53 protein-coding genes (2 of these 53 running past the window's edge) are annotated in these 56508 nt (G+C 68.7%); 19 read left to right on the forward strand and 34 right to left on the reverse strand.

What is annotated here, in order from left to right; all coding sequences use genetic code 11:
* Positions 1-1912 carry the 3' portion of a non-ribosomal peptide synthetase gene (locus QSJ19_RS13940; protein WP_286321219.1) on the forward strand. It extends 3461 nt beyond the left edge of the window, so 1912 of the gene's 5373 nt are visible here — the last part of the coding sequence; its start codon lies off the left edge, out of view; its stop codon occupies positions 1910-1912.
* Positions 1909-6465, forward strand: a complete 4557-nt coding sequence (locus tag QSJ19_RS13945; RefSeq protein ID WP_286321221.1) for a non-ribosomal peptide synthetase — start codon at positions 1909-1911, stop codon at positions 6463-6465. Before QSJ19_RS13940 ends, QSJ19_RS13945 begins: the two co-directional genes overlap by 4 nt.
* A 382-nt stretch (positions 6466-6847) precedes the next feature.
* On the opposite strand, the gene QSJ19_RS13950 is transcribed toward QSJ19_RS13945, so the two are convergent.
* On the reverse strand, positions 6848-8098 hold the full coding sequence (locus tag QSJ19_RS13950; protein ID WP_286321222.1) for an HNH endonuclease: 1251 nt from the start codon (positions 8096-8098) through the stop codon (positions 6848-6850).
* A 633-nt stretch (positions 8099-8731) separates the two neighbouring features.
* Here QSJ19_RS13950 and QSJ19_RS13955 point away from each other — a divergent pair.
* Together QSJ19_RS13955 and QSJ19_RS13960 are read left to right on the forward strand one after the other, a co-directional pair.
* Positions 8732-9220: an NAD(P)/FAD-dependent oxidoreductase gene (locus QSJ19_RS13955; protein WP_286321225.1), complete on the forward strand. Its 489-nt coding sequence runs from the start codon at positions 8732-8734 to the stop codon at positions 9218-9220.
* Between the two features lie 59 nt (positions 9221-9279).
* Complete coding sequence (locus QSJ19_RS13960) at positions 9280-10275, forward strand: alpha/beta hydrolase (protein WP_502876179.1); 996 nt, start codon at positions 9280-9282, stop codon at positions 10273-10275.
* 13 nt (positions 10276-10288) lie between these two features.
* Here QSJ19_RS13960 and QSJ19_RS13965 read toward each other — a convergent pair whose 3' ends face one another.
* The 3 genes from QSJ19_RS13965 to QSJ19_RS13975 are packed head-to-tail and all read right to left on the reverse strand — an operon-like array spanning position 10289 to position 13307.
* Positions 10289-10924 carry a class I SAM-dependent methyltransferase gene (locus tag QSJ19_RS13965; protein ID WP_286321228.1) on the reverse strand — a complete coding sequence of 212 codons (636 nt, stop codon included), beginning with the start codon at positions 10922-10924 and terminating at the stop codon, positions 10289-10291.
* Complete coding sequence (locus tag QSJ19_RS13970) at positions 10921-12276, reverse strand: SagB family peptide dehydrogenase (RefSeq protein WP_286321229.1); 1356 nt, start codon at positions 12274-12276, stop codon at positions 10921-10923. Before QSJ19_RS13970 ends, QSJ19_RS13965 begins: the two co-directional genes overlap by 4 nt.
* A 53-nt stretch (positions 12277-12329) precedes the next feature.
* Complete coding sequence (locus tag QSJ19_RS13975; protein WP_286321230.1) at positions 12330-13307, reverse strand: ABC transporter substrate-binding protein; 978 nt, start codon at positions 13305-13307, stop codon at positions 12330-12332.
* Between the two features lie 78 nt (positions 13308-13385).
* Here QSJ19_RS13975 and QSJ19_RS13980 point away from each other — a divergent pair, with 78 nt between their 5' ends.
* Both QSJ19_RS13980 and QSJ19_RS13985 read left to right on the forward strand, forming a co-directional pair.
* Entirely contained in the window at positions 13386-14030 is a 645-nt protein-coding gene (locus QSJ19_RS13980; protein WP_286321231.1) for a DNA-binding protein, read from the forward strand.
* Positions 14030-14683: an RES family NAD+ phosphorylase gene (locus tag QSJ19_RS13985; protein WP_286321232.1), complete on the forward strand. Its 654-nt coding sequence runs from the start codon at positions 14030-14032 to the stop codon at positions 14681-14683. The genes QSJ19_RS13980 and QSJ19_RS13985 overlap by 1 nt, the downstream gene beginning before the upstream one ends.
* 20 nt (positions 14684-14703) lie before the next feature.
* Here the strand turns inward: QSJ19_RS13985 and QSJ19_RS13990 are convergent, their stop codons facing one another.
* The 5 genes from QSJ19_RS13990 to QSJ19_RS14010 are packed head-to-tail and all read right to left on the reverse strand — an operon-like array spanning position 14704 to position 18153.
* A complete protein-coding gene (locus QSJ19_RS13990; RefSeq protein ID WP_286321233.1) occupies positions 14704-15489 on the reverse strand; it encodes an exodeoxyribonuclease III in 786 nt (261 codons plus the stop codon).
* Position 15490: 1 nt separating this feature from the next.
* Positions 15491-16003: a barstar family protein gene (locus QSJ19_RS13995; RefSeq protein ID WP_286321234.1), complete on the reverse strand. Its 513-nt coding sequence runs from the start codon at positions 16001-16003 to the stop codon at positions 15491-15493.
* A complete protein-coding gene (locus QSJ19_RS14000; RefSeq protein WP_286321235.1) occupies positions 16000-16524 on the reverse strand; it encodes a guanyl-specific ribonuclease in 525 nt (174 codons plus the stop codon). The genes QSJ19_RS13995 and QSJ19_RS14000 overlap by 4 nt, the downstream gene beginning before the upstream one ends.
* Positions 16524-17525: an N-acetylglutamate synthase, CG3035 family gene (locus tag QSJ19_RS14005; protein ID WP_286321236.1), complete on the reverse strand. Its 1002-nt coding sequence runs from the start codon at positions 17523-17525 to the stop codon at positions 16524-16526. Before QSJ19_RS14005 ends, QSJ19_RS14000 begins: the two co-directional genes overlap by 1 nt.
* Positions 17526-17535: 10 nt before the next feature.
* Positions 17536-18153, reverse strand: coding sequence for a peptide deformylase (locus QSJ19_RS14010; protein WP_286321237.1), 618 nt, complete (start codon positions 18151-18153; stop codon positions 17536-17538).
* 230 nt (positions 18154-18383) lie between these two features.
* On the opposite strand from QSJ19_RS14010, the gene napA reads away from it, so the two are divergent.
* The 4 genes from napA to QSJ19_RS14030 all read left to right on the forward strand — a co-directional run bounded on the left by napA (position 18384) and on the right by QSJ19_RS14030 (position 21174).
* On the forward strand, positions 18384-18746 hold the full coding sequence (gene napA / locus QSJ19_RS14015; RefSeq protein WP_187586372.1) for a nucleoid-associated protein NapA: 363 nt from the start codon (positions 18384-18386) through the stop codon (positions 18744-18746).
* Between the two features lie 69 nt (positions 18747-18815).
* Entirely contained in the window at positions 18816-19301 is a 486-nt protein-coding gene (locus QSJ19_RS14020) for a LytR C-terminal domain-containing protein (protein WP_286321240.1), read from the forward strand.
* 76 nt (positions 19302-19377) lie between these two features.
* Complete coding sequence (sodC, locus tag QSJ19_RS14025) at positions 19378-20046, forward strand: superoxide dismutase[Cu-Zn] (protein WP_286321241.1); 669 nt, start codon at positions 19378-19380, stop codon at positions 20044-20046.
* A gap of 6 nt (positions 20047-20052) precedes the next feature.
* A complete protein-coding gene (locus QSJ19_RS14030; RefSeq protein WP_286321302.1) occupies positions 20053-21174 on the forward strand; it encodes a glutamate--cysteine ligase in 1122 nt (373 codons plus the stop codon).
* A 40-nt stretch (positions 21175-21214) separates the two neighbouring features.
* Here the strand turns inward: QSJ19_RS14030 and mnhG are convergent, their stop codons facing one another.
* From mnhG to QSJ19_RS14060, 6 genes are read right to left on the reverse strand one after another with little or no spacing between them, the layout of a single operon-like run.
* The gene (gene mnhG, locus QSJ19_RS14035; RefSeq protein ID WP_286321243.1) at positions 21215-21547 is read right to left on the reverse strand and encodes a monovalent cation/H(+) antiporter subunit G; all 333 of its coding nucleotides are present in this window, start codon (positions 21545-21547) and stop codon (positions 21215-21217) included.
* Positions 21544-21807 (reverse strand): monovalent cation/H+ antiporter complex subunit F, encoded by a 264-nt coding sequence (locus tag QSJ19_RS14040; protein WP_286321245.1) that lies wholly within the window; start codon positions 21805-21807, stop codon positions 21544-21546. The genes mnhG and QSJ19_RS14040 overlap by 4 nt, the downstream gene beginning before the upstream one ends.
* The gene (locus QSJ19_RS14045) at positions 21804-22541 is read right to left on the reverse strand and encodes a Na+/H+ antiporter subunit E (protein ID WP_286321246.1); all 738 of its coding nucleotides are present in this window, start codon (positions 22539-22541) and stop codon (positions 21804-21806) included. Before QSJ19_RS14045 ends, QSJ19_RS14040 begins: the two co-directional genes overlap by 4 nt.
* Positions 22538-24148, reverse strand: a complete 1611-nt coding sequence (locus tag QSJ19_RS14050; RefSeq protein WP_286321248.1) for a Na+/H+ antiporter subunit D — start codon at positions 24146-24148, stop codon at positions 22538-22540. The genes QSJ19_RS14045 and QSJ19_RS14050 overlap by 4 nt, the downstream gene beginning before the upstream one ends.
* A complete protein-coding gene (locus tag QSJ19_RS14055; protein WP_286321250.1) occupies positions 24145-24756 on the reverse strand; it encodes a Na(+)/H(+) antiporter subunit C in 612 nt (203 codons plus the stop codon). The genes QSJ19_RS14050 and QSJ19_RS14055 overlap by 4 nt, the downstream gene beginning before the upstream one ends.
* Positions 24753-27665, reverse strand: coding sequence for a Na+/H+ antiporter subunit A (locus QSJ19_RS14060; protein WP_286321251.1), 2913 nt, complete (start codon positions 27663-27665; stop codon positions 24753-24755). The genes QSJ19_RS14055 and QSJ19_RS14060 overlap by 4 nt, the downstream gene beginning before the upstream one ends.
* A 77-nt stretch (positions 27666-27742) precedes the next feature.
* Here QSJ19_RS14060 and QSJ19_RS14065 point away from each other — a divergent pair, with 77 nt between their 5' ends.
* Together QSJ19_RS14065 and QSJ19_RS14070 are read left to right on the forward strand one after the other, a co-directional pair.
* Complete coding sequence (locus QSJ19_RS14065; RefSeq protein WP_286321253.1) at positions 27743-28162, forward strand: hypothetical protein; 420 nt, start codon at positions 27743-27745, stop codon at positions 28160-28162.
* Positions 28163-28373: 211 nt separating this feature from the next.
* Entirely contained in the window at positions 28374-28889 is a 516-nt protein-coding gene (locus tag QSJ19_RS14070; RefSeq protein WP_286321254.1) for a hypothetical protein, read from the forward strand.
* An 87-nt stretch (positions 28890-28976) separates the two neighbouring features.
* Here the strand turns inward: QSJ19_RS14070 and QSJ19_RS14075 are convergent, their stop codons facing one another.
* From QSJ19_RS14075 to moeA, 4 genes are read right to left on the reverse strand one after another with little or no spacing between them, the layout of a single operon-like run.
* Positions 28977-31328: an AAA family ATPase gene (locus QSJ19_RS14075; protein WP_286321256.1), complete on the reverse strand. Its 2352-nt coding sequence runs from the start codon at positions 31326-31328 to the stop codon at positions 28977-28979.
* Positions 31328-32452 (reverse strand): CDP-alcohol phosphatidyltransferase family protein, encoded by a 1125-nt coding sequence (locus QSJ19_RS14080; RefSeq protein ID WP_286321258.1) that lies wholly within the window; start codon positions 32450-32452, stop codon positions 31328-31330. Before QSJ19_RS14080 ends, QSJ19_RS14075 begins: the two co-directional genes overlap by 1 nt.
* 3 nt (positions 32453-32455) lie before the next feature.
* Complete coding sequence (locus QSJ19_RS14085; RefSeq protein ID WP_286321303.1) at positions 32456-33190, reverse strand: phosphatidylserine decarboxylase; 735 nt, start codon at positions 33188-33190, stop codon at positions 32456-32458.
* A gap of 56 nt (positions 33191-33246) precedes the next feature.
* Positions 33247-34467, reverse strand: coding sequence for a molybdopterin molybdotransferase MoeA (gene moeA, locus QSJ19_RS14090; protein WP_286321259.1), 1221 nt, complete (start codon positions 34465-34467; stop codon positions 33247-33249).
* A gap of 67 nt (positions 34468-34534) precedes the next feature.
* On the opposite strand from moeA, the gene QSJ19_RS14095 reads away from it, so the two are divergent.
* Complete coding sequence (locus QSJ19_RS14095; protein WP_286321260.1) at positions 34535-35338, forward strand: HAD-IIA family hydrolase; 804 nt, start codon at positions 34535-34537, stop codon at positions 35336-35338.
* A gap of 89 nt (positions 35339-35427) precedes the next feature.
* Here the strand turns inward: QSJ19_RS14095 and QSJ19_RS14100 are convergent, their stop codons facing one another.
* The 4 genes from QSJ19_RS14100 to QSJ19_RS14115 all read right to left on the reverse strand — a co-directional run bounded on the left by QSJ19_RS14100 (position 35428) and on the right by QSJ19_RS14115 (position 39103).
* A complete protein-coding gene (locus tag QSJ19_RS14100) occupies positions 35428-35901 on the reverse strand; it encodes an SRPBCC family protein (RefSeq protein WP_286321261.1) in 474 nt (157 codons plus the stop codon).
* Between the two features lie 133 nt (positions 35902-36034).
* Positions 36035-36463: a DUF350 domain-containing protein gene (locus QSJ19_RS14105; protein WP_286321262.1), complete on the reverse strand. Its 429-nt coding sequence runs from the start codon at positions 36461-36463 to the stop codon at positions 36035-36037.
* A gap of 67 nt (positions 36464-36530) precedes the next feature.
* Entirely contained in the window at positions 36531-37895 is a 1365-nt protein-coding gene (locus QSJ19_RS14110; protein ID WP_286321264.1) for an NtaA/DmoA family FMN-dependent monooxygenase, read from the reverse strand.
* Positions 37892-39103, reverse strand: a complete 1212-nt coding sequence (locus QSJ19_RS14115) for an LLM class flavin-dependent oxidoreductase (RefSeq protein ID WP_286321266.1) — start codon at positions 39101-39103, stop codon at positions 37892-37894. The genes QSJ19_RS14110 and QSJ19_RS14115 overlap by 4 nt, the downstream gene beginning before the upstream one ends.
* A 197-nt stretch (positions 39104-39300) precedes the next feature.
* Here QSJ19_RS14115 and QSJ19_RS14120 point away from each other — a divergent pair, with 197 nt between their 5' ends.
* Both QSJ19_RS14120 and QSJ19_RS14125 read left to right on the forward strand, forming a co-directional pair.
* The gene (locus QSJ19_RS14120; RefSeq protein ID WP_286321267.1) at positions 39301-39435 is read left to right on the forward strand and encodes a hypothetical protein; all 135 of its coding nucleotides are present in this window, start codon (positions 39301-39303) and stop codon (positions 39433-39435) included.
* Positions 39432-40589 carry an LLM class flavin-dependent oxidoreductase gene (locus tag QSJ19_RS14125; protein ID WP_286321268.1) on the forward strand — a complete coding sequence of 386 codons (1158 nt, stop codon included), beginning with the start codon at positions 39432-39434 and terminating at the stop codon, positions 40587-40589. Before QSJ19_RS14120 ends, QSJ19_RS14125 begins: the two co-directional genes overlap by 4 nt.
* A 23-nt stretch (positions 40590-40612) precedes the next feature.
* On the opposite strand, the gene QSJ19_RS14130 is transcribed toward QSJ19_RS14125, so the two are convergent.
* Positions 40613-41725: an acyl-CoA dehydrogenase family protein gene (locus QSJ19_RS14130; protein WP_286321270.1), complete on the reverse strand. Its 1113-nt coding sequence runs from the start codon at positions 41723-41725 to the stop codon at positions 40613-40615.
* Positions 41726-41778: 53 nt separating this feature from the next.
* Positions 41779-42975: an acyl-CoA dehydrogenase family protein gene (locus QSJ19_RS14135; protein ID WP_286321271.1), complete on the reverse strand. Its 1197-nt coding sequence runs from the start codon at positions 42973-42975 to the stop codon at positions 41779-41781.
* Positions 42976-43174: 199 nt separating this feature from the next.
* Here QSJ19_RS14135 and QSJ19_RS14140 point away from each other — a divergent pair, with 199 nt between their 5' ends.
* Entirely contained in the window at positions 43175-43789 is a 615-nt protein-coding gene (locus tag QSJ19_RS14140) for a TetR/AcrR family transcriptional regulator (protein ID WP_286321272.1), read from the forward strand.
* A gap of 31 nt (positions 43790-43820) precedes the next feature.
* Here QSJ19_RS14140 and QSJ19_RS14145 read toward each other — a convergent pair whose 3' ends face one another.
* Entirely contained in the window at positions 43821-45086 is a 1266-nt protein-coding gene (locus QSJ19_RS14145; RefSeq protein WP_286321273.1) for an MFS transporter, read from the reverse strand.
* A gap of 89 nt (positions 45087-45175) precedes the next feature.
* Between QSJ19_RS14145 and QSJ19_RS14150 the strand changes: the two genes are divergently transcribed.
* Both QSJ19_RS14150 and QSJ19_RS14155 read left to right on the forward strand, forming a co-directional pair.
* Positions 45176-45781 carry a TetR/AcrR family transcriptional regulator gene (locus QSJ19_RS14150; protein WP_502876175.1) on the forward strand — a complete coding sequence of 202 codons (606 nt, stop codon included), beginning with the start codon at positions 45176-45178 and terminating at the stop codon, positions 45779-45781.
* 9 nt (positions 45782-45790) lie between these two features.
* Positions 45791-47218: an amidase gene (locus QSJ19_RS14155; protein WP_286321275.1), complete on the forward strand. Its 1428-nt coding sequence runs from the start codon at positions 45791-45793 to the stop codon at positions 47216-47218.
* 72 nt (positions 47219-47290) lie between these two features.
* On the opposite strand, the gene QSJ19_RS14160 is transcribed toward QSJ19_RS14155, so the two are convergent.
* The 7 genes from QSJ19_RS14160 to QSJ19_RS14190 form a co-directional block, all read right to left on the reverse strand.
* Positions 47291-48943, reverse strand: a complete 1653-nt coding sequence (locus QSJ19_RS14160) for a monocarboxylic acid transporter (protein WP_286321305.1) — start codon at positions 48941-48943, stop codon at positions 47291-47293.
* Positions 48944-48945: 2 nt separating this feature from the next.
* Positions 48946-49299, reverse strand: coding sequence for a DUF485 domain-containing protein (locus QSJ19_RS14165; RefSeq protein ID WP_187586425.1), 354 nt, complete (start codon positions 49297-49299; stop codon positions 48946-48948).
* Positions 49300-49454: 155 nt separating this feature from the next.
* Positions 49455-51197 (reverse strand): sodium/solute symporter, encoded by a 1743-nt coding sequence (locus QSJ19_RS14170; RefSeq protein ID WP_286321276.1) that lies wholly within the window; start codon positions 51195-51197, stop codon positions 49455-49457.
* A gap of 13 nt (positions 51198-51210) precedes the next feature.
* Positions 51211-51621, reverse strand: a complete 411-nt coding sequence (locus tag QSJ19_RS14175) for a hypothetical protein (protein WP_286321277.1) — start codon at positions 51619-51621, stop codon at positions 51211-51213.
* A gap of 30 nt (positions 51622-51651) precedes the next feature.
* Entirely contained in the window at positions 51652-52455 is an 804-nt protein-coding gene (locus QSJ19_RS14180; protein WP_286321280.1) for a LytR/AlgR family response regulator transcription factor, read from the reverse strand.
* Between the two features lie 34 nt (positions 52456-52489).
* Positions 52490-53716, reverse strand: a complete 1227-nt coding sequence (locus tag QSJ19_RS14185) for a sensor histidine kinase (RefSeq protein WP_286321306.1) — start codon at positions 53714-53716, stop codon at positions 52490-52492.
* A 19-nt stretch (positions 53717-53735) separates the two neighbouring features.
* On the reverse strand, positions 53736-54320 hold the full coding sequence (locus QSJ19_RS14190; RefSeq protein WP_286321282.1) for a TetR/AcrR family transcriptional regulator: 585 nt from the start codon (positions 54318-54320) through the stop codon (positions 53736-53738).
* 78 nt (positions 54321-54398) lie between these two features.
* On the opposite strand from QSJ19_RS14190, the gene QSJ19_RS14195 reads away from it, so the two are divergent.
* Positions 54399-55328 carry an SDR family NAD(P)-dependent oxidoreductase gene (locus QSJ19_RS14195; RefSeq protein WP_286321284.1) on the forward strand — a complete coding sequence of 310 codons (930 nt, stop codon included), beginning with the start codon at positions 54399-54401 and terminating at the stop codon, positions 55326-55328.
* Here QSJ19_RS14195 and QSJ19_RS14200 read toward each other — a convergent pair.
* Positions 55322-56508 carry the 3' portion of a polyamine aminopropyltransferase gene (locus QSJ19_RS14200; RefSeq protein WP_286321285.1) on the reverse strand. It continues 412 nt past the right edge of the window, so 1187 of the gene's 1599 nt are visible here — the last part of the coding sequence; its start codon lies off the right edge, out of view; its stop codon occupies positions 55322-55324. The two genes, QSJ19_RS14195 and QSJ19_RS14200, sit on opposite strands and share 7 nt — an antisense overlap.

Below are 56508 nucleotides of genomic sequence, written 5' to 3' on the forward strand. Positions count from 1 at the left end.
CCTCGACGGACCGCTCGACCTCGATGCGCTGCGTGCGGGGATCGGCGATGTGATCCGACGCCACGAATCGTTGCGCACCACCTTCGTCGAACGGGACGGTCTTCCGGTCGCGGTCGTCCACGACGACGTCGACGTCGATCTGACGGTGACCGCGGTGGCCGCCGACGAGACGGACGCCGCACTGGCGGAGGCCCGCGAGCACGTGTTCGACCTGTCCGTGGCACCGCTCGTCCGCGCCCGGCTGTTCCGCGTGGCCGACACCCACAACGTCCTCTCACTCGTCGTGCACCACATGGTGATCGACCACTGGTCCACCGACGTGCTCCTCGACGACCTGATCGCCGCCTACCGGTCCCGCGCCGTCGGCATCGTGCCGGAACTGCCCGCGCCGGAACTGACATACACCGATTACGCGCTGTGGCAGCATCGTGTGTTCCCGGTCGGCGCGGAATCGATCCGGCCGGGATCCGACGGATCCTCCGATGCGGACTTCGGGCGAGCACAGGTCGAGCACTGGCGTACAACCCTGGCCGGCCAGCCGGACGAGATCACCGTCGCCGCGGATCGCCCACGCCCCCAGGTACTCACCAAGGACGGCGTCCTCGCCGACCTCACCGTGCCCGCGTCGGTGCGCAGGCGCCTGCGGTCCGTGTCCGACGAGTGCGGCGCCACCGAGTTCATGACGGTCACAGCCGCACTCTCCGGCCTGCTGAGCAGGCTCGGCGGAGGCGACGACATCGCGATCGGTACACCGGCGGCAGGCCGCCTCGACCCCGGCACGGAGACACTCGTCGGTCTGTTCGCGAACATGGTCGCCCTGCGCACCCGGACCGACGGGTCGCCGACCGTGCGCACGCTGATCCGGCGGACGCGTGACGTCGTCCTCGACGCGTTCGCTCATCAGGACGTGCCGATCGAACGGCTCGTCGAGGCCCTCAATCCCCGACGGACACGCTCGCGGAACCCACTGTTCCAGAGCATGATCCATTTCCGTGACCGGGACGCCAACGCAATCGGACGGCCGCTGGACGCCGACGCGCTCACCTCGGTCACCATGCTCCCGGTCGCGCAGGACACGTCGTTCCTCGATCTGAACGTCATCCTCACCGTGACCGCGGACGGCGGCTTCGACGGCCGCGTGGTCGGCAGCGCCGACCTCTACGACCAGGAATCCGTCGACGGCATCGCCGCGGCGTTCGTCGCCGTGCTCACCGGATTCGCCGACGGCGCCGACACCGTCGTCGAGACCATCGACCTGCCCGCGATCCCGGGTGTACTCACCGCCGACCGCCACCACGACGACCCGACCACGCTCGCAGCGCTGATCGCCGCCGAGCACCCGCGCCGGGTGCACGCCGGTCCGCGGACACTGGCCGCGTTGCCCCACACCGGGACAACAGATCTCGCGTCGGTCCGGGAATGGGTCGTCACCGGACCGGGCGCCGGCTCCGCACTGGGGGAGACCCTCTCGGCGCTGGCACCAGGATCGCGACTGACCGATCCGTTCACCGAACAGGAACCGGCGCCGGCGGTCCTGGCGATGGCCGCGACCGCCGGGGGCGGCGCACAGACCCCCACCGAGGAGCGGCTGATCGCGATCCTCACCGACCTGTTGGGCGTCGACGGCCTCGGCCGGGACGACAACTTCTTCGCCGTCGGCGGCGACAGCGTGATCTCCATCCAATGGTCGGCGCGCGCCGCGGCCGAGGGACTGCCACTGGCCCCGCAGCAGATCTTCGACCACTACTCGATCGCCGAGCTGGCGGCCGCGGTCGACGAGGGCGGAGCCGTGACCGCGGGAGACGATCAACCGGGCACCGAACCACCCGTCGATGCCGCCCCGATGAGCGCCTCCGGGTTGAGCGACGACATGCTGCAATCGCTGGGTAGCGCCTGGAAGTCGCAGCGGTGAGCGACGTTTCGGAGATCGAGGACGTTCTCGCCCTCAGCCCACTACAGCAGGGCCTGTTCACGCTCTCGGAGATGTCCGGCGAGGGACTCGACGTCTACTCGATGCAGTTCGTCGTCGAGATCACCGGTCCGCTCGACATCGAACGCCTTCATCGCAGCGTGGACGCGATCGTCGACAGGCACCCGAACCTGCGGGTGTCGCTGTGGGACAAGGATCTACCGGCACCCGTACAGATCGTGCCGAGCCACGTCGTCGTTCCCTGGCAGGAGATCGCTGCGAGCGCAGCGGAGTTCGACTCACTCGCCGTCGCAGAGCGCGCCCTCCGGTTCGACCTGCGAGACGGCCCACTGCTGCGGGTGAAACTGGTCGACCTGCCCGGCGACCGCCGCCGGCTGTTGGTCACCGCCCACCACATCCTGATGGACGGCTGGGCGGTCGCCCTGTTCTTCGGTGAACTGCTCGCGATCTACTCGGCCGACGGCTGCGCGGCGTCGCTGCCGCCGATTCGCCCGTACCGCAACTACATCGCCTGGCTCGCCGCCCAGGACGGCGAGGCGGCCCGCGCAGCATGGCGGGAGCATCTCGACGGCGTCGAACCGCTGATGCTCGCGGCACCCACGGTGCCGGTCTCCGAACCCGTCCGGACCCGGCATCGCCTTTCTGTCGCGGACACCGAACGACTGGTGTCGTGGGCGCGGTCGGCGGGCCTCACCGTCAACACGGTGACCCAGTTCGCGTGGGCCGTGGTGCTGTCCCGACTCACCGACCGGACCGACGTCGTCTTCGGCACCACCATCTCGGGACGTCCCCAGGGACTCGCCGGGGCCGACGAGATGATCGGCCTCTTCATCAACACGGTGCCCTCACGGGTCCGGCTGTCCGGTCCCGACGATGGGCGACCGATGACCGTCGCCGCGGTGTGCGCTGGGCTGCAACGGGACTCGGCGACGATGCGCGACCAGGGGCATCTCGGCCTGTCGGAGATCCAGCGGTCGACCGGACACGGCACGCTCTTCGACACCCTGTTCATCTTCGAGAACGCGCCCATCGGCGCGGCGACCGAACCCGTCAGCGCGGCCGACGGCACCCGGTTCCTGCCGCTCGCCATGGAGAGCCTCGCGCACTATCCGCTGACAGTGGTCGCCTACCTGCTCGACGGTGAGCTGATCGTGATCACCGAGTCGATCGACGAGGCGCTCGGCGAGATCGACGCCGCCGACGTCGCGGAACGCATCCTGGCGGTGCTGCGTGATCTGCCCGACGCCGCAGATGTCGACGTGGATCACCTCGACGTGCTGCTGCCCGCCGAACGCGCCGCGCTCGAGCAGACCGACCATGACGCACCCGTCGACCTGCCCGAGACCGTCGTCGACGCCTTCGCCCGGCAGTGCGAGCGCACCCCGACGGCACCCGCGCTGGTGACCGACGACGAAACGATCACCTACGGCGAGCTCTGGGGCCTCGCGAGCCAACTCTCCGCCGAGTTGCGCGACCACGGGACAGGACCCGAAACCGTTGTCGCCGTCGCACTGCCGAGGTCGACCGGGTCGGTGATCGCCATCCTCGCGACGATGCTCGCGGGCGGGGCGTATGTGCCGATCGACCTGGCCTTCCCCGATGCCCGGATCACAAATCTCCTCGACCAATCCGGTGCCGCCGTGGTGGTCACCGACCGGGCACATGCTGATCGATTCGCCGACGACGTGGTCGTCGTCCCGGATGACCCGGAGACGGCCAACCGTATCGCCGCGCGAGCGGCGTCGCCTGCTCTGACCGCCGAACCGGCGATCAGACCCGCGAGCGCCGCCTATCTGATTTTCACGTCGGGATCGACCGGAGAACCCAAGGGCGTCATCGGAACACACGCCGCGCTGATGAGCTACTGCCGCGACCACCGCGACCACATGCTCGCCCCCGCACATGCCCGGCTCGGCCGTCCGCTGCGGATCGCACACGCGTGGACGTTCAGCTTCGACGCCTCGTGGCAACCGCTGGCGGGTCTGCTCTACGGCCACGCGATCCACCTGTTCGGCGAGGACGAGATGCGCGACGCCGGCCGGCTCGTGGCAGGTCTGGCTCGGCACGCGATCGACATGATCGACACCACTCCGTCCATGTTCGGACAGCTGGCCGCGGCCGGTCTCGTCGGCGACGCTGCCGCGGACGACGCGGCCCCGGCCGGAGGGCACCTGTCGGTGCTGGCCCTGGGTGGGGAGGCGATCGGTCCTGCCCTGTGGCGGCAGCTGTCGGCGTTGCCGGACACCGTCGTCCACAACTGCTACGGCCCCACCGAGGCCACCGTCGAGGCGGTCGTCGCGCGGGTCGCGGATTCGGCATCGCCCACCATCGGTACGCCGACCGACCGGATGAGCGCCTACGTCCTCGATTCCCGACTCCGCCCGACACCGACCGGTGTCGCCGGCGAGCTGTACCTGTCGGGCGCCCAGGTCACCCGTGGCTACCAACGCAAGCAGGCGATGACGAGCACACGATTCGTCGCCGACCCGTTCCGCCCACGCGCGCGGATGTACCGCACCGGAGACCTGGTGCGTCGTAACGCGGCCGGGAACATCCTGTTCGTCGGCCGCAGCGACGATCAGGTGAAGATCCGCGGATACCGCATCGAGACCGGTGAGGTGGAGGCCGCGATCCGACGCGCCGACGGTGTGACGGCGGCCGCTGTCGTCGTCGTCGACCGGGCCGCCGGACCGGCACTGGTCGGGTTCGCCGCCGGAGATGACGTCGACGCCCGCGCTGTTCGCGCCCACGTCGCGAAGGCGCTTCCTGCGCACATGGTGCCGTCGCGGGTCGTCGGCGTGACGGTGCTCCCGATGAACAGCAACGGCAAGGTGGACGCGATCGTCCTCGCGGAATCGGCCGCCGCTGCACTGCAGGCCCGCGCCACCGGCAACGACGTCGACCTCACACCGACGGCGACGATCGTCGCCGGCGTGATCGCCGACGTGCTCGGGACCGCACCGGGTCCGGACGAGGACTTCTTCGACCTCGGACTCGACAGCATCGTCGCCATGGCAGCCGTGAATGCGCTGCGCGGCCACGACCTCACCGTCACACCTCGGATGGTGCTGTCGTACCCGACGGTGCTCGACCTCGCGGACGCGATCGACAACGCCGAGGAGGACGAATCCTTCTCGGCCGGGGCAGGTCTCGTACCCGCGCTACCGGTCGTCGAGTGGCTGTACGAGTACGGCAACCACCGTCGATTCACCCAGACCGTGCTGTTCGCGCTACCGGCCGATGTGTCCGACGACGGGCTGATCGCGGTTCTGCAGGCCACGATCGACGCCCACGACATGCTCCGCTCGATCGTCACCGAGGACGGGTTGATCACCCGGGACCGCGGCACGGTCGACGCCGCGTCGGTGCTGATCGTCCGTGACGCCGAGGACCTCGCGGACAGCGTCACCGCTGCCGCGCGGGAGGCAAACGACCGCATCGACCCCGACGCGGGCCGCATGGTGTCGGCAGTGCGTATGCGCCGCAACGACTCCGCGGGCGACTCGGCCGATATCCTGCTGCTGGCCATCCACCACCTCGCGGTTGACGCGGTCAGCTGGCAGGTGCTCTTTGCAGACCTCGCGCGGGCAGGCTCGACCCTCGAGATGGTCGATGGCTCGCAGACGGTCCCCGCCCTCCCGGAAGAGCACACCGACTACCGCGCGTGGTGCCGGTTCGTCGAGGGACGCGCCGAGAATCCGGATGTGCTGGCACAGCAGGACTATTGGACCGCTCAGGTTGCCGGACCTGATCCGGCCGTCGGAACCCGGCAGGTCGATCCCACCACGGACACCTGGTCCTCACTGCGATCAGCGGTCACCACCACCGACACCGAGGTCACCGCGACGATCCTGAAAGCTGCCGACCGCACTGTCGGCGTGCGCGAGTTCCTTCTCGCCGCGCTCACCCTTACTGTCGCCGGCTGGCGGGTGCGCCGAGGCCAGGACGCGACGGGCGGTGCCTACATCGCGCTCGAGGGCCACGGCCGTGAGGACCATCTGGCCGGTCCCGGCGTCGACACGTCGCGGACGCTGGGCTGGTTCACCAGTGTCTTCCCGATGCGCCTCGGTGTGGGGAGGTCGGTCGGTGCCGACGACGTGCTCGCCGCACCGGCCGTCGGGCGGAAGCTGTTGGACGAGGTTGCCCGCCAGGTCGCGGAGATCCCGACCGGTGGAGTGGATTTCGGTGTCCTCAAGTATCTTTCCCGAATTCCGGAGTTGCAGGTGCCGATGCCGCACATCGAGTTCAACTATCTCGGTCGGTTCGATCTGCACACACCGGACACGCAGTGGCAACCGTGGGGGCCCATCACTGATCTCGACGTCAACGAGCATCTGCCGACGGACCCGGAACCCGATCTGCCGTTGCGTTACGCGCTCGACGTCGTCGCGGTAGTCCGGGCGACTGAGGACGGCCCCCAGCTCGTGGCCAATTGGCGCTATGGCGACACCGTGCTGACCGCCGACGAGGTCGGCAAGCTGACGGCGATGTGGGAGCGGTCGGTGGTCGCGCTGGCGGGAGCCCTCGAGGAGTAGACCGGTCCGTTGTCGGCTTGCACGCGGTATCTGAGTTCGGCGAAACGTGATCTGGGGGCTCCCTGCCGGAACGATACGCCGAGGCCGACGACTCGCTCGCTACGAGCAGGAATCAGGATACCGAGCTGGAGGTGGAGCCGTCGGTTGCACTATCGGACGAGTCGGGCGGTTGTGACACGAGACGGTGGAGCGTTCCGGTGGATGGCCGACGATCCGGATGTGGTTGCCGACATCGCTGACCGAGAAGGGCGCTGCTGAATGTCGCCTTCTCGGTCAGCGGTGTCGGGCCTGCCGCTTTCACACTGTGGAGTTGTCAAGGTACAGATGCGGTCCCGGCGTGGCCGGGTGCGGGATTGTGGTCGGTGGAGAGTCGGTTATGGGGTCAGGCGGCGACGGCGTCGAGGGTGAGTGTGCGTCTGCTGTAACTGGGTAACGCTCGTTGCTCGGGGTCGACGGTGGCCGGCGGTGTCAGCCAGGCGTGTTTGTCGGCGCCGATGAACACCTGCCAGCCGTTGTGGTGGACATCGGCGTGACACGACGGGCAGAGCAGGCAGCCGTTGTCCAGGCAGGTGTCACCACCCTCGCTCCAGTGGTCGATGTGGTGGGCATGGCACCGTTCGGCGGGCGCACCACACTTGATGCAGCACCTGTCGCGGATGTAGAGGGCTTTGCGTTGAGCCGGGGTGAACAGGCGTTTGTCGCGGCCCACGTCGAGCGGGACGGTCTCGCCGTCGACGAGCAAAGGTGTGATCGTCGGGTCGCAGGCCAGTCGATTCATCGTGGCGCGGGTGACCGATCCCATGAACTCCAGTGATGTCAAGGATGGCGCGTCGGCGGGAATGGTCAGTAGTACATGCGTTCTCGGTGTCATGCTCACGTCGTTGCCTCCCCCGGCGGCAATATCCAGAAGGGTTTCCAAGGCGTCGGCGAGGCGTCGTTCAGTGGAACGCGCGTCAGCCGACCCGTCAGGTTCGGTCCTGGGTGTGCCGTAGCGTTCCATCGCAGCCTGGAATTTCTCGCCGACCTCGGCGTCCAGATCGGCCTCGACACGGAGCCGCCCGTCGGTGGTCTTGTTCTTGGTGAGTGTGTTGACGGTGCGGTCTTCGGCGGCGGGCACGCCGCCGTCGGTGTCGTCGGCGATCAGGTTGCCCAGGGTGCGGGCGCGGTCGCTGATCTCGGCGGGGGTGGCACCGGAGAAGTGCTGTCCGAGAAGATCTGTCACACTACTCAGACGCACGGCGTCGTCGATCGGTTCCGGTGATCTTTTCCCGATGTGCTCGATCCCGCGGACGATGGCGTCGGAATGTTCACTCGAGATGACGCCGTCGACGGCATGCGCCGTCAAGGTGGGGAGCAGTGCGAGCGCACCGGCGACACGGACGTAGCGTTGGGCGACGGACGGGGCAAAGCCCATGACGATCAACAACTCTCGCGTGGTGCGTCCGTGATCTTTCGCCACCCGCAGTCGGTCGAGTGTGCCGGTCAGTTGCGCGGCATGATGGTCGATGAGATTCCGGATCTGATACAGGGTGCGCATCTCCTCGAAGGCGCTCTGCCCGGTCATGGACTCGTGGTCGAGGTGGACGGCGCGTAGAGTGTCGCCGATGGCGATCAGTGATGTGGTCGATGACATGGCGGCCCCCCGAATGACAGAACAGGACAGCAGGACTCAGGTGTCTCAGGTGTTCTGTGCACGGGCCGGCAGATGGACACGGGGCGCGCTACGTCTTCTTCTTTCCTGCTGGTGACAACACTACGACATGGCACCGACAAGATCGATCAGAGCGAGATCGCGACGAGAGGCGACCCGCAATGGCAACCCGGATACACATCGTGTCGAGCCGATAGGGCAGGCGCATACAGCACCGCGGGTACCACGTCGAGGTCCGCTGGGCGGGCCGGCGCTGAGTACTCGCGCTTGAGGTGTTGTATCTCGGGGCGTGTAGGGGATCGGCCGCCTCGGGGCCTCAAGCTCGGCAACGCCTGCGTGAGCTGCAGAGTGCGACGTGGCTGGGTGTCGGCACCCCCTCGACGACGGCCTTGTTCATGGTGAACGTCTGCGAACGCCTCGACCCGAAGCAGGGTCCCAACAGCAGGAGTGGTCGAACCTCGCTGGGGCGTGTAATGCGATCGGTGAATAGGCGAGGTTGCCTGCGGCGGTTCGGTATCGCGGAATACCTGCGCGACAGTACAGTCGCGCTCTACCGCAGCGGTCGAGATCGATCACACCTCCGCGCCGTCCACCGGCGAGAAGCTCGAGGCCGACGTGATCGTCACCGCGACCGGCCTGAACATGCGTCTGTTCGGTGGGGTCGACATCACCGTCGACGGACGCCCCGTCGACCTCTCCACCTCTGTCGTGTATCGCGGGATGATGCTCTCCGGCGTCCCGAACTGGGTGATGGCAGTCGGCTACACCAAGTCGTCCTGGACGCTGAAGATCGGTCTCCTCGGCAAGAGCTTCATCGAACTGCTGCGCCACATGGACGCTCGCGGGTACGACACCGCGACAGCCGTTGCCCCTGACGGCACCGGCACTGCGCCGATCATCGACCTCGACGCGGGCTACATGCTGCGCGCCAAGCACGCCCTGCCCCGCCAGGGCGACGAGATGCCGTGGCAGATCAAGAACGTGTTCATCGAGGACCGGAAGATGTTTCGCGGCAGTGTGGTCACCGATGCCCTTGAATTCAGTTCTCGCCTCGATCGTGAGTTCGACAGCGGCCGTGCCACAGTGGAAGGCGCAGGACGGTGACGGTCATCGATCGGCCGACCACGGTGGAGATCGCCGGCACGCTGACGGCCGCAGAGTGGATGCAGCGCACGCTGTTCACGGCCATCGGGCGGGTGCCCGACGCGATTCTGCGGCGGGTTGTGCCGCCGGTGGTCAACTCCGACAGAGACGCCATGGCGCCGGAGATCGCGCTGCTCATGAAAGCGGCAGCGGCCGGACCGGATTTCAGCGATGGCACGCTGGCCGAGGCGCGCGCGTCGATGGACAACGACTGCCGAGTCTTCGCCGACGATGCTCCGGCGATGGACGTCGCCGACATCGCTCTCCCGAGCGGGATCCGCGCGAGTCTGTATCGTCCGGCCAGGCGGTCCGACGGACTGGTCGTGTTCCTGCACGGCGGAGGATTCGTGTTGGGCAGCCGAGCGGGGTACGACGCCCCGGTGCGTCTCATCGCCGACCGAGCCGGTGTCGCCGTGTTGTCGGTCGAGTATCGGCTGGCGCCGGAGGCGCGGTTCCCCGGTCCGGTCGACGATGCGGCCGAGGCATGGCGATTCGCGGTCGAGCACGCATCCGAGTGGGGGATCGATCCGCAACGGATCATTCTGCTCGGCGACAGCGCGGGGGCGAATCTCTGTGCGGTACTGGCCAATGACCTGGCCGGCGAAGAGCGTCGTCCACTGATGCAGGTGCTGATGTACCCGGTGGTCGACGCCGTCGGCACCCATTCGTCCCGCACCGAGTTCGCGGACAACCCGGCGCTGACAGCGAAGCAGATCGCCTGGCTGTCGGGGCTGTATTTACCCGAGGGCCATCCAGAATGGGACCCACGCGTGTCCCCACTACACGCCGACGATCTGTCCGGAGCACCTCCGACGCTCATCACGGTTGCCGGATTCGACCCGCTGCGTGATGAGGCGATCGCGTACGCCCAGCGGTTGGCCGCGGCGGGCGTTCCGACCCGACTGATGCGTGAAGGTGGCCTGGTCCACGGCTACATCTCACTGACACGGATCAGCCGCGCAGCACGCGGTGCTGTGGACCGTGTCGCAGATGCGATCGCGGGTGCACTCGGATAATCCGTCGCGGGCATCATCCCCAGTGTGCGCGACGCGCCGTCACCACCACCGCCGGAAACCGGTGCTGACCATCCGGACGGCTTGCGATCCGCCACATCTCGTCGAACCCGGCGTCGGCCAGCGTCGCCGACAACCGATCAGCCGGCCAGCGCCACGCCCGTGCGACCACGTGGTCGAACTCCGCGATCGCATCTCCGTCGGTGCTCTGGGTGGCGATGCTGACCACCGAACCGGGTGCCATCCGGGTCGCCCATTCCCGCAGGATCACGGATACCTCGTCGGGCGGGACGTGAATCAGGCTGAAACGGGCCAGGATTGCGGAGATTGTGACGTCCGTGAGCTCGGGAGAGTTCAGGTGCGCATCGTCGGCGACGAACCGCAGGTCGGGATGATGGCCGCGGGCGATCCGCAACATCTCGTGACTCGGATCGATCCCGATCACCGCCAGGCCGAACGTGCCGAGATCGGCCATGACATGTCCTGTCCCGCAACCAACGTCGAGTACAGTGCCGCCGGCGCCCAGGGTGTGCACCTCGTCGGCGAACGCCGCGACGGCGTGTCGCTCCCACGCCGATCCGTATGCCGTGGGGAACGTCTCGTCGTACAACTCGGCGAGCGCGTCGTACCCCGGTTGCGCCGCCGAGGTCACCGTCGCGGCGTTCCGACGACGAAGCTCCCGACGTTGCATTCGAGGAGTTCGTCGGTGCCGGTCGCGGCGGCGAAGGCGGCGGTGTCACCGTAGCCTTGCGCGACACCGCCCAGACCCATCGCGGTGGCGGTCAGGTACAGCGTCTGGGTCAGCACGCCGACGTGTTTGAGGATGACGGCGTACGGCATCTGCTCGTAGGTCCACATGATGCGGCCGGCGCGCGCGGCGAGGACGAACAGGACCTGGGGGAGTCGGCCGTCGGTCAGGGTGAGTGCTGCCGGCGCGATCAGGCGGGTGACCGCGGGATCGTCGTAGGGTGCGACCGGCCTGAGCGCATGATCATACGAATCATAGTGATACATACCGGATTCCACACCGTCGGCGATGCGGATGACCGGATAGATCTCGAGTTCGTAGAGTGACCCGCCGGACGGGAACGGTCGTGACGGGAGTTCCTCGGGCACCGCGCGGTCGGCGTTGATGGTCCGGACACGCCGGGTGCGGGCGCACCGGTAGAGCAGTTCGCCGAGCTGCTCGGCGGTGACGGGATGGTCGTCGTCGAAGTCGCGTACCGACGTGCGGTCCTCGACGACGGCGGTGAGTGGCCGATCGTCGGTGCGCAGCGCGTCCAGATCGGGGGTGGGTAGGGGCGTGGGCTCACCCGGGTACGAATCCCGCCGGGCGGGAACGGGTTCGAACGACCCGTCGGCCCATCGGGTCGGCCCGAATGCAGCCCAACTCGTACCACGGTCGCCGACGGTGCTGCGCCGGTGGAACCAGAGCTCGTGCGGGCTCCAACTCCGGGTCGCGAAGCGCTCGTCCTCGTCATCGCCGACGACGGCGTGACCCGACCACACGAGATCCGCGAGCAACCGTTCCCGGGCGGCTGGCGCGAGCGTGTCCGGGCCGTCGTCGAGCCCGGTCAGGACGGTGAGCACGCCCGGGTCGCGCACCGCGATGTCGCACCATGCCCGCGGATTCTCGGCCACGACGTCGTCGCCGGTACGCCGGATGACGGTGAACCGGGAGACCCGGACATCGGTCGGGACGTCGTCGGAACGAACGGGTGGTCGGCGAAAGGGCCTGATGGAGTACAGCTCACGGTCGCCGAGGGTTGCGGTCATGGCGATCGCGCCGGCGTCGACCAGCCGATCGCGCAACGCGGCGATGGTCGTGTCCGCGTCGTCGATCTCGACGGGACCGCTGTTGAGCCGACGCAGGAAGGCGACCTGCCTGCGGTCGAGTCCGTCGAGCCGCTGTTTGGCCGGGAGCACGACCGCGACCCCGCCGCCGCCGAGGAGGAACCGAGCCCCCTCGGTGAGGGCGTAGGTGAACTGCACTGTCGAGGTCATCGGGCGGTGGTCATCGGCACGGGATCATCGGCACGGGGGTCATCGACATGCGATCAGCGCGACGCCTGCTCGAGCGCGGGGTTCATCTTGTCCAGCAGATACGGGATGGACAGCGGTGTCGGCTCGTTGAGACCGCCGATCTCGGCCACCGACATCCGGCTCACGGCCCCGGTGCGCACCGATCTCAGGTTCCGGTAGCCGGGTAGCTTCTCCAGCGACGACATCAGCTGATCGGTGTTCGCGGTGATCACGAGCAGATCGGAGTTCAGCAACGGCACGTTCTCCGTGGAGATCGGGAACCGCGGCTGACCGTTCTTGCGGAACTCGGCCACCAGCGCCGGCGCGATGTTCATGCCCAGCGACCGGAAGAGGTAGGTCGCACCGTCGTCGGGGTCGCCCAGCACCTGGATCTGGTCCGCCGAGTACATGTAGGCCATCGTGTAGGTCTTGCCGTTGAGGCCGGGCAGGCGATCCTTGGTGGCGTTGATCTTCCCGTCGACCCCTGCCGTGATCTCCTTGGCCTTGTCCGGCTGGCGCAGCACGGTACCCAGGAACGTCACCATGTCCTGCCAGGGGTCGATCTGCTTGCCGGTGATGCCGGGGATGGTGGGGGCGAGCTTGGAGACGCTGTCGTAGACCTCCGGCTGGCCGTCGGCCATGTACGACGTTGCGAGGATGAGATCCGGCTTCGCCTTCGCGACCTGCCCGACGATGTCCTCGGTGCTGATCGGGGTCGAGTCCTTCAGCCCCTCTCTCGACCACGGCGACGGGTTGCCGGTCAGCACCTGGATGTTGTCGAGGTAGGCGACCGGGGTGACACCGAAGGCCAAGGTCACGTCGATCCACTGCGCGCCGAGCGCGACGATCCGCTTCGGGGTGCCGTTGATCGTCACCGACCCCTTCGACGTATTGACCTGGATCGGTGCGCCGTCGTTCTCCGCTTCGTCGGGGGAACTGCACCCGCTGATGGCCAGGGTCGCGATCACGAGCGTGGCGATCGACAGGAACAGAACGCGGAGCGCACGAGTCATGCGTGCAGCCTAACCTAAGACCGAAGGTCCGCGACACCGGCGTCGGCCCGTGGACCTGCGATGCTAACGGTAGTAGACATGGTAGAGTTGCCGTTAATAGGAGGTGGGTCAGTGTCGGACCTCGATGAAGACCTCGATCGCTTGATCCGGGACCGGTTCGGTTTCGGGCGCGATGAGCTCGTGCATGCGTTGCGGACTTTGCCGGTGCATCGGTCTTGGGCGGCACGATTGACCGACGCGGAGGCCCGCCTGCTCGATGACGCGGGATTCACCGAAGATCCGGATGATCGCGCAGAGGTCGCAGCCAGCACGACGGCGCGGATGGCGCGGCTCTACAGCACCGCCTACCCTGCCGCCGAGGTGGCGGCCGGGCTCGGCGTATCTGATTCGCGTGTACGTCAACTTCGTCTCGCGCATACATTGTGGGCGATCGACGATGGCGGGTCGTGGGTGTTCCCGGTTCTGCAGTTCGAACTGATCCATCGGACAGACCCATCTGGCCGTGAAGTCAGCGAGTTCGCACAGGTCCGTGGGCTGGACAAGGTGTTTCCGCACCTCCTGACACGAGGACTGCACCCTCTCTCTGTTGCCGGCTTCCTCGAGTCCCCTCAGCCGGAGTTGCAGATCGCTGGGCAGCCGCAGGCGGTGCGCGAATGGTTGCGCGGCAGACAACCCGTGGAGCCGGTACTTCGCCTGCTCGAGGTCGGTGATTGGGCCGCCTGATGGCTTCCACTCCGATGTTGCCCGATCCGCCAGAGCCGGAAGCATTGCGGGCGCTGGGCATTCGCGACGAAGAAGTGCGCGTCATCGATGTCGGCGAGGTGTGGTGGCGGGTCCACCGCACACTCGGCGCCCACGTACTCGCGTGGAATGCGCTCCGCACCTACGGGCCGGTTCTGCGGTTCGATCCCCATCATCTTCCTGCTGGCGAGGATCCCGTCGGCCGTGGTGTCTGGTACGGGGCGTCGACCCCGGATGGCGCACTCGCCGAGGCCTTCCAGACCGACCGGACAATCGATCGCGACCGCGATCGGCCTTACCTGACCGGACTGTCGTTCGCCCGCCCGGTCACCGTGATCGACGTTGCCATCGACAGCAAAGGAGCCTGGGCCACCCGCGTAGGTGGCACCTACGCCCTGTCGACCGGGCAGCACCACACCAGCCAACGTTGGGCCCGACACATCGTCGAGGCCCACCCCGACATCGACGGCTTGCGCTACAACAGTCGCTTCGCCGGCGCGCCCTGCCTGGCACTGTTCACTCCAGCTGGGAGCGCGATGCCGGATCGGCCGGAGCTGTCCTTACCTCTGACGCACCCTGATCTCGCCGTCCGGATCGCCGGCGCCGCAAGACGACTCGGATACTCCGTCATCTAGTTCCAGGTCTCGCAAAGTCGTCACACCTCCACGACGACCGGTGCGTGGTCACTCGCGCCCTTGCCCTTGCGGGCCTCCCGGTCGACGAAGGCGGTCCGGACCCGGTCGTCGAAAGCCGGCGAACACAGCAGGAAGTCGATGCGCATCCCCTCGTTGCGCGGAAACCGCAGCTGCGTGTAATCCCAGAAGGTGTAGCCGTCGGTGTAGGGCAGCGCGGAATCGCGGAAACCGGCATCACGGATCGATTGCAGCGCAGCACGTTCGGGCTCGGACACATGGGTCTTGCCGTCGAACACCGCGGGGTCCCAGACGTCGTCGTCGGTCGGGACGACGTTCCAGTCACCCGCGAGGACGACCTGCGAGGCCGGGTCGTGCGCCAGCCAGAGGGCGCCCATGTCGCGGAGTTGCCGCAGCCAGTCGAGTTTGTAGCGGTAGTGCGGGTCGTCAAGGGCGCGGCCGTTCGGCACGTACAGGCTCCACACCCGCACCCCGTCGCAGCGTGCGGAGATCGCGCGGGCCTCCTGGGCGGGGGTGACGTCGCCGCTGCTGTAGGTCGGCTGACCCTCGAACCCGATCTCCACCTCATCGAGTCCGACGCGGGAGGCGATCGCCACACCGTTGAAGCCGCCGGTGCCGACATGGGCCACGTCGTAGCCGGCGGCGAGGAAGCTCATCAGCGGGAACTCGTCGTCGCGGCATTTGGTCTCCTGCATGGCGAGGACGTCGATGTCGGACCGTTCCATCCAGCCGACGACGGCCTCGGACCGTGCGCGGATGGAGTTCACGTTCCAGGTGGCGATGCGCATGTCAGCTCTCGATCCGGGCGACGGGCGAACCGGCGTCGTGCCAACGCGTCTCGACCCGTCGCGCAAGGGTGGGCGGGGTCAGCAACAGCAGCGCGAAGGCGGCCGGTGGATCGGCGACGTCGCGGTAGTGATCGCGATAGAACCCGAGGGACTCGGCGAACCAGGACAATTCGTCGGGCTCGGCGCGCAGGAGCCGGGCGGAGTCCTCGATGATCGTCAGGTAGGCGGTCGGGGGTGCCACGTCGGTCGGGACGGTCGCGTCGAGGTCGCGCATGCAGTCGTCGAAAGCGTCCTTGTTGTGCCCGAAGTGATCCGGGAATCCCCACGCCCGCGCGAACTCGTCGAACAGGTCGCCGAGGGTGCCCATCCGATCGGCGTCGACGGAACGGACGACCAGGTTCTGCGGCACCCAGGACAGGCGCGGTCCGGCGAGGACGCCGGCGACGGGGCCGAATCGACCTGCAGCCGAGATGAACTCGGAGAGTGGAATGGGCGTGTGCTCGGGTCTGCTCATCGGTTCGGTCCTCGGATCCGGACGAAGGTACGGTAGTGATCGTCGGTGTACCAGGCGGTTCCGTCGCTGCCGGTGACGATCCGTTCGGCATCACGACTGCGCCCCGGCTCCTTCGCGTTGACATCCCACTCCCGGTAGGAGACACGGCGGCCATCGGAGCCGGTGACCGGGAGGTTGCGCTCGTTGTTGCGAAAGACGGTGCCGCCGCGTGTACCCGGCGCGTGCGCCGCGGCCGGCCAATCGCCCGCGTCGATCAGGGCCAACGTCGTGCGGACGTGGGCGGGTACGGCGGCGGTCGAGGACGAGTTCGGTGCCGCCGCTCGGGTGGAGGCCGCAGGGCCGGGGGCCACGGTGGTCGACGACGCTGCGGATGCGTGGGCCGCATCACCGGTGTCGGTGCCGGAGTCCTCGCCGAGAAGCCAGACGACCCCGGCGACGACCCCGGCGACGACCGCGACGACGACCACGGCGACCGCGGACACGATCGCCTGTCGCCGGGTGCGGGCCGTGCCGTCGGCCATCACACCTCCACGTACCGATAGCTGTGGTGCAGACCGAAACCCGATGCCCGATACCATGTCCCGGCGACGCGGTTGTCGGCCTCGACCTGCACGTAGATCCGCTGCGCGCCGTGGTCGGCGCCCCACGCGACGAGGCTCGACATGACGTCCGATGCGAGACCCCGACGGCGATGACCGGACACGGTCCAGAGTGCGGTGATCCCCAACCACGGTGTGCCGTCGGCGGATTCGGTGACCGTCGCCCGGCCGATGGAGATCGGCGTGTCGTCGCCGAGGGTGGCCACCGTCATCGGACCCCGTGACGCCCCGACGACCGCAGCGGCGGCATCGAGGTCGACATCGTCACCGCGGTAGGCGCGCAGCCACGCCGCGTCCGGGGCGTCGTCGAGCCGGACGGCGTCGGACCTCGCCCGCACAGGGAAGTCGGCGATGTCGCGGGTCAGGAATTGGACGTCGCCGCTTCGGTCGATGCCGTCGATCTGTCCGGCGGGGATCAGCCGGTCGGCGACGACGACGAGGGCCGGGAGCCCGCGGGCGGCGTACCAGTCGCGCATCGCGGTGAGTGTCGTCGCGTCGGTGCCGGCACCGAACTCGATCGGCACCGCGGAGTTGGCGCGTCGGGTGAACCCGTTGCCGGCGCGCAGCAACCACCCCGACAACATCGCCGACTCGACGCCCGGCCACGCGGCCGCGGCGGCGACCTCGGCCGACCGGATCTCGGAGTTACGCACCGTGAACCGTGACAACAGCCGCACCGACGTGACCGCCGAGCGCGGGATCGACTCCGGGGCGCCGTCACGCTCGACGACGAGCGGATCGCCGTCGTCGCGCAGGATCCCGGTCACATCGGACAGCGCCGCAGCCGGATCGCCGCGCCAGTCGTCGGGGGTGGCATCACCCAGGCGGTACCGGACGACGATGCGGTCGCCGACGAGCGGGTCCGTGCCCTCGGCCCCGGAACCGCCGACCCCGGAACCGCCCGCGCTGCCACTGCGTGTCATGGTGGCGGTGTCAGTCGTCGTCGTCTTCGTCGTCGTGACCGAACGGGTCCGAGACCGTGCCGGGCGTCCACGTCAGGCCGGGCACACCCCAGCCCTGCCGCTTGACGGCCTTCTTCGCGGCCCGGGCATTGCGCCCGACCAGCACGTCGACGTAGAGGTAACCGTCGAGGTGGCCGACCTCGTGCTGCAGCATCCGGGCGAAGAATCCGGTGCCCTCGACGACGATCTCCTCGCCGTTGCGGTCGACGCCGGTGACCCGCGCCCAGTCGGCGCGGCCGGTGGGGAACTGCTCGCCCGGCACGGACAGGCAACCCTCGTCGTTGTCGTCGGGATCGGGCATGGTCTCCGGGATCTCGGATGTCTCCAGCACCGGGTTGATCACCTCGCCGCGGCGGCGGACGACCGCGGCCCGTTCGCCGTCGGGGCAGTCGTAGACGAACATCCGTTTGCTCACCCCGACCTGGTTGGCGGCCAGTCCGACACCATGGGCGGCGTCCATCGTCTGGTACATGTCGTCGAGAAGGGTCACGAGGTCCGCGGCCGGACGGCGGTCGGCGTCGAGTTCGACGAGTTCCGTCGGGTGGTGCAGCACCGGTTCACCGATGATGCAGATCGGGAGAATTGCCATGCGGGACAGATTACCGACGGGCTCACAGAGACCGTTCACTCGTGGCGAGTCACACCGCGAACCGGCTCGCCGATCGTGGTTAGATGATCACCGAACCACATTGCTGTGATTTGTTCGGCGACCTGAATCAACCGGTTCGGTGACGTTGATCTGAACCGGCCCAGTGGACCGGGGTGGGGCGCCGACGATGCGGCGGTGTGATGTGCACGAGGCGATCTTGAGGGAGCGAGATGGACGGCGCAGCTGCGCGAAGCCAGAAGCAGGGCGATCAACCCACATCCACCAACGATTCCGCCGAGCCGACGACGAACGCCGCCGACCCCCACGAGGTCGGGGCCGACGGCCTGTCCCGCCGCGAACACGACATCCTGTCGTTCGAGCGGCAGTGGTGGAAATACGCCGGCGCCAAGGAAGAGGCGATCAAAGAACTCTTCGGACTGTCGGCCACCCGCTACTACCAGGTTCTCAACGCGCTCGTCGACCGCCCGGAGGCGCTCGCCGCGGATCCGATGCTGGTCAAGCGTCTGCGTCGCCTGCGGGCGTCGCGGCAGAAGGCCCGTGCGGCCCGTCGGCTCGGGTTCGAGATCACCTGATCCGGCGGCCCCCGCGGCACCGCCGACCACGCCGGGCCGCCCGACGGAAGTCAAGTAAGGTTCTCGGTGATGAATCCTGATCGCGAACCGAGTCGCCTGCCGTTGCGGGCAGGAGCCATGCTGTTGCTGGCGATCGCCATCGTCTTCGTGGGACTGGGCTGGCATTCGGCCGCCACCAGCGGTGACGATCCGGAGAAGGATCTCGAGGCGGCACAGACCCAGGTGACGACGACGGCGGCAGCGCCCAGCAGCGCCACCTCGTCGTCGGTGGCGGCCTCAGCGGACACCCCGGAACTGTGCGTCTTCAACGCCGGATCGGTCTCCGGCCTGGCCGGCGAGGTGACCGACTCGCTGAAGGCCAAGGGTTTCCAGACGGCCGAGCCCAGCAACCTGACCACGTCGTCGGTCACCGAGAACACCGTGTTCTACGACGAGGGCCAGAAGTCGGCCGCCGACCAGGTGGCCTCCGCGCTCGGCGACGCCAGCGTCGACCCACGCCCGTCCTCGTTCACCCAGTGCTCCGACGGCATCCCCGTCATCGTGGTCACCCGATGACCGCACCGCCACCGGCGACCGCCGGGCTCCCCGACCCGACACCAGCTCGGCCCGTTGAATGATCACAAGGAGTGACATGACCGCCAGTTCGATCCGAATCCGTCGCACGCTCGCCGTGCTCGCCTCAGCCGGCATCGTCGGCGGTGCGCTGGCGGCCTGCACGCCGGACGAGCCGCCGACCGACGCCCCCGGCACCACACCGTCCGTGGTCACCGGCAACCAGGCACCTCCGGGGGAGGTCGACGACGCCGACGGCATCGGGTCGTCGCCGAAGGGCAACGCCACCGCGAACCTGATCGACGACGACGGCAAGACCGTGGGCGAGGCCGTCTTCACGCCGAGCGGGTCGTCGGTCAAGGTCGACGTCCGGGTCAACGCCGAGAGCGGCATCCCCGCCGGCTTCCACGGCATGCACATCCACCAGAACGGCGTCTGCCAGACCGGCGGCAGCGAGGCCTTCAGCAGCGCCGGCAGCCACCTGCAGGTCGACGGCCGCACGAGTCACCCGTCCAGCGGTGACCTGGTGTCGATCAACGTCCTGAAGGACGGCACCGGCGAGACGGTCACCACGACCGACGCGGTCAACCTCGAGCAGATCGTCGGCAAGGCCATCGTCATCCACGAGAAGGCCGACAACTTCGCCAACATCCCGACGCGCTACGCGCCGGCGCCCGACGAGCAGACGATGAAGACCGGCGACGCGGGCAGCCGTCTGGCATGCGGCGTCATCGAGGCGCACGAGTAGGTCGTGATCCAGCCGATCGAGTTCGACGGCTCGCCGACCCCGTCGCTGGGTGTCGAATGGGAATTCGCCCTGACCGACAAGGTCACCGGTGATCTGTCGAACTCGGCGGCCGACCTGTTCGCACTGGTGTCGGAACATGTGCCGGCCCGCCGCGACAAGGTCCACAAGGAGTTGCTGCGCAACACCGTCGAGATCGTCACCGGGATCTGCCGGGACACCCCCGAGGCGATGGCGGATCTGTCTGCGACCCTCGATGCGGTGCGCGGACTCACCGAGGAGCTCGGGGTCGACCTGTACGGGGCGGGCACGCACCCGTTCGCGCAGTGGTCGACACAGCTGCTCACCGAGGGCCATCGCTATGCCGAACTGATCGAGCGCACTCAGTGGTGGGGTCGGCAGATGCTGATCTGGGGTGTGCATGTGCACGTGGGGATCAGCCACCGCGACAAGGTGCTGCCCATCCTCGGCTCGTTGCTCAACTACTACCCGCATCTGCTGGCGTTGTCGGCGTCGTCGCCGATGTGGGCCGGCCAGGACACCAACTACGCCAGCAACCGCGCGATGATGTTCCAGCAGTTGCCGACGGCCGGGCTGCCGTTCCAGTTCGCCACGTGGGCCGAGTTCGAATCGTTCGTCACCGATCAGAAGACCACCGGCATCATCGACCATCTCAACGAGATCCGTTGGGACATCAGGCCGTCACCGCATCTGGGCACCATCGAGGTGCGGGTGTGCGACGGGCTGACCAACCTCACCGAGTTGTCGGCGTTGGTGGCGTTCATCCACTGTCTCGTCGTCGACCTCGACCGTCGGTTCTCCGCCGGGGAGGAACTGCCGCAGATGGCGCCCTGGCTGGTGCAGGAGAACAAGTGGCGTGCCGCGCGATACGGACTCGACGCCATCGTCATCCTCGACGCCCAGTGCCGCGAACGCCTCGTCATCGACGACCTCGCCGACCTGCTGGAGCGGCTCGAACCGATCGCCCGCGACCTCAACTGCGTCGACGAGTTGTCGCGGGTCGCCGACATCGCTTCTGCGGGAGCGAGTTACCAGCGCCAGCGCGAGGTCTACCGCCGGACCGGCGACCTCCGTGCGGTGGTGAGTTCGGTGGTCGACGAGCTCAGGTGACCCACTCGGCCTCCGTCGCTCGCCTCGAGGAGCGCGGGTGTCAGTCGTGAGTGCCGGATTCCATGTCGTCGCGGTCCATCAGGCCGTCGCGGGCGCGTTGCTCCTGATAGACGAGACGTCCGATGCGGTGGGCGATGACGGGCGCGGTCATGAGTGCGAACAGGCCGGCGAGGACCAGCATGCCGTTGTCGACGTTGTCGCCGAGCCGGATCATCGCGCCGATGAGCATCAGCAGGAGCCCGAAGGTCTGCGGCTTCGTCGATGCGTGCATGCGGCTCAACGTGTCCGGGAAGCGGAGCATCCCGATCGCGGTGGTGAGTGCCATGGTCGCGCCGAGGATCAGCAGCACGGACGAGATGATGTCGCCGATCATGCTTCGTCATCCCTCACGCGGAAACGTGCGATTGCGATCGACCCCACGAAACTCAGCAGCGACAGCGCGACGATCGCCGGGACGACCGTCGAGTCACGGCTGAACGCCGCCCACGCGGCGAGTCCGCACATGCAGAGCGCGATGACCGTGTCGAGCGCGACGAGCCGGTCCAGGCTGGTCGGTCCGCGCAGCACGCGGATCGTCGTGAGCACGGCGGCGATCATCAGCATGGCGCTGACGACGGTCCAGACGTAGGTCATCGTTCCACCTCCTCCACGGCCGGATCGGTGGCACCGGCCACCCCGTGGGTCCGATCCGAGCGGCGCACACGGTGATACTCCTCGTCAATGCCGTGGTACGGGCTCGGATGCCATTCGCTGTCGCGCTCGAACGCCTTGATGAACGACCGCTCGACGAAGGCGACCTGCTTGTAGAAGGCCCGCACCCGCTTCTCGCTGCGCACGTCGAAGACATGGATGTAGAGCATGCGACGACGGTGGTCGATCTCCAGGACCATCGTGCCGGGCACCAGATTCAGATAGTCGACGGCCAGCGTGAGCACCAGGTCGGACTTGATGGTGACCCGCACGCGGACGACGGCGCCGAGCGGCGGACGGCCCGGACGGATAGCGGCCCACGCCACCTGCGCGCTGGACACGAAGAAGTCGCCGATCAGCCGGGCGAGCAGCAGGAGCACGGTCAACGGGTGGATGCGTCCCTCGACCGGGACCCGCGGCAGCGGCAGCAGGGTCACGATGGCGACGGCGAGGACGAGCCCGCCGAGGATGTTGGCCCAGGAGATGGTGCCCCACAACAACACCCAGACGACGGTGAGGAAGGCGAGCGTCCACAGTCGGACGGCGACCTCGCGGGAGTCGCTGCCGAGCCATCGGGGGATGCGGACGTGGTCGCGCAGCCAGACGTAGCCGCTGACGACGTGCCAGAAGATGAACAGCAGCGAGACCCGCCAGGCGGTGATGATGCGTGCCTTCACCGGCTCTCACCTCCGAGGACGGCTTCGATGTAGATGCCGCGGTCGGTGATGTCGGTCGCGGCGCGGTCGGTGAACCCGATGATCGGACCTGCCCACAGGGTGAGCACCAGGCCGGCGGCCACCATGATGGCGGTCGGGATGACCATGCCGATCGGCATGCGGCCGACGTCGGCGCGGTCGTCGAACGCGATGTCGGTGCTCTCGTCGATCAGCGCGGACGGGGCCCTGTCGGCCAGGTCACCCTCGGGTGCGTCGGCGCGCGGACGCCAGAAACCCTTGGTCCACACACGGGCGACGACGTACAGGGTCAGCAAGCTCGTGACGACTGAACCTGCGACGAGAGTCCACGCGAGGACCGAGCCGTCCTGGACGCCGGCCTCGAGGAGCGCCACCTTGCCGATGAATCCGGAGAACGGTGGAATGCCGCCCAGGTTCAGGGCGGGGATCAGGAACAGCACAGCGAGGACCGGACTCACGATCAGTCCGCCGAGCCGTCGTAGTGACGCCGACCCGGCCTGCCGTTCGATCAGTCCGACGACGAGGAACAGCGTCGTCTGCACGAGGATGTGGTGCGCGACGTAGTAGATCGCCGCCGACAGCCCGAACTTCGACGACAGCGCGATGCCGAACACCATGTAACCGATGTGACTGACGAGGGTGAACGACAGCAGACGTTTGATGTCGGACTGGGCGATCGCACCGAAGATGCCGATGAGCATCGTCAGCAGCCCGGCGATCAGCAGCACGTTGTCCATCGTCCCACCGGGGAAGAGCAGTGTGTGGGCACGCACGATCGCGTACACACCGACCTTGGTCAGCAAACCGGCGAACACGGCGGTGACCGGTGCGGGTGCGGTCGGATACGAGTCGGGCAGCCACGTCGACAGCGGGAACACCGCGGCCTTGATGCCGAACGCGACGAGCAGCACCGCGTACAGGGCGTTGCGGGTGCCGTCGGGGACGTGATCGAGTCGGGCGGCCATCTCGGCGAGGTTGAGGGTGCCGGTCGTCGCATAGGCGAACGCGATGCCGGCCAGGAAGATCAACGACGACACCATCGAGACCATCACGTATGACGCACCGGCGCGCACCCGGTCGGGACTCGCACCGAGCGTGAGCAGCACGAAGCTCGCGGCCAGCAACACCTCGAACGAGACGTACAGGTTGAACAGGTCGCCGGCGAGGAAGGCGTTGCAGACGCCCGCGGTCAGGATCAGATAGGTCGGCAGGAAGATCGACACCGGCTGCTGCGACGTGCCGTCGCGGATACCCTGACCGATCGCGTAGAGGACGACGCACAGCAGCACGATCGTGGAGACCACCAGCATCAGCGCGGCCAGCTGGTCGACGACCAGGGTGATGCCGAGCGGGCCGTTCGGGAACCCGCGGTCGCCCCAGCCGCCGATGGCCACGGCGAACGTGCCGTGCTCGTTGGTCAGGTAGAGCAACATGCACGACGCGATGAACGCGACCGCGATCGCGCCGACGGCGATGGCGCGCTGGAAGCGTGGACTGCGACCGCCCAGCAATGACAGCGCGGCGGCGACCATGGGGACGAGGGTGGGCAGCGTGATGAGCACCGGCACCCAGGAGGGCTGAGGGATCATCGGCCGGCCCCCGGACCGTCGCCGTCGGCCAGTGCTTCCCGGCCGTCGTCGCCCACCTCGTCGCCCACCTCGTCGATGACGTCGGAGTCCTCCGGCATGAGGTCGGTCTCGATGAGTTTCTCGTGCCGCTTGACGAATTCTTCCGGTGTGATCGGGTTGCCCTCGTCGTCGTAGAGGTCGCCCGCAGCGGTGTCGGCGAGGGTGACCGGGTCGTCGGTGCGGTCGCGGTCGGGCGCGGTGTCCAGCGATGCGGACAGGATCTTGACGTCCTCGGTGTCGTCGTCGAGGTCGTCGTCGTCGCGGTTGATCACGAACAGCCGATACACCAGCGACAGCACGAACGCGGCGACGCCCATGGTGATCACGATCGCGGTCAGGATCATCGCCTGGGCGAGGGGATCGGCGTCGGCAGCCCGCCCGGCGGAATCACGGCCGAGGATCGGCGGATTGCCCATCCCGCCGGAGACGACCAGGATCAGCAGGTTGATCGCGTTGCCGCACAGCAGCAGGCCGAACAGCATGCGGATCAGGCTGCGTTCCATGAGCAGGTAGGCGCCGCAGGCGGCGGTGATGCCGATGACGATCAGCAGGCCGAGGTTGATGCTCATCGCGGCACCTCCCCGACGGTCGTGCGCACCGGCGCGGGTGTGTTGTCGACGCTGCTCGCCTCGACGTCGAGGCGGGCGCCGAGGCTGCGCAGGACGTCGAGCACCAGGCCGACGACGATCAGGTAGATGCCGAGGTCGAAGAACAGGGCGGTGACCAGCTTGACGTCGCCGAGGACCGGCAGCGTCACCTCGAACACCGCCGACGACAGCGCCGGCGCGCCGAGGAACATCGACGTGACGGCGGTGAGGCTGGAGATTGCCAGGCCGGCGCCGAGGATGCGTCCGGGCTCGATGGGCAGGGCCTCACCGAGTTCGTACCGGCCACCCGCGAGGTAGCGCAACACGAGCGCCAGGCCCATCGTCAGGCCGCCGGCGAATCCGCCGCCCGGCGCGTTGTGCCCGGCGTAGAAGAAGTAGACCGACAGCACGACCATCGTCGGGAAGATGAGTCGGGTGGTCGCCTCGAGGACCATCGACCGATGCCGCGGGTCGCGGAAGTCGCTGCCCAGCAGCCAGCGGGTGCGGTCCGGTGGGATCGGGTCGTCGACGTCCTCGCCCTGCGCGGCTTCCTGCAGACGTGCCGCGTCGGCCACCCGGGGTGCGGCTCCGAAGCGGCGGTTGCGGAACACCATCGACGCCACCCCCGTCGCCGCGACGATGAGGACCGACACCTCGCCGAGGGTGTCCCAGGCGCGGATGTCGACCAGCAGCACGTTCACGGCATTCGCGCCGTGGCCGAACTCGTAGGCGGCGGCCGGGATGTCGACGTGCACCGGCTGCTCGGATCGTGCGGCCGCGGCGAAGAGCCCGATGAGGACCAGCGACGCACCGAACGCGAGACCGATCAGCGCGCGCAGCGGTTTGAAGCCGGTCGCGTGACGCGGTTCCGGTTCGGCCGGCAGCTTGCGCAGCACGAGCACGAAGATGACCAGGGTGAGCGTCTCGACCAGGAACTGGGTGAGTGCGAGGTCGGGGGCGCCGTAGAGCGCGAACAGCATGCCGGAGCCGTAGCCGGTCAAGCCGACGACGAGCGTCGCGGCCAGACGGTTGCGCAGCACGACCGCGGCCAGTGCGGCGACGGCGATGATGCCGCCGATCACGAGTTGCACCGCGGTGTCGAACCCGGCGATCTCGAGCCGGTCGCGCGAGCCCCAGGCGAGTGCGGCGAGGGGCACGATGATCGCCGTCGACAGGATGATGCCCTGGGTGATCGGCAGCGAACCGCGCTGGGTGTTGCGGGTCAGCATCAGCGAGAGGGTGTCGGCGCCGCGCAGTGTCGCGTCGTAGATCCGGTCGGCGTTGAGGACCGGGCGGTACTTGAACACCCGTCCGCGCAGCTGCCGCATCACCAGGAACAGGATCGCGCCGGCGACGATCACGATGACCGAGAACACCACCGGCAGCCCGAATCCGTGCCACATCGCGAGGTGCTCGAGTTCGTGGCCGTAGGCCGGGAGGGTCTCCGCGTACGGCTCGAACAGGTCGCCGACCTGCGGGCTGAGGAAGCCGGCGGCGACACCGCCGATCGCCAGCAGCACCGGCGACAGGAGGAACAGCTTCGGCGGCGGGTGCATCTTCGCGACCGCCGGGCTCGGGGTCGACCGGACCTTGCGGCCGAAGGCACCCCACAGGAATCGGCAGGTGTAGGCGAAGGTGATGACCGAGCCGACCAGCAGCACGATGTCGATGGTCTCTGCCTGCCACGGCGGGTAGGCGCCGGTGTCCCACACCGACCCGAACGCGGTCTCCTTGCCGACGAACCCGATGGTGAAGGGCAGACCGGCCATGCTCGCGCCCGCTACCGCGGCGACCAGCGCGAGCACCGGGAGCCGCTCGCCCAGGCGGGCCAGTTTGCGGATGTCGCGGGTACCGGTCGAGTGGTCGATGATGCCGACGACCATGAACAGGCACGCCTTGAACAAGGCATGAGCGATGAGCATCGTGATGCCGGCCATGGCGACGTTCGCGTCGCCGATACCCACCAGCACCGCCATGAACCCGAGCTGTGACACCGTGCCGAACGCCAGCACCAATTTGAGGTCGAGTTCGCGCAGGGAACGCCAGCCGCCGATCACCATCGTGATCATGCCCAGCACCACCACGGCGATGTGCCAGCTCGGTGTCGTCGAGAACGCCGGTGCCAGACGTGCGATCAGGTAGATGCCGGCCTTCACCATCGCGGCGGCGTGCAGGTACGCGCTGACCGGGGTGGGGGCGGCCATCGCACCGGGAAGCCAGAAGTGGAACGGGACGATCGCCGATTTGCTCAGCGCGCCGATCAGCAGCAGCACGACCGCGCAGTCGACGTAGACGCCCGACGACGGCGGGTTCGAGATGATCTCCGAGAGCAGGTAGGTGCCGGATCGTTCGCCCAGCATGATGATGCCGACGAGCATCGCGAGACCACCGGCCGTCGTCACCAGCAGCGCCTGGGTGGCGGCGCGACGGGCCGTCGCGCGGACGCCGTAGAAGCCGACCAGCATGAACGACAGCACCGTGGTCAGTTCCCAGAACACGTACAGGACCAGCATGTTGTCGCTGACGACGAGACCGAACATGGCCGCGGCGAAGGCGATCATCTCACCGCCGAAGACGGCGACACGGGGTCGCGCGTCGTCGAAGTAGTGGGCGCAGTAGCAGAGGACCAGCGAGCCGACGCCGAGGATGAGCACCGACAGGATCGCGCTCAGCGTGTCGAAGCGCGTGACGATGTCCATCTGCAGGACCGGCACCCACTCGACGGTCTCGACGAGCGGCGGTTGCCCGTCCTGCGGCCAGTTGACGATGACCCAGACGAGGGCGCCGGCGGGCGCCAGGGCCAGGACGTAGAATCCGCGGGTTCCCAGCCACCTGATCACCGGGGGCGCGAGCAGCGCGCAGAGCGCGAGCGCAGCCAACACAGAGATCAAGTGGGCACACCGTCTTTCGGGAGTTCGGGCGGGGTGTCACGGGCACCGCCCGCGGTGTCTACCTTACCGTTGCGGTCATGAACCGCTTCGTCAGGCTGTCGACGCTCTGCGTGGCCGTACTCGCGGGGATCGCACTGCTCGCCGGATGCGGTGGCGGTGACGAGGACCGCCAGGACGGTGCCGCACTCCCGAAAGACTTTCCCGCCGCGCAGGTCCCGCTCGTCGAGGGGGCCGTGCTGTCGGCCGACGGCACCCGCGCCGACGGGTGGTCGGCGACGGTCCAGGGCAGTCGGGAGGCGGGCAACGTCCTCGACGCCGCTGTGACGACGCTCACCGACGCCGGGTTCACCGAGTCGTCGCGCAGCTCCGACGGCGGACAGCGCGTCGTGATCCTCTCCGCGAAGAAGGGTGGCACCACCTATTGGGTGCAGGTCGGCACGGCCGCCGGCGCAGCCGGAGGCGGGCAGTCGGTGTTCTATCAGGTCAGCGTGAGCTGACGTCCCTTCGTGACATCCCTCCGCAGGCTCCGGGATTCCTCAGGGACCGCAGGTCGAGCGACCCACCGTCCCCCAGATCCCTGAGGAGGTCGCGAGGAACGAGTGGCCGTCACGCAGGGCTCACAGCCAACTGACAGTCGCGCGGCAGGTCGTCGTCAGTCGTCGTCGGGACCGTGGATCTCACTTGTTCACGTCAGAAAGCGAGACAGCGATGTCCACACCCGCCGGGGCGACCGTCGCCCACGACAACACGTCCGACCACCCGACCGATCAGATCCCGCGTGGTGCCGAACCGCCGACCCCGTCCGCGGCGACGGCTGCGTCCGCGGCGTCGGACAAGATGCGCAACGCCGTCATCGCCGGCGGTATCGGCGTGGCGGTGGTCGCCGCCGGGCTGGGTTTCGGTGCCGGCTACGTCGTCGGTGACTCGTCGTCGTCGACGACCCAGGGGCCCGGCATGAACATGCCGGGTGGGATGAACGGTCAGATGCAGGGCGGTCAGAGCGGTATGAACGGTCAGACGCCGGGCGGTCAGGGAGGTGCGAACGGCCAGACGCCGGGCGGTCAGGGAGGTGCGAACGGCCAGACGCCGGGCGGTCAGGGAGGTGCGAACGGTCAGATGCCCGGTCAACAGGGCCAGATGCCCGGTCAGCAGGGGCAGGCCCCCGGGCAGACCGCACCCGGAACGGGATCGTCGACCCAGTCCGGCCAGAGCACCGGAGCCTGACACCCCGCAGATGACGGCGAACGTAACGGTCAGCGTTACGTTCGCCGTCATCTGATCACGAGCACGGCGAGACGTCCTCGCTCACGGTCAGTCGAGCCGGCGCTCCGCGTACGCCCGCAGATTCTCCACCTGTGCGGCGTCCAGCGACGGCCGGACGCGTCGTCGGGCCTCGGCGATGTCGTCGGGGCCGACGGTGGCCGCATCGATGTCGCGGCGCATCGCCGACAACGCCGCCTCCCGCAAGAGCGCTGAGCAATCGGCGGCGGAATAGCCGCCGAGGTCGGCGGCCAGCTCGTTCAGGTCCACGTCGTCGGCGAGGGGCACGTTGCGTGATGCGGTCTGCAGGATGTCGGCGCGGGCGTCGGCGTCCGGTGGCGGCACGAACACGAGACGCTCGAGACGTCCCGGTCGCAGCAGTGCCGGGTCGATCAGGTCGGGCCGGTTGGTCGCACCGAGGACGACGACGTCCTGCAGCGGTTCGACGCCGTCGAGTTCGGTCAACAGGGATGCGACCACGCGGTCGGCGACACCCGAGTCGCTCGACTGTCCGCGGCGCGGGGCCAGGGCGTCGACCTCGTCGAGGAAGATCAACGACGGCGCCGACTCCCGCGCGCGGTCGAACAGGTCACGTACCGCCTTTTCCGACGACCCGACCCACTTGTCCATCAGCTCGGCACCCTTGACCGTGTGCACCGACAACTGGCCGGACGCGGCGAGCGCACGCACGACGAACGTCTTGCCACAGCCGGGCGGACCGAACAGCAGCACGCCGCGCGGAGGATCGACGCCGAGCCGCGTGAACGTGTCGGGATGCTGCAGCGGCCACAACACCGCCTCGGTCAATGCCTGCTTGGTCTCCACCATGTCGCCCACCTCGTCGAGCGTGATGGAGCCGAGCGACACCTCCGGTGAGTCCATCCGCGACACCGGCCGGATCACCTCGAGGGCACCGAGGAGGTCGTCGGTGCGCAGACCCGGCGACGGACGCTCCCCGGTGGAGTCGTCGTCGGTGCGTCGGGTGAGGCGCGCGGCGGCCCGCAGCGCGGCCTCCCGCGCCAGTGCGGCGAGATCGCCTGCGACGAAACCCGGTGTGCGTGAGGCGATCACGTCGAGGTCGAGGTGTCCGTCGGTGGGGACGTCGGTGAGGATCACCGACAGCAGGCGCGCCCGGGTCGCGGCGTCGGGCAGGCCGATGATCAGTTCGCGGTCGCACAAGGCGGGATCGCGCAGCCGACTGTCGAGACGCACCGCCTCGGCGGTCGTCGCGATCAGGGCGATCGCGCCGTCGGCGATGCCCGATCGCAGTTCGTCGAGGATCAGTGCCGACACCGGTTCCGGCGCAGCGGATTCGCGCGGTGCCGATAGGAGTGCGTCGACATCGGTGATGAGCAGGACGCCGCCGGTGCGGCGCAGTTCCGTCACCGCCGACGACACGGCGCCGAGCCGTGCGCCCGCCTCGAGCGCCCCGACCGTCGGCCCGTCGATCACGGTGAGCGGACGGTCCGCGCACACCGACCGCACGAGCGTCGCCTTGCCGCCCCCGGCGGGCCCGGTGACGAGGACCCCGAGCCGCGGCGTCGCGCCCAGTCGGCGCAGCACCTCGGGTTCGTCGAGGGTGATGGACAGCCACTCGGTCAGCTTGGCGACCTGAGCGTCGACACCCACCAGCGTCGACACCGGTCGGACGGCCACTGCCGACGACGCGCTCGCCGTGACGCCCGGCGCCTCGGCCGGTCGGGCCGACGCCGACAAGGATTGCCCCGATGTCGGCCCGGACGGCTCGGCCGCGGCGAACCCCATCGCCGCCGAGGTGGGCGGCAGTGACGGCTTCGGCGTGACCGCCGGCCGGCGAGCGCGCGGCGTGACGCCGTGACCGTTCGCGTCGGCCCACAGGACCGCCGTGTTGGTCTGCACGCTGACCGGGCCCGCGGGTTCGGTCGCGCTGACCGTCAACAGTTCATTGGTCCAGGTGATGCCGACAGAGACGGCGAGTGCGCGGGTGGCATCTCCGGCGGCCAGTTCGGGACCGAGATCCCGGGGCAGCAGCGACACCGCGTCGCCGACCGACAGCACCTTGCCGAGCAGGGCGCGCCGGAGCGTCGGCTCGTCGACGGACGCGGTGGCCAGCGCGGACCCCGACACGGTGACCCGCGCCGCGCCGTGCACCTCGCACGGCGCGAGCACCACCGACGCGTTCTCCCGCACGCCGGCGTTCGAGAATGTGATGTCGTCGAGCAGGGCGGTACCGGTCGGGGTGTCCGGGCCGGCCTCGGCCACCACCGCGGCGGTCACGCGGGCACCGGTGATCGAGACCGCATCCCACTCGCGCAGTCCCAGCGCCGCCAGCACCTCCGAGTGGACTCGGACGATCCCGCGCCGCGGCTCGGCCGCCGACGGGTTCACCCGTGCGGTCAGCGCCAACTGGATCGGCCCGGTCATCAGCTGGTCTCCTCGGTCTGCGGATCGGCCGGTACGTCGGACGGCAGGTCGGCGGCCGGCAGGTCGGCGGCCGGCAGTACGTCGGCCGGCAGTACGTCGGCGGGCTGTTCGACAGGTGACTCGGCGGGGGCCGATATCCCCGTCGGCCGACGCAGACCGAGTCGGGCCTGCGACTTGGCCGCGGTGGCGAGCCGCCGACGACGCGGTTGCGAGCGGTTGATCGCGCGGCGCTGCGCCCGCCGCTCCGACGGATGGTCCTCCCAGTGCTCGGGACGCTCGGCGACCCACCGCTTGTTCCGCCACGCGAACGGGATGTGCAGCAGGTAGCCGCCGATCGCGATCATCATCAGGACGTAGGGAAAGGTCAACAGCAGAGCGGCGCCGATCGCGACGATGATGAGCAGGCCGGCCAGCGCGCGGGGCGGCACGGACGCGGTCTTCAGGGATGCGGTGGGCACACGGCTCACCGCGAGCAGCGCGACGAACACCAGCCAGCCGCCGACGACCGGTACCGACGTCCACCAGCCGTCGCCGAACTGCTGGGACAGCCCGATCGGCAGCAGCGCGATGATCGCCGCGGCCGGCGCGGGCACGCCGACGAAGAAGTCCCGTGTGTAGCCGGGTGCGCCGTCGTCGTCGAGCAGGGTGTTGAAGCGGGCGAGTCGCAGCACGATGGCGCAGCAGTAGATGAGTGCGAGCATCCATCCGAGGTCCTGATCGGACATGAGGTGCAGATAGACGATGAGGGCGGGCACCACGCCGAAGTTGATGGCATCGGCCAGCGAGTCGATCTCGGCGCCCATTCGGGTGGTCGCCCCCATCATGCGGGCGACGCGTCCGTCGATGCCGTCGAGCAGCGCGGCCGCGACGACCAATCCCATCGCCGCGCTGATGTCGCCGGTGCCCGCGACCCGGACCGCGGTGAGACCGGCGCAGATGGCGAGGATCGTCAGCGCCGACGGCACGAACAGACGTCCCGCGGCGGCCTGCTTGGAGAAGCGGGCGCGGTCGGGGGACGGCCGGGTCGCCGGTCGGGGCGCGTTCGTGCTGCGTGGTCGGCGCGTGGGATGGGTGGTCGGGGTGCGGTGCGACGTCGACCGTTCGGATCGGCGGGGAGTGGTCATCGATCAGCCGAGGGTTGCGAAGACGGTTTCGGCACCGACGGCCCGTTGGCCGGCGCGGACCTGCGGGACCGTCCCGACCGGGAGGTAGACGTCCACACGGGAGCCGAATCGGATCAACCCGTAGGTCTCGCCGACGCTCACCTCGTCGCCGACGACCGGTTCGCAGACGATGCGCCGCGCGATCAGACCGGCGATCTGCACCACCGCGACGTCGTGGGTCGTCGGCGCGTCCGTGCCGTCGGAATCGACAGGGCAGCGCAGCGTCATCGTGGTGCGTTCGTTGACCGAGCTGGCCTCGGCGAGGTCGGCGGAGACGAACTTCCCGGGCGTGTGGGTCACCGCGATCACCGACCCGGTGATGGGCACCCGCTGGACGTGCACGTCGAAGATCGACAGGAAGGTCGACACCCGGGGTCGGATCGCATCGCCCAGGCCTGCCTCGGGCGGCGGGACCGCCTCGTCGACGAGTGCGATCGTGCCGTCGGCGGGTGCGACGACCGCGCCGGTCGTCGTCGGCGGGACGCGTGTGGGATGCCGGAAGAACGCGGCGCACGCCCCCGCGGTGAGCGCGGCCGGACGAGCGATCCACCGATGACGGCGGCCGAGCAGTGCGACGGTGGCGGGAGCCGCGACGAACGGCAGGCCCGCCCGGTGGACAGGTGGGATGGTCTCGCGTGCCAGGTCGATGAGATGACCTGCTCCGCTGCGCGTTCCGTCGGGACGCGGGCGCCTGGCCACCATCGACCTCCTGTTGCTGTGTCCGAGTGCCGGCGTCTGCCGGCACACTCGCCAGCTTAGAGCGTGATCACCTCGACGAGGGACCCCGCGGGGACCGACTCCGCATCCGCGTCGATGTCGATGAGGCTGTCGGCGCGCGACAGATAGCGCAGGTGGTGCGAGGCAGGCGGTCCGATCGGGTCGACGGCCGGGCCGTCGTCGGTCTCCCGCAGGACGCCGCGCAGGAATTGGCGTTTGCCTGCGGGGGAGCGGACGTCGGCGTCCAGCCTCGCGGTCACGCGCGGACGCCGCGGCGGCAGTCCGATCGCGGCGCGCAACGGCGGTCGGATGAACACCTCGAACGACACCAGCGAGCTGACCGGATTGCCCGGCAACGTGATGATCGGCACACGACGACCGCTCGGGCCGATGTAGTGCCCACATCCCTGCGGCATCCCCGGCTGCATCGCCACCTTCACGAACTGCACGTCCCCCGGACCCGCGTCGCCCAGCACATCCTTGACGACCTCGAACGCACCCGCGCTCACGCCGCCGGAGGTGATGATCAGGTCGGCGTCGTCGCTGATCTCGTCGAGCCGTGCGCGGAACGCGTCGACGTCGTCGGTGACGTAGTGCAGATGCGTGGCGTCGGCGCCGGCCTCGGTGGCGGCAGCGGTCAGCATCGGACCGTTCGACTCGTAGATCTGGCCGAACTCCAGCGGTGTCCCGGGCGTGACGAGCTCGGAGCCGGTGGACAGCACCACCACGCGCGGTCGGCGCGTGACGTCGACCTCGGTGATCCCGAGGGCGGCCAGGAATCCGATCTGGGGGGCGCCGAGCCGGGTACCCGCGGGGATCGCCGGCTGATCCGGCTCGATGTCGGATCCGGCGGACCGGATGTGTCGTCCGGCCGGGACCGAACCGAGGATCGTGACCACGTCGACGGCGGCATCGGTCCGCTCGACCGGGATGACGGCGTCCGCGCCGTCGGGCAGCGGTGCGCCGGTCATGATCCGGTGTGCGGTGCCGGGGGCCAGCGTGAGGTGGTCGGTCCGCCCGGCGGGGATGTCCTGCGCGACCGGCAGCCGCACCGGCGAATCCTCTCCGGCCGAAGCGATGTCGGCGGCGCGGATCGCGTACCCGTCCATCGCCGAATTGTCGAAACCGGGGAGACCGATGGGCGCGACGATCTCGGTCGTGGTGACACGCCCGAGCGCGTCGGCCGCCGATATCCGCTCGGGCTCCGGTGCGGAGAACAGAGCGGCGACTACGTCCTGGTGATCTGACACCGATCGCATCCGCTCAGCATGCCATCGGCCTCCACGCACCGTGCGGGCCGCCGCCGACGGGACTAGATTTTCTCCCATGCCGCTGGGGTTGCTGCTCGACATCGACGGGGTGATGGTCACCTCGTGGAAGGCGCTGCCCGGGGCCGTGGAGGCGGTCGCCGAGCTGGAGGATCTGGGATATCCGCGGATGTTCCTGACCAACACGACCTCCCGATCGCGCGGGGAGATCGCCGAGGCGCTCAACGACTGCGGCTTCGACGTCGCCCCGGACGAGATCCTCACCGCCGCCAAACTCACGGCGGAGTACCTGACCGCGAATCACCCGGGGAAGTGCGTGTGGGTGCTCAACGAGGGGCCGATCGCCGAGGACATGACCGGCGTCGAGCTCACCGACGACCCGGCCCGTGCCGAGGTCGTGGTGCTCGGGGGTGCCGGACCGGTCTTCGATCATCGCGCGCTGTCTCAGGTCCTCGAACTGATGGTGCGCGGCACCCCGGTCATCGCGATGCATCGGTCGATGACGTGGTCGACGGCGGTGGGCCTCAGCATCGACACGGGTGTGTATCTCGAGGGCCTGGAGAAGGCCGCCGACCGCAAGATCCGTGCGATCGGCAAGCCGTCCCCGCTGGGCTTCCGTGCCGCCGTCGACCTCATGCAGCTCGAGCCGACGCAGGTCGTCATGGTCGGCGACGACATGCACAACGACGTGCTCGGTGCGCAGGCCGCGGCACTCATCGGGGTGCTGGTGAAGACCGGCAAGTTCCGTGAGGAAGCGCTCGATGCCCTGCAGCGCGACGAGTTCGGGCCGGTACCCGACCACATCGTCGACTCCCTCGCCGACGTGCCGGCGCTCATGCGCAAGCTATCGGATCAGACGTGAGGCCGCCCCGCTGATCCCGCTATCCGCTGATCGAGTGCCCGCGCGAGCGGAGCGATCCGGGTGTATCGAGATCAGGCCGCGTATCGAGATCAGGCCGCCGACGACCCCGTCTTCTCCGCGGCCCGCTTGATCTCGGCGAGGGTCTCGGCCATGCCGAGTTTGAGTTCGGCCTCGAAGTTCGTGGTCCCGCCCATCATCTTGTCGACGAGGAACGACGACACCTTCGTGGTGCCGTCGGCGACCTCACGACGCTCGGTCACCTTCACGCCCGCCCCGGCCGGCTCGAGGGTGTAGCTCCACACGGTGCGGTTCTCGGCGACGCGGAACGCCAGCTCCTGGTTCGGCGCGAACCGGATCACCTTCGACGTCGTCGGCCACACGAGCGGGCCGCGACGGTTGATGTTGAGGGTGCGGGTGCCGAGGCCGACCGGCCCGCCGCGGATGACCATCTTCTTGCACTGCGGGCTCCACTCGCCCATGCGCTGCAGGTCGGAGATCACCGCCCAGACGTCCTCGGCAGAGGCGTTGATCTCGACGGATTCCTCGATCAGTGGCGCGGCCATGGTGATTCCCCTCAGACGGTCGTAACAGCGGTGCCGAAACAGCAGGTCGAAACTGCTAGCTGACGACCCTAAGCGGCTTGTTGTCTGACCGTCAACAGTGGGAGTGGGGACCTTCCCGACGTCAGAGGCGACGTCAGAGGCCGAGCGCCGCGCCGATGACGGCGCCCACCCCGATGAAGACCGCGCCGCAGATCCATCCGGCGGGATGCTCGTCGTCGTCGAGCAGCAGAGTGCCCAGCTTGCCGGGGGTCAGCCAGTCGATCAGCACGAACGACCACATCATCACCGCGATCGCCAGCACCACGTAGGCGATCGTGTAGACGATGCCGCGCCAGAGTTCGAGCGTCAGGGAGTCACGGATGCCGGCGACGAGCACGATCGACAGTCCGATCACCTGCGCGGTCGCGAGCATCACCGCGTTCCGGTTGTGGTCGAGCCAGATCAGGTTCCGCAGGCGGCCCGGCGTCACCAGGTCGAGTGCGAGGAACCCGACGACGAGCAGCAGCACACCGACGCCGCTGTACGCGGCGGCAGCGCCGATGTTGTCACGCAGAAGGTCCATCGAGCTTCTCCCGTCCGTGGCGCGGCGAGGCGTGTCGGCCGCCGGCTGTCAGGAGAAACAGTAGCGATCAGACCGTGCTCGCCGCGGCGTTTGCCGGACGTGGCGCGCCGAGTCCCAGGTTCTCCCGCAGCGTCGTCCCCGGGTACTCGCTGCGGTAGACGCCGAGATCCTGCAGCACCGGCACGACCTCGTCGACGAATCGGTCGAGTCCGCCCGGAGTGATGTGCGGGACGAGGATGAATCCGTCACTGGCGTCGGCCTGGACCAGTTCGTTGATCTCACGGGCGACCGTCTCGGCGGCGCCGACGAACGACTGCCGCCCGGTGACCTCGATGATCAACTCGCGCGTGGACAGGCCCTTCGCCTCGGCGATCGCACGCCACTCGCGGGCCACGTCGCGCGGGTCGCGATGGATGCGCACACTCGCGCGCCCTCGGGCCACCGTGTTCTCGCCCGGCAGCGGATCGATCTCCGGCAGTGGTCCGTCCGGATCGTGATCGGACAGATCGCGATTCCACAGTTGCTCGAGGAACTTGATCGCGGTCTGCCCGCTGACCTGGGCCAGCCGCACCTCGTGGGCGAGATCGGCGGCCTCGGCGTCGGTGTCACCGAGCACGAAGGTCGCCGCCGGCAGGATCAGCAGGTCCTCCGGACGACGACCGTGTGCGGACAGCCGACCCTTGACATCGGCGTAGAACGCCCGGCCCGCGTCGAGGGTGGCGTGTCGCGAGAAGATGGCGTCGGCGCGGGCGGCGGCGAACTCGCGGCCCTCCTCCGAATCGCCGGCCTGGAAGATGACCGGACGCCCCTGCGGACTGCGGGGCACCGAGAAGTGCCCGGAGATCGCGAACTGGTCGTCGACGTGGTCGAAGGCCCCGGCGTCGTCGCGACGCAGGAACCGACCGGAGACCCGGTCGGCGAGGATGTCGTCGTCGCGCCATGAGTCCCACAGCTCGATCGCCGTCTCCAGGAACTGGCGGGCCCGCTGATAGCGCTGATCCTCCGGCAGATAGCCGCCGCGTCGGAAGTTCTCCCCGGTGAACGCGTCCCATGACGTCACCACATTCCAGGCGGCACGTCCGTCGGAGAGGTGATCGAGCGAGGCGAACTGCCGGGCGACCTCGACGGGTTCGTTGAACGTGGAGTTGATGGTGCCGGCGAGTCCGAGCCGGTCGGTCACCGCGGCGATGGCGGCCAGGATGGTGAACGTGTCCGGTCGGCCGACGACGTCGAGATCGTAGATCTCGCCGTGTTGTTCGCGCAGCCGCAGTCCCTCGGCGAGGAAGAGGAAGTCGAAGAGGCCGCGCTCGGCGGTCTGCGCGAATCGCGTGAACGAGTCGAACTCGATGTGGCTGCCGGCCTGCGGATCACTCCACACGGTGGTGTTGTTGACGCCCGGGAAGTGCGCTGCGAGGTGGACGGGTTTGGTCATCGGGGTGCTCCTACGGTCTGCGTGGCGTGGGCGTATCGATTCGCCGCGGGCGCCAGGCCGAGACGTGCGCGCAGCGTCGACGGTTCGTCGTTGTCTCGGAAGGCGTTGCGTCGCTGCAGTTCCGGCACCAGCGCGGTGGTGATCTGGTACAGGTCGTGCGGAATCGTCGCCGGCCGCAGACGGACTCCGGCCGCGCCCGTCGACGGGTCGGTGAGATCGACGATCTTCTCGGCAAGTGATGCCGGTGTGCCGGCGAACACGGAGGTGTCGCCGGTGTACGGGGCGCCGAGCCGATCATCCAGGCGCGCGCGACGACCGGCGGCGGCGGTCTCGGTGTCGTCGAGGTACACGAGCAGATCGACGAACACCTGCACGGCCTGGTGCGCTCGGCCCGCGCGCTGCGCGGCGTCGCGGATGGCGGCGGCGGCATGCGAGGTGGACGCGCGATCGTGGGCGGCGACGAATCCGATGTCGGCGGCGGCCCCGACGAGGTCGACGGCACCGTCGGAGCCGTGCGCCGACGCCGCGACGACCGGTTGTCCCTGCGGCGGACGCGGGGTGATCGATGGCCCGCGCACGGAGAAGAACCGTCCCTCGAAGTCGATGTAGTGCAGCTTGTCCCGGTCGATGAACCTCCCGGTGGTGACGTCGCGTATCTCCGCGCCATCCTCCCACGAATCCCACAGGCGTCGCAGGACCTCGACGTATTCGGTTGCCTCCGAGAACAACTCGGTATCGCGCTGCCTGGGGTCGGCGGGCAGGGTGCGGCGGCCGAAGAGTCGGGCATCGATGTCGGTGGCCGCGATGTCGACGACCGCGCCGGCGCGGCCACGTCCGACGAAATCGAGGGTCGCGATCGCCTTGGCGGCGTGGAACGGTTCGGTGTGGGTGGCGATCAGCGTCGGCAGCACCCCGACGCGGGTCGTCGTCGGCGCCACGCGGGAGGCGATGAGCACCGAGTCGAGCCGCCCCGCCACGAGATCGGAGATGGGCCGGTCGATGCCGTCGGTGGTGGGTGGGCGGCGGCGGAAGCCATCGGCGATCGTGACGAGGTCGATGCCGGCACGATCGGCGTCGCCGACGATGCCCGCCCAATAGGCCGGCCGGGTCAGGTCGGCCGGTCTGGCGCCGGGTTCACGCCAGGCGAGCGGATGCCAGCCCGCCCCGCTGAGCGCGACGGCCAGATGTGGACTGCCGGAAGTGGTCATGCCTGCGTCAACGCGCGAGGCGTCCGGAGGCACCCCGATCCGGACAGTCTCGATCAGTGTGAGCACAACCCTCGCCATCGGCCCCGGAATCCGCCGTAATGGGTGTTTGCCGCATCGCCGTCCCGTCGGCACCGCGACACCGTAGACCCGACCGCGGCCGACCCGACCGAAACCGACCCGACCTCAGGAGTGTGGCCATGGCATGGCTGATCCGGGTGCTCGACACCCAGCACCGGTACCTGCTGCGGGCGGTCGCCGGGCTCGCGCCCGAGGCCGAGTACGCCACCGACCTGTGTCCTGGGCCCGAATGCCGTTGTGGGAGTGGATCGTGACGTCTCGCATTCCACTGTCGGTGCTCGACCTGGCGCCGGTCACGCAGGGGTCGTCGGCGACCGAGGCGATCCGCCGGGCGGTCGACCTGGCCCGCGCCGCCGAGGGGTGGGGCTACCGCCGCTACTGGCTCGCCGAACATCATTTCGTCGCCGTCGCGAGCTCCTCGACGCCGACCCTCATCGCGCTGGTCGCCGCGGCCACCGAGCACATCCGTGTGGGCAGCGCCGCCGTACAGCTGGGCCATCATCGTCCCGCGTCGGTCGTCGAGGCCTTCGGCACGGTCGACGCCCTGTTTCCGGGGCGTCTCGATCTCGGTCTCGGGCGGTCGGGTCAGCGTCGGGCCGAGGCGTTGTCGGCCGTCGCGTCCGGCCGTCGCGTCACCGAACCGCGACCGGAGCAGTGGGTGGACGGGCTGCTGATCCCGGAACCCTTCCCGATGGAGCAGCTGTTGGGGTCACCGCGGCTCGCGACCATGACCCGGGCTCTCGAGTTCGAGGGTGCACAGCATCAGGATTTCGCCGACGCCGTCGATGACGTGATCGATCTACTGGCCGGGCGTTACGAGATCGACGACCTCGACGTGCGCGCGGTCCCGGGCGAGGACGCCGACATCGAGGTGTGGATCTTCGGCAGCAGCAAAGGTCAGAGCGCGGCGGTCGCCGGTGCGAACGGTCTGCCGTTCGTCGCGAACTATCACGTCAGCCCGTCGACGGTGCTCGAGGCGGTCGAGGCCTACCGGTCCGCGTTCCGGCCGTCGTCGGCGCCGGGAGCGAGCGGAGGCAAGCCGAGCCTGACGCAGCCGTATGTGGTGGTGTCCGCCGACGTGGTGGTGGCCGACGACGATGCGACCGCGGCCCATCTCGCCTCCACCTACGGGCATTGGGTGTACGACATCCGCAGCGGCCACGGCGCATCCGAGTATCAGGACCCGGCGACGGCACAGCCGCTGACGGAGCAGCAGCGGCGGATCGTCGACGACCGGGTGCGCACCCAGTTCGTCGGGTCACCGGCCACCGTGGCCGAGCGTCTCGAGACACTCGCCCGGGTGACCGGCGCCGACGAACTCGTGATCACCAGCGTCACACATGATTTCGAGGACCGGAAACGGTCGCATCAGCTCCTGGCGCAGGAGTGGGGTCTGCGTCAGGGCTGAGCGACCAGTTCTCCGTGACAGGATCACCCGACGGTGATCATGTCCCAGTCGTTGATGGACGCAGCGATTTTCGCGACGTGATCCTGCGCGTCGCCGAGGGTGTGGCTGATCGCCGTCAGCCGGCTGACGTAATGGCCGACCGGATACTCCGCGGTCATGCCGATGCCACCGTGCATCTGGATGGCCTCCTGGCCGATGAGGCGTCCGGACCGGCAGATCTGCAGCTTGGCCCGTGACGCGATGATCGGATCGCAGCCGCCGTCGGCCAGCGCCGTGGTGGCGTACAGGCTCATGCTGCGTGCCAGCTCCAGCTGGGTGTACATGTCCGCGGCGCGCTGGGTGAGTGTCTGGAACTGCGACAGTGTGACGCCGAACTGCTTGCGCGTCTTCAGGTAATCGACGGTGAGGTCCAAGGCGCGTTCCATCGCGCCGACTGCCTCGGCGCACAGCGCGGTCTGGATGCCGACCTCGGCGTTGGCGATGACCTCGGAGGCATCGCCACTGCCGAGGCGGGTGGCCGCCGCGTCGGAGAACTCGATCTGCGCACCACGACGGCGGTCGTGGGTGCGGTACGGGGTACGCGTGACACCGTCGGCGTTCGCGTCGGTCAGGAACAGGCCGACACCGTCGTCGGTGCGTGCCGACACGACCAGCTTGTCTGCGCAGTCGCCATGTCCGACAAGGACCTTGGTGCCGTTGAGCTTGTCGTCGGTGGCGGTGGTGGCGACCTTGGCGCCCGGCCAGCGGTCGCCGGCCTCGAGGTGGGCGAAGGCGGCCAGGATCTCGCCCGAGGCGAGACCGCCGAGGATCTCGGCGCGGGTGGCGTCATCGGCGGTGGCACCGACGAGTGACCCCGGCACGAGGGCCGAGTCCAGGTAGGGCTCGGGCGCGAGCGAACGACCGATCTCGGTCATCACGCTGGTGAACTCCACCGGTCCGGCACCCATGCCGCCGTCGTCCTCGGGGAAGGTGAGGCCGAGGATGCCGATGTCGGCCAACGACTTCCACACCCCTTTGTCCCAGCCGAGTTCGGTGTCGGTGACCGCGCGCAACGTCTCGACGTCGTACTTACGGGTCAGTACTTCGCGCACGGTGTCGCGCAGCATCGTCTGTTCGTCGGAAAGCTCGAAATCCATGACAGGTTCCCAGGTTCTCGTGAGTCGTGAAAAGAGTTGAGGCGGTGGGTGTCTCAGAGACCCAGCACGGCCTTGTCGATGATCTGGCGCTGAACCTCCGACGATCCGCCGTAGATACTCACCTTGCGGTAGTTGAGGTAGGTCGGCGCGGACAGCTGTGCCCACTCGGGCGACGCGACGTCGGCGGTGCCGTTGGCGGCGGACGCATCGAGACCGGCGACCGGCAGCGAATCGGGGCCCGCGATGTCGGCGAGCAATTCCATGGCGTCCTGCTGCAACTGGCTACCGCGCAGCTTGAGCAGCGACGACGCCGGGTTCGGCTTGCCGTCCGCCGACGACGCGGCGACCCGCAGCTGGGTCAACTCGAGGGCGAGCAGATCGTTCTCCAGCTCGGCCAGACGGGCCGCGAACAGCGGGTCGCCCAGGAGGGTGCCGCCGGATGCGGTCGTGGTCTGGCGGGCAAGCTCTTTCGCCTTGGCGAGCTTGGTCTTGGTGTAGCCGACGCGGGCGATGCCGCTGCGCTCGTTGCCCAGCAGGAACTTGGCCTGCGTCCAGCCCTCGTTCTCCTTGCCGACGAGATTCTCGACCGGCACGCGGACGTCGTTGAAGAAGACCTCGTTGACCTCGAAGCTGCCGTCGATGAGCTGAATCGGCCGCAGCTCCACGCCCGGCGTGTCCATCGGGAACAGCAGCATGCTGATGCCGGCCTGCTTCTTGACGTCGGGATCGGTACGCACGAGGCAGAAGATCCAGTCGGCGAACTGGCCGAGCGTGGTCCACGTCTTCTGGCCGTTGACGACGTAATGATCACCGTCGCGGACCGCGCGGGTCTTGAGCGACGCCAGATCCGAACCCGCCTCGGGCTCGGAGAAGCCTTGGCACCACCAGATGTCGAGGTTGGCGGTCTTGGCCAGGAACCGTTCCTTCATCTCCGGCGAACCGAACTGCGCGATGACCGGACCGATCATGCCGACGTTGAACGGCAGCATGTCCGGGACGTGCATCAGGCTCATCTCCTCGCGATAGATGTGGCTCTGGATGGCGGTCCAGTCGCGGCCACCCGCCTCGACGGGCCAGCCCGGCGTGGCGACACCGTGCTCGTTGAGGATGCGCGTGGTGGTGATCAGGTCCTCGGGGTAGTTCAGCTTGCCGGCTTCGGAGCGACGACGGAGGTCCTCGGGGACCTTCGCGAAGATTACCCGCAGCTCATCGCGGAACGCCTCTTCTTCTGGACTGAATGTCAGCTGCATGAGTTCTGTCCTACTCCTGGTCAGGGGAACGCGGGGCGCAGACGCGACACATGGCGGGGCCGAGTGATGCATCCGCTGACTAAGCGCTTGCTTAGTGATACCGTGCACTATGCCGCTGCCGGCGGGGCATGTCAATGTCATCGATGGCGGGGTATCAGAGGCGGAGTCATCAGGTCCAGCGGAAACGGAGGCCGGCGCGATGCCAGTCGTGGAACCGCCGCCTCGTGCGGCCGCCGCGCGCTCCCGGTTGCTGCGGGCCGCGGTGGAGGCGTTCGCGACCAAAGGATTCGACGCGACGACCACACGCGACATCGCGACCGGGGCGCAGATGAGTCCGGCGGCGGTGTATGTGCACTTCCGGTCCAAGGAGGAGGTGCTCTACGAGCTCTCCGACGCCGGGCACCGGTCGTTCCTGACGCTGATCGACGACGCAGACGACCCCGCGCAACCACCCGCCACACGGCTGCGGGCGGTGATCGGCGCGCTCGCCGCGCATCACGCCCGTGATCACGTCTGGTCGAGGGTGGTCAACTACGAGTTGGACTCCCTCTCGGCGGAGCACCGCGAGGCCATTGGGGTGATGCGCAGAGAGGTCGCCCGTCGTGTCGGCACGATCGTCGACGCGGGCATCACCGGAGGAGCCTTCGACGTCGACGACCCTCAGGCGACCACGACCCTGCTGCTCTCGATGGGAGTCGACGTCGCTCGCTGGTACCGGGAGTCGGGCGCGCTGACGCCAGAACGGATCGGTGCGTTCCAGGCGGAGATGGCCGCGCGTATCGTCGGCGCACGAGTCGACGCGCCATCGGTCTGATGCCGCCGTCGGCCGGCGATGTCCGGTCGGGTCAGCGCGGCGCCGGGATCGCGCACTCCGATTCCGCCGATTCCGCCGGGACGGCCGTCGCCGGGCCCGTACTTCTCGCCGACCGCCGTCGAAGCCGTGCGTTCGTGAGCGCGCCGACCACCGCCAGCACCAGCACGTAGGCCACATAGCCGACGACCGTCTCCCGCAAACCGATGTGGGACACGATGATTCCGGCCACGACGGCGGGCAGGCTGAATGCGAGGTAGCTCGCGACGAACACCGACGAGAACACCTGGCCGCGCTGCTGCGGGGGTGTGGCGGCGCTGATGCTGTCGAGCGCGCCCAGGAAGGTCGCCGCGAAGCCGGCGCCGGCGATGACCGAGCCGGCGATGTAGAGCGGCAGCGTCTCGCCGAGTACCCCGGCGAGCGAGATGACCGCACCTCCGGCGAGGGCCGGGTACCCGAACGCGAGTTTGGTTGCCGCCGACCGCCCGGTGATGAGCAGCGAGGTGATCGCGGCCGACGCGAAGAACACGAACAGCAGGACGCCGGCCTCGGCGTGGTTGTCGACGCCGAACACGCGGGCGACGACCGAGGAGCCGAGCGACAGGTACAGGCCGCCCAACGACCAGGTCGCGACGAGTGCGGGCACGGCCGCCAGGAACACCCGCCGCACCTGCGCGGGCAGTCGCACCTGCGGGGCGAGGGTCGCGAAGAGGTGTCGTCGGGAGGTGAATCCGATGCGATCGGAGGTTTCCGGGACCAGCAGCAGTGCGATCAGCAGGACCGCGAACAGCGCCAGGATGACCTCGTATACCAGGAACCGCGGGGCCGGGGCGTACTCGACGAACAGTCCGGCGACGGCGACACCCCCGGCCAGGCCGATCGCCGGCGCGGCGCCCGTGATCGCGGAACCCAGCCGGGGGGTCGGCTGCAGGTCGACGACGGTGGCGGTGAGCGTGCCCATCGCGGCGCCGGTGGCCAGCCCCTGCAGCGCGCGGGCCGCCATCAGGAGGCCGACGTCGTCGGCCGACACGAACAGCACCATGCTCACGATCAGCAGGACAAGCGCGATGGCGAGCACCGGTCGTCGTCCGATGTGGTCGGAGAGCGAGCCGACGGTCAACAGGCTGACCAGCATCGTCGCGACGTAGATCGCGAAGACGGCGGTGAGCGTGAACGCCGAGAAGCCCCAGAGCTGCTGGTACACGGGGTAGAGGGGCGAGGGGGCGGCGGAGGCGAAGAGGACCATCACGAACGTCGCCGTGATCACCCAGAACGCGCGGTGCGGATGCAACCGAGTCATCTCATCTCCTAAAGCAAAGCCATTTGCGTTAGATTGAACGTATCGGAGGTTCGGACACTAAAGCAAACGGATTTGCAATAATGGTCGGCATGAGTGGTTCAACCGCGTCAGCGAGCGTTCATTCCCCCGGCGCGAAGCGCCCGGGTGGTCGCAGCGCACGGGTGCAGTCGGCCGTGTATGCGGCGGTCGGACAGCTGGTGGGTGCCGGCCAGCGCGACACGATGACGATTCCCGAGGTCGCCGAGGTCGCCGGGGTGAACCCGACGAGCATCTACCGCCGGTGGGGCACTATCGAGCAACTCCTCGGCGAGGTGGCGGTCGCAGCGCTGACACAAGGGGAGTCACTGCCCGACACCGGTGAACTCGCCGACGACCTCGCCGAGTGGTCGCGGATCATCGCTGCCGACATCGGCCGTCCGAAGCGGCGCGCCTATCTGCGCGCCATGGTGTTCGCCCGCAATGACGTCGTCGAGGAATGTCCGTGCTGGGAGATCCGCCGGGAGCAGGCCGAGGAGATGGTCGGTCGGGCCGCCGACCGTGGGCGGGATGCGCCGACCGTCCGACAGATCCTCGATCACGTCATCGCGCCGCTCTATCACCATGCGGTCTTCGGGCTCGCCCTCGACGACACCTATGCCCACGCCCTGGTCTCCGATGTCATGCGCATGACCGATCGGAGCAGTCGAGCAGGCTAACCTCGGCGCATGAAGTACGTCCATGCGTTCGGTGACGACGTCCTCGGTGACCTCGACGGGGTGGGGATCGCGGCCGCGATCCGCGCCGGTGAGTTCTCCGCGACCGAGGCGGTGCAGGCCGCGATCGCACGGATCGACGCCGTCAACCCGCAGGTGAATGCGGTCGCCGTCGACGACCGGGAACGAGCGCGCAGCCGCGCGGCCGACGCCGACTTCGGTGCGGGGTCCTTCGCCGGCGTGCCGTCGATCATCAAGAACAACACGCTGTTCGAGGGTCTGCCGGTGGGCAACGGGTCGGCCGCGATGCCGGATCTGCCCGCGAAGGGCAACGAGCCGTTCACCGAGCAGTTCCTCTCCACCGGCGTCAACATCGTCGGCGCGTCCACCCTGCCCGCGTTCGGGCTGACCGCGACCACCGAGTTCGTCGACCGCGATCCGACGCGCAACCCGTGGGACACCGACTACTCCTCTGGTGCGTCGTCGGGAGGTTCCGCGGCGCTCGTGGCCGCCGGTGCCCTGGCTGTCGCCCACGGGAACGACGGCGGCGGCTCGATCCGGATCCCGGCGGCCGCGTGTGGGCTGGTCGGTCTCAAGCCCACGCGCGGACGTGTCGCTCCGTCGCCCACCGGTCAGGTCCTGCCGGTCGACATCATCTCCAACGGAGTTCTCAGTCGAACCGTCCGTGACACAGCGCATTTCATCTCCGACGCGGAGACGTTCCGCGCCCCGGAGGGTCTGCCGCGCGTCGGCCTCGTCGAGGGGCCGGGGAAGCGCCGCCTCCGCATCGGCCTCGTCGACACGACCGTCACCGGTCAGCCGATCGACGCCGAGACGTCGGCGGCCCTCGCGTCGGTCGCGGATCTGCTCACCGAGCTCGGCCATGACGTCGAGAGGATCCCGATCCCGCTCGACGAGGCGTTCGTCCGGCAGTTCGTCGACTACTGGTCGATGTTGGCGTGCTCGATGCATCGCCTCGGGTGGGTGCTGGTGGGCAAGGACTTCGACCGTGATGCCCTCGATCCGTTCACCATCGGGTTGTCGCGCCGCTACCTGCGGACGTTCTGGCGCACCCCGTCGACGATCATCGGACTGAAGCGTTCGACGGCGAGGTTCCGCACCGTGTTCGACGGCCACGACCTCGTGCTCACCCCGACCCTGGCGCACACGACCCCCAAGATCGGATACCTCGATCCCGGAGGGGATTTCGACGAGATCTTCGAGCGACTCGTCCACTATGTGGCGTTCACGCCGGCCAACAACGCGACGGGCACACCGGCGATCAGCCTGCCACTCGCCCGCACCTTTGACGGCCTGCCCCTCGGGCTCCACTTCTCGGCCGACCTCGGCCGCGAACGCACCCTGCTGGAGTTGGCATTCGAGCTGGAGGCCGCACGGCCGTTCGCGCGCATCCAGGATCAGGTGGTTCGGGAGCGCTGACGCGACAGAGGTTGCCCTTTGGTCCGGGATCCGGACCAAAGGGCAACCTGTCTGACGGCGCCGCGCGCAGCTCTAGTGCGACACAGCCTTTTCCGCACCTACACCGGTGAGGGAGCGGACCTCCATCTCGGCGTTGCGCTCCGGGGTCCCGTTGTCCCGCGGCGACGTCAGCGTGCCGACGATGCCGAGGATGAAGCCGATCGGGATGGACACGATGCCGGGATTGGCCAGCGGGAACCACGCGAAGTCGGCGCCGGGGATCATCGCGGTCTCCGAGCCGGACACGGCGGGGGAGAAGATGATCAGCACGATCGTCGAGATCAGGCCACCGTAGATGCTCCACAGTGCACCGCGGGTGTTGAACCGCTTCCAGTACAGCGAATACACGATGGTCGGCAGGTTGGCCGCCGCGGCGATCGCGAACGCCAGCGCCACCAGGAAGGCGATGTTCTGACCGTTCGCGAGGATGCCGAGGATGATGCCCATGACGCCGAGCACGACGACGGTGTAGCGCGACACCTTGACCTGATCGGCCTCACTTGCCCTGCCGCGCTTGATGACACTGCCATAGATGTCGTGCGCGAACGACGCGGATGCGGTGATGGCGAGCCCGGCGACGACGGCGAGGATGGTCGCGAACGCCACCGCCGATATGACGCCGAGGAGTACCACGCCGCCGAGTTCGAACGCCAGCAGCGGAGCCGCCGAGTTCTGCTTGCCGGCCGCCGCCATGATCTTGTCGGGTCCGACGAGGGCCGCGGCGCCGTAGCCGAGGACCAGGGTGAACAGGTAAAAGGCGCCGATCAGCGCGATCGCCCAGACCACCGACTTCCGGGCCTCTTTCGCCGTCGGGACGGTGTAGAAGCGCATCAGCACGTGCGGCAGACCGGCGGTGCCGAGGACCAGTGCGATGGCCAGCGAGACGAAGTTGATCTGCGATTCCAGCGACCCACCGTACTGTGCCCCGGGCGCGAGAACGTCACGAGCGGCGATCTTCTCGTCGGTCGAGCCGGAGATCGCGTCCTGCGCAGAACCGAGGATGCTCGACAGGTTCATGCCGAACTTGGCCAGCACGATGACGGTCATGATCGCCGCGCCCGCGATGAGCAGCACGGCCTTGATGATCTGCACCCAGGTGGTGCCCTTCATGCCGCCGATGAGGACGTAGGCGATCATCAACGCGCCGACGACGGCGATCACGATCGACTGTCCGACACGGCCTTCGATGTCGAGCAGGAGTGCGACGAGTCCACCCGCGCCGGCCATCTGCGCCAGCAGGTAGAACAGCGACACCGCGAGGGTGGAGATGGCGGCGGCCAGACGCACCGGTCGTTGCCGCAACCGGAAGCTGAGCACGTCGGCCATGGTGAACTTGCCGGTGTTACGCAGCAGCTCGGCGACGAGCAGCAGCGCGACCAGCCAGGCGACCAGGAATCCGATCGAGTAGAGGAAGCCGTCGTAGCCGTAGACGGCGATCGCGCCCGCGATGCCGAGGAAGCTGGCCGCGGACAGGTAATCGCCGGCGATCGCGATGCCGTTCTGCGGTCCGGAGAAGCCGCGACCGCCGGTGAAGAAGTCGGCGGCGGACTTGTTGTTCTTGCTGGCCCTGATCACCACGTACATCGTGACCGCGACGAACGCCGCGAAGATGGCGATGTTGGCCGCCGGATTGCCGACCGCGGCGGCGAGGACGTAGGAGTGGTCGGTGGTCTGCTGGAAGGACATGGTCACGCCTCCCCTTCCATCTCTTCACGGATCTTCGATGCGCGCGGATCGAGCTCACGGTTGGCGAACCGGACGTAGAGGCCGGTGATGACGAATGTGGAGACGAACTGCAGCAGGCCGAGGATCAGGCCGACGTTGATGTTCCCCCAGACCTCGGTGGCCATGAAGTCGTGCGCGAATGCGCCGAGCAACACGTAGAGCGCGTACCAGAGCAGGAAGAACGCGGTCATCGGGAAGACGAACTTGCGCAGCGTCCGCCGGAGGTCCTGGAACTCCGGGCTCGCCTGCACCTCGAGAAACTGCTCACCCGTCGGCGGGTGCGGCGCCGAGCCGGGCGGTTGTTCGATCGTGGACACGACTACCTCCATCAATGATGTGATGCCTCTTTGGCGCTGAGCGTATTGAGGTGCACGTCACAGGAGAATGTGGTGGCGCAGGTCACACGCCGAAGCCGGTCGACTGTGCGCCGGGCGGTCGGTCGTGGCCGACGAACGGTCACCCGGTGAACGCCTCAGTCGCTGGGCAGCCGCTCGATGCCCATGCCGAGCCGCTCCGGCACATGCATCCGCGCGAACGTCCGCGACAAGTCGCCGGGTAGGCGTCCGCGGGTGGCCAGGCTGACCAGGATCATCGTGGCGAACGCCAACGGCACGGTGACCGCCGCCGGGTAACCGATGATCACCGCAGGCCACCCGCCCAATGCGTCGTTGTCGACGACGCCGGCGATCGCGAGGCTCGTCGCCACCCCCGACGACAGGCCGCCGACGAGCAATCCGGCGACCGCACCCGGCGCCGTCAGCCCCCGCCACCAGATGCCCAGCACCAGCAGTGGACACAAGGTGGATGCGGCCACGGCGAACACCAGTCCGACCGTCCTCGACAACTCGAGCGAGGTCGCGGCCAACGACAACCCGATCGGGATGAGACCGCCGATGACCGCGGCGAGGCGGAAATCGCGCACCCGCCCGCGCAGCACATCCGTCGACAACGCTCCCGCGACACTGACGAGCAGGCCCGACGACGTCGCCAGGAACGCCGCGATCGCACCGGCCGCGACCAGAGCTGCCAGGATCTGGCCGGGAATCCCACCGACGGCGGCGCTGGGCAGCAGCAGCACCGCGGCGTCCGAGGTCCCGGTGATGAGCAGCTGCGGGACGTAGAGGCGGGCGAAGACGCCGAGGACCGTGGGGAACAGGTAGAACAACGACAGCAGCGCGATGACGGCGAGGGCGGTCCGCCGTGCCGAACGTCCGTCGGGGTTGGTGTAGAAGCGCACCAGCACATGCGGTAGTCCCATGGTGCCAAGGAAGGTCGCGACGATCAGCGACAGCACCTCGAACAGGGGGTGGCGCCCGCCGAGACCACCGCCGGAGGCGATCCAGTCCGAACCCGTCGTCGGTGCACCCTCGACGACCGGGGTCGCCGCGCCGGCGTCGAGGTGCACGATCGTGCCGGCACCCAGGACGTGGGGGCCGGTCGACGGGATCGGCGCGCCGTCGACGGTGCGTCCGTCGAGGACCCCGGTCACGGTCAGTCCAGTCGTCTCGACGACGGTGACGGTGACGTCGGTGGTGATGTCGACGGTCGTCGCGGCGTCGACGCGGGGCGGTGCCGGCTCGCCGAGAGCCGAACGGTCGGTGGCGAACACGCCCAGCAACACCAGGGCGGGGATCGCGATCGCAGTCAGTTTCAGCCAGTACTGAAACGCCTGGACGAACGTGATCGACCGCATGCCGCCGCCGACGACGTTCACGATGACGATGGCCCCGACCGCGACGACCCCGATCCAGACCGGGGCGCCGAGCAGGATGTGCAGGGTCAGGCCGGCGCCCTGGAACTGCGGGATGAGATACAGCACGCACACGACGACGACCACCGTCATCGCCGCGAGCCGGGCGGTCGGTGAGTTGAGTCGGAACTCGGCGAAGTCGGGCACGGTGTATGCCCCGGACCGGCGCAGCGGGGCGGCGACGAACAGCAGCAACCCGAGGTAGCCGGCGGTGAACCCGACCGGGTACCAGAGCGCGTCTGCGCCGTACTTCGCTACCAGGCCGGCGACGCCGAGAAAGGAAGCCGCGGAGAGGTATTCGCCGGAGATGGCGGCCGCATTCCAGCGCGATCCGACGCTGCGCGACGCCACGAGGAAGTCCGACGTCGTGCGGGACAGCCGGCCGCCGTAGGCGCCGACGGCGACCGTCGCGATGGCCGCCAGTGCCAGTGCCGCCGCGGTGAGTGCGTCGACGCCGGTCGTCACCGGCGTGCCCGCCTCACGGTGTGTCCCCGCCGTGTGTGCCCCGCTCCGGTGGCTCGGTGTCGTCGTCGACGACGCCGAGGAAGTCACGTTCGGCCTGCTCGGCGAACCGGACGTAGAGTCGCCCGGTCACGTACAGCAGCGGGTAGAGGGCCAGTGCGAGGACGAGCCAGTTCAACCGGAGGCCGAGCACGCTCACGGTGGTGAGCCACGGGAAGATGGTCCCGACGACGGGGATCGCGACGATGATCGCGACCACCGTCGCAGCGAGTCGCAGGGCGAGGCCGAGTTGGGCCCGCATCAGCCCTCGGACCAGCGCATCGCCGACCTCGGTCTGCTCCTGCACCTCGACGCGGGTGCGCACCGTCCGCGCACCCTGCCGTCGGGAGAGGACGACCCGTTCCCGTTGCGGCTGTTGCCCTGTCACCGCTGTTGCCCTGTCACCGCTGTTGCCCTGTCACCGTTGGGACGCGTCTTCCGTGGTGGCCTTCAGCTCACGCATCGGGTCGCGGACGAGACGGTCCTTCAGTTCGCGCAGCTGGCGTCGGCTGACGGGGAGTTCGACGGTCTCGGAGGCACCGTTGGCGCGAACGCAGACGAGGGTCGACGACCCGCTCGTCCGCAGTCCGGTCACCATCGGCAGGGCCACCAGATAGGACCGGTGGACACGGTGGAATCCGTGATCCTGCCACCGGGCGGCCAGCGTGGACAACGGGATCCGCACCAGATGTGACCCGGTCGCCGAGTGCAGGCGGGCGTAGTCACCGACCGCCTCGACCCACGAGATGCTGTCGCGCCGGACGAGGGAGGTGACCCCCGACAGCTCGACCGGGATGACCTCGTCGCCACCACCGGCCGGCCGCTGCGCTGTCATCTCCGGGGGCCGCGGAGAACCCTCGCCGGCGGCGATGACCCGCGAGATCGCCTGAGCGAGGCGCTCTTCGCGCAGCGGCTTCAACAGATAGTCGACCGCACCCACCTCGAACGCGTCGACCGCCTTGCCCTCGTGCGCGGTCACGAACACCACGGCGGGTGGCTCGGCGTAGCGCGTGAGGACGCCGGCGAGTTCGAGCCCGGACAGTCCGGGCATGTTGATGTCGAGGAAGATCGCGTCGATCCGGCGCTCGTTCAGTTCCCGCAGCGCATTGGTGGCGTCGCCGGCGGTGTGCACCTCGGCGACGTCGGCCTGCCTGTCCAGGAGATAGGCGAGTTCGTCGAGAGCGGGGGGTTCGTCGTCGACGGCGAGGACCACCAGCGCCATCCGCCCTCCTCCTCCTGCCATCTCGTGCGACCGCTCAGGCGCGGATACCGGCGCGGAACTTGGGTACCCGCATACCGACACGGGTGCCCGCGTCGACGCCCGTATCGACCACTAGACCGTAATCGTTGCCGAATGCCGCGCGCAGCCGATGGTCCACATTCGTGAGGCCCACGTGGGCGCCGTCGGACTCGCTGCCGGTGCCGTTGTCACCGGGCGTGAGGGCGTCGATGTCGCCGGAGCGCAGCAGCTCCGGGTCCATGCCCACGCCGTCGTCCTCGACGGTGATCACGCAGTCGGTGCCCTCATCGCGGGCGATGACGGTGATCGTCCCGCCGCCCTTGCCGGCGAGACCGTGGCGGACCGCGTTCTCGACCAGCGGTTGCAGCGCCAGGAACGGCACGACGACGTTGAGCACTTCCGGCGCGACCTGCAACCGGACGTTCAGGGCGGGACCGAACCGGGCGCGTTCGAGGGTCAGATAGCGATCGATGTTACGGAGCTCGTCGGCGAGCACGGTGTATTCGCCTGCGGCGCGGAACGAATAGCGGGTGAAGTCGGCGAAGTCGAGGATCAGTTCGCGCGCTCGGTCGGGATCGGTCCGCACGAACGAGGCGATCGTGTTGAGCGCGTTGTAGATGAAGTGCGGGCTGATCTGCGCGCGTAGCGCCAGGACCTCGGCACGGTCGAGACGGGCCCGGGACGCCTCGAGATCGGCCAGCTCGATCTGACTCGACACGTAGCGCGCCACCTCACCGACCGCTCCCAACATGCCTGGGCCGGGTCGGTGCGTGGTCGCGACGACGAGGACGCCGACACTCGTGTCGTCGGCGACCAGGGGCTGGGCGATCAGGGTGCGCACTGGCGATTCCGGGCCGCACGGGTCGTTGACGAGGACTCGTCGCTGAGCGGATTCGGCGGTGGCCGCGGCGTCGGCGGAGGCGGTGGTGAGCGCCGCGTCCCACAGGGTCGCAGGGGTCGTGTCGTCGGCGGGTTCGTTCGCCAGGAGCACCCCTGCGGAGTCGTACAGCGCGAGTGCCTCGGCCCTCGTCAGCGCGCGAAGGTGGGGGAGTGCGTCGCGCGCGGAGCCGGCCGAGAGGCCCGACCGAAGCGACCGGGCGGCCTGCGACGCCGTCTGCAGGGCGAAGTGCACGGCCCGCTCGGTGGGCGTGGTGACGACCCGACGTGTCCGGATCAGTACCACAGTGGCGACGACGACGAGGACGCCCACCACCACCAGCGCGACCGCCAACTGACCGGACATGTATTCCACGATCCCATGCTCACGGAGGGTCCGACCGGTTCGGGATCATTCCGACAACCAGGTCGATGAGTTGATGCCGGTCGGCGTTCCACTTCTCGCGCGGCAGGTGCCCGGTGAGGTCGAGGTCGGTCGCGCCGTGGGCGGCCGCCATCAACACACCGGCGTAGGGGCGGGCGTGCTCGTCGCCGGCGAGTCTGCCGACGAGTTCCAGGAACATGTCCTGGGCGCGTCCGGCCGCCTCGGCGACGGATGCCGAATCGTCGGCCTTCTGCGCGAACATCAGCCGGTACAGGTGTGGCCGGCTGTGGCCGAGGTCGGACAACGCGCCGAGAGCCGTACGAAGGGCCCGTTCCGGTGACAGCGAATCATCGCCGGTGATGGCGTCGAGGCCGACCGCGACGGCGGCCCAGGCGTCGGTCGCCACCGCGGTCAACAGGGCGTCCTTGTCGACGAAATGGCGATATGCGGCTGACCGCGAGACTCCTGCGCCTGCGCCGACCTCCCGCAGGGTGACGGCCTCGGGACCCCCGTGGTCGAGGAGGACGACGGCCGACTCGAGCAACGCCTGCCGCGTCTGCGCGGCACTCTCCGCTCGGGTCACCATCCCGACAACCTATCAGTTGACATTGTCCACTCGAATGGGTTGACTGAGTTGACGACGTCAACTCAACTAGGAGGGGCCATGCACACCATCGTGATGACCGGCGCGACCGGAGGTATCGGACGCGCCGCCGCACACGAGATGCTCCGTGCGGACCCGGATCTGCACCTCGTGGTGATGTCGCGCCCAGGTGTGCCCGGAACTGATGCCCCGCAGCTGGATTCGGGGATCGGACGATCCACGCCGATCGCCACCGATCTCGCGGACATCGACAGTATTCAGGCCGCGGTCCACGAGGTCACCCGTCAACTCGACGACGGCTCGCTCCCGCCGCTGGTGGGCATCGTCGGCAACGCCGGACTGCAGTTCGTCGACGCCCTGCACGAGACAGTCGACGGGCTCGAGAGCACGTTCGCGGTGAATGTCGTCGCGAATCATCTGCTCCTCAGGGGTCTGCTCGACCGCCTGTCATCACCCGCCCGAATCGTGATCACGGTGAGCGACACCCACTTCGGCGATCTCCGGCACAACCTCGGCATGGTGCCCGCCCCACGCTGGTCGTCACCATCGGTGCTGTCCCGTCCGCGTGCGTTCGACGAGCCCGGCACCGTGCGCGCCGGACGGCGTGCCTACTCGACCAGCAAACTGGCCGCCATCCACCTCGTTCACGAATGGGCGCGTCGGTTGCCCGAGGGGGTCGACATCGTCGCCTACAACCCGTCGTTCGTCCCGGGAACCGGTCTGGTCAGAGCGGCCGGATTGCGCGATCGACTCGTGGGCCGCTGGCTGCTCCCGGCGGTCGCCATCTCACCGACGATCGATCGGATACCCACGGCCGGCAAGAAATTGGCCGATGTGGTGCTCGGACACACGCGGACGGCGTCCGGGTCCTACGTCGACCGCACCCGTGTGGTGGCGTCGTCGGACGAATCCTATGACCCCGACCGTGAGCGGGAACTGTGGGACTTCCTGGAGGGTCTCGCGGGATTGCGAACCACCGCATCTCAGTAGGCGGCCCACTCCGACTGCGCGTACCGCAGGATGCGTGGGTCCATGAGGGTCGACGGCGGCAGATCGAGCGGGGTCCGATCGGCCGGGAACACCGCGGCCGCTGCCAGCTCGCCGTCGTTCAGAAATCGCATCGGGTGTGGAAGATCCAGCCGCAGTTGCGGTCTCGTGGTTTCCTCCGACGCGCTCCCGGAGGCGAGAAAGTAGCCCCAATCGCCGAACGACGGAACGTCGACGTGGTACGGCACGGTCTGCAGCCTCGCGGCTGCCAGCGTCGATCCGATGCACCAGAACGACTTCGGTGCGAAGTAGGGCGACCCGGCCTGCACCACCATCCGCCCACCGGGGGCCAGGTGTGCGGCCACCAGCGAATAGAACTCCGTGGAATACAGCTTCGCCGTGGCGGATTCGTCCGGGTCTGGCATGTCGACGATGATCGCGTCGAAGGTGTCCCGGTTCTCCCGCAGCCAGGAGAAGGCGTCGGCGGCCACGACCGTGCTCCGCGGATCCGACATCGATCTTCCGTTGAGGCGGGTCAGCCGGGCGTCCTCACGGGCGAGTCGGATCATTTCCGGGTCCAGCTCGACCAGCGTCGCCGATTCCACGTCCGGGTAGGTGAGCGCCTCACGCAACGCCAGCCCGTCGCCGCCCCCGAGGATCAACACGCGCTCCCGATCTCCGGACATCACCGGGTGCACCAACGATTCGTGATAGCGGTACTCGTCGATCGACGAGAACTGCAGATCCCCGTTCAGGAACAGCCGGGTGTCCGGTCCGAGCGGCGTGCGACGTTCGGTGATCACGATGTCCTGGTAGGGCGTCCGTTCGGCCGCCACGATCGGGTCGCGGAACAGGGCCTGGCGTGCGGTGACCTCGAATCGGCCGGCCAGGATCAACCCTGCGACGAGCACCCCGACGACCGCGACCGCGCACACGCCGAGCGTCGCCAGCCGCGCGCGGCTCAGGTCATGGCGGAACACCACGAAGACCAGGAAGCACCCGGCGGCCGCGTTGACGAGCCCCACGATCAGGGCGCCCTCGAGCTGACCGAACAACGGCAGCAACAGGAACGGGAAGCAGAGACCACCCACGAGTGCGCCGATGTAGTCGACCGCGAACATGTCGGCGACCGCGGTCCCCGCATCCTGACGGCGGATACGCTGCAACAGCACCATCAGCAACG

The organism is Gordonia sp. ABSL11-1, from assembly GCF_030315685.1.
GTDB lineage: Bacteria > Actinomycetota > Actinomycetes > Mycobacteriales > Mycobacteriaceae > Gordonia.

Excerpts from the sequence above, each read along its gene's own strand:
- QSJ19_RS13950 (WP_286321222.1), bottom strand. The coding sequence starts at position 8,098 with ATGTCATCGACCACATCACTGATCGCCATCGGCGACACTCTACGCGCC.
- QSJ19_RS13960 (WP_502876179.1), top strand. The coding sequence starts at position 9,280 with ATGCAGCGCACGCTGTTCACGGCCATCGGGCGGGTGCCCGACGCGATT.
- QSJ19_RS13970 (WP_286321229.1), bottom strand. The coding sequence starts at position 12,276 with ATGACCTCGACAGTGCAGTTCACCTACGCCCTCACCGAGGGGGCTCGG.
- QSJ19_RS13975 (WP_286321230.1), bottom strand. The coding sequence starts at position 13,307 with ATGACTCGTGCGCTCCGCGTTCTGTTCCTGTCGATCGCCACGCTCGTG.
- QSJ19_RS13980 (WP_286321231.1), top strand. The coding sequence starts at position 13,386 with ATGGTAGAGTTGCCGTTAATAGGAGGTGGGTCAGTGTCGGACCTCGAT.
- QSJ19_RS13985 (WP_286321232.1), top strand. The coding sequence starts at position 14,030 with ATGGCTTCCACTCCGATGTTGCCCGATCCGCCAGAGCCGGAAGCATTG.
- QSJ19_RS13990 (WP_286321233.1), bottom strand. The coding sequence starts at position 15,489 with ATGCGCATCGCCACCTGGAACGTGAACTCCATCCGCGCACGGTCCGAG.
- QSJ19_RS13995 (WP_286321234.1), bottom strand. The coding sequence starts at position 16,003 with ATGAGCAGACCCGAGCACACGCCCATTCCACTCTCCGAGTTCATCTCG.
- QSJ19_RS14000 (WP_286321235.1), bottom strand. The coding sequence starts at position 16,524 with ATGGCCGACGGCACGGCCCGCACCCGGCGACAGGCGATCGTGTCCGCG.
- QSJ19_RS14005 (WP_286321236.1), bottom strand. The coding sequence starts at position 17,525 with ATGACACGCAGTGGCAGCGCGGGCGGTTCCGGGGTCGGCGGTTCCGGG.
- QSJ19_RS14010 (WP_286321237.1), bottom strand. The coding sequence starts at position 18,153 with ATGGCAATTCTCCCGATCTGCATCATCGGTGAACCGGTGCTGCACCAC.
- napA (WP_187586372.1), top strand. The coding sequence starts at position 18,384 with ATGGACGGCGCAGCTGCGCGAAGCCAGAAGCAGGGCGATCAACCCACA.
- QSJ19_RS14020 (WP_286321240.1), top strand. The coding sequence starts at position 18,816 with ATGAATCCTGATCGCGAACCGAGTCGCCTGCCGTTGCGGGCAGGAGCC.
- sodC (WP_286321241.1), top strand. The coding sequence starts at position 19,378 with ATGACCGCCAGTTCGATCCGAATCCGTCGCACGCTCGCCGTGCTCGCC.
- mnhG (WP_286321243.1), bottom strand. The coding sequence starts at position 21,547 with ATGATCGGCGACATCATCTCGTCCGTGCTGCTGATCCTCGGCGCGACC.
- QSJ19_RS14040 (WP_286321245.1), bottom strand. The coding sequence starts at position 21,807 with ATGACCTACGTCTGGACCGTCGTCAGCGCCATGCTGATGATCGCCGCC.
- QSJ19_RS14050 (WP_286321248.1), bottom strand. The coding sequence starts at position 24,148 with ATGATCCCTCAGCCCTCCTGGGTGCCGGTGCTCATCACGCTGCCCACC.
- QSJ19_RS14055 (WP_286321250.1), bottom strand. The coding sequence starts at position 24,756 with ATGAGCATCAACCTCGGCCTGCTGATCGTCATCGGCATCACCGCCGCC.
- QSJ19_RS14065 (WP_286321253.1), top strand. The coding sequence starts at position 27,743 with ATGAACCGCTTCGTCAGGCTGTCGACGCTCTGCGTGGCCGTACTCGCG.
- QSJ19_RS14070 (WP_286321254.1), top strand. The coding sequence starts at position 28,374 with ATGTCCACACCCGCCGGGGCGACCGTCGCCCACGACAACACGTCCGAC.
- QSJ19_RS14075 (WP_286321256.1), bottom strand. The coding sequence starts at position 31,328 with ATGACCGGGCCGATCCAGTTGGCGCTGACCGCACGGGTGAACCCGTCG.
- QSJ19_RS14080 (WP_286321258.1), bottom strand. The coding sequence starts at position 32,452 with ATGACCACTCCCCGCCGATCCGAACGGTCGACGTCGCACCGCACCCCG.
- moeA (WP_286321259.1), bottom strand. The coding sequence starts at position 34,467 with ATGCGATCGGTGTCAGATCACCAGGACGTAGTCGCCGCTCTGTTCTCC.
- QSJ19_RS14095 (WP_286321260.1), top strand. The coding sequence starts at position 34,535 with ATGCCGCTGGGGTTGCTGCTCGACATCGACGGGGTGATGGTCACCTCG.
- QSJ19_RS14100 (WP_286321261.1), bottom strand. The coding sequence starts at position 35,901 with ATGGCCGCGCCACTGATCGAGGAATCCGTCGAGATCAACGCCTCTGCC.
- QSJ19_RS14105 (WP_286321262.1), bottom strand. The coding sequence starts at position 36,463 with ATGGACCTTCTGCGTGACAACATCGGCGCTGCCGCCGCGTACAGCGGC.
- QSJ19_RS14110 (WP_286321264.1), bottom strand. The coding sequence starts at position 37,895 with ATGACCAAACCCGTCCACCTCGCAGCGCACTTCCCGGGCGTCAACAAC.
- QSJ19_RS14115 (WP_286321266.1), bottom strand. The coding sequence starts at position 39,103 with ATGACCACTTCCGGCAGTCCACATCTGGCCGTCGCGCTCAGCGGGGCG.
- QSJ19_RS14120 (WP_286321267.1), top strand. The coding sequence starts at position 39,301 with ATGGCATGGCTGATCCGGGTGCTCGACACCCAGCACCGGTACCTGCTG.
- QSJ19_RS14130 (WP_286321270.1), bottom strand. The coding sequence starts at position 41,725 with ATGGATTTCGAGCTTTCCGACGAACAGACGATGCTGCGCGACACCGTG.
- QSJ19_RS14135 (WP_286321271.1), bottom strand. The coding sequence starts at position 42,975 with ATGCAGCTGACATTCAGTCCAGAAGAAGAGGCGTTCCGCGATGAGCTG.
- QSJ19_RS14140 (WP_286321272.1), top strand. The coding sequence starts at position 43,175 with ATGCCAGTCGTGGAACCGCCGCCTCGTGCGGCCGCCGCGCGCTCCCGG.
- QSJ19_RS14145 (WP_286321273.1), bottom strand. The coding sequence starts at position 45,086 with ATGACTCGGTTGCATCCGCACCGCGCGTTCTGGGTGATCACGGCGACG.
- QSJ19_RS14150 (WP_502876175.1), top strand. The coding sequence starts at position 45,176 with ATGAGTGGTTCAACCGCGTCAGCGAGCGTTCATTCCCCCGGCGCGAAG.
- QSJ19_RS14155 (WP_286321275.1), top strand. The coding sequence starts at position 45,791 with ATGAAGTACGTCCATGCGTTCGGTGACGACGTCCTCGGTGACCTCGAC.
- QSJ19_RS14160 (WP_286321305.1), bottom strand. The coding sequence starts at position 48,943 with ATGTCCTTCCAGCAGACCACCGACCACTCCTACGTCCTCGCCGCCGCG.
- QSJ19_RS14180 (WP_286321280.1), bottom strand. The coding sequence starts at position 52,455 with ATGGCGCTGGTGGTCCTCGCCGTCGACGACGAACCCCCCGCTCTCGAC.
- QSJ19_RS14185 (WP_286321306.1), bottom strand. The coding sequence starts at position 53,716 with ATGTCCGGTCAGTTGGCGGTCGCGCTGGTGGTGGTGGGCGTCCTCGTC.
- QSJ19_RS14190 (WP_286321282.1), bottom strand. The coding sequence starts at position 54,320 with ATGGTGACCCGAGCGGAGAGTGCCGCGCAGACGCGGCAGGCGTTGCTC.
- QSJ19_RS14195 (WP_286321284.1), top strand. The coding sequence starts at position 54,399 with ATGCACACCATCGTGATGACCGGCGCGACCGGAGGTATCGGACGCGCC.